Source organism: Massilia timonae CCUG 45783 (assembly GCF_000315425.1).
GTDB lineage: Bacteria > Pseudomonadota > Gammaproteobacteria > Burkholderiales > Burkholderiaceae_D > Telluria > Telluria timonae.
The window spans coordinates 1060843-1117631 of sequence record NZ_JH992924.1 but is presented as its reverse complement, the minus strand read 5'-3'; the positions used below and the strand labels follow the sequence as shown (position 1 = coordinate 1117631).

Annotated in this window: 51 protein-coding genes and 1 pseudogene (2 of these 52 only partly in view); 27 read left to right on the top strand and 25 right to left on the bottom strand. The window is 65.6% G+C overall.

The genetic code is table 11. The features are described from left to right. Both HMPREF9710_RS20095 and HMPREF9710_RS20090 read right to left on the bottom strand, forming a co-directional pair. On the bottom strand, window positions 1-630 hold the start of the coding sequence (locus tag HMPREF9710_RS20095; protein WP_005669409.1) for a coiled-coil domain-containing protein. The gene continues 1779 nt to the left of window position 1, outside the view; the window shows 630 of its 2409 coding nt (coding positions 1-630); it begins with the start codon at window positions 628-630; its stop codon lies off the left edge, out of view. A gap of 103 nt (window positions 631-733) precedes the next feature. Further along, window positions 734-1735, bottom strand: a complete 1002-nt coding sequence (locus HMPREF9710_RS20090) for a serine/threonine protein kinase (RefSeq protein ID WP_005669407.1) — start codon at window positions 1733-1735, stop codon at window positions 734-736. Between the two features lie 158 nt (window positions 1736-1893). Between HMPREF9710_RS20090 and HMPREF9710_RS20085 the strand changes: the two genes are divergently transcribed. Then, the gene (locus HMPREF9710_RS20085; protein ID WP_005669405.1) at window positions 1894-2931 is read left to right on the top strand and encodes an alpha/beta hydrolase; all 1038 of its coding nucleotides are present in this window, start codon (window positions 1894-1896) and stop codon (window positions 2929-2931) included. 153 nt (window positions 2932-3084) lie between these two features. Beyond that, window positions 3085-3777 (top strand): UPF0149 family protein, encoded by a 693-nt coding sequence (locus tag HMPREF9710_RS20080; protein ID WP_005669404.1) that lies wholly within the window; start codon window positions 3085-3087, stop codon window positions 3775-3777. 88 nt (window positions 3778-3865) lie between these two features. On the opposite strand, the gene HMPREF9710_RS20075 is transcribed toward HMPREF9710_RS20080, so the two are convergent. Beyond that, entirely contained in the window at window positions 3866-4960 is a 1095-nt protein-coding gene (locus tag HMPREF9710_RS20075; RefSeq protein WP_229409867.1) for an HPP family protein, read from the bottom strand. 532 nt (window positions 4961-5492) lie between these two features. Here HMPREF9710_RS20075 and HMPREF9710_RS27340 point away from each other — a divergent pair. Then, window positions 5493-7175: a caspase family protein gene (locus tag HMPREF9710_RS27340; protein WP_005669399.1), complete on the top strand. Its 1683-nt coding sequence runs from the start codon at window positions 5493-5495 to the stop codon at window positions 7173-7175. Next, complete coding sequence (locus HMPREF9710_RS27335; RefSeq protein WP_005669397.1) at window positions 7172-7810, top strand: DUF1353 domain-containing protein; 639 nt, start codon at window positions 7172-7174, stop codon at window positions 7808-7810. Before HMPREF9710_RS27340 ends, HMPREF9710_RS27335 begins: the two co-directional genes overlap by 4 nt. A gap of 566 nt (window positions 7811-8376) precedes the next feature. Here HMPREF9710_RS27335 and HMPREF9710_RS20065 read toward each other — a convergent pair. From HMPREF9710_RS20065 to orn, 3 genes are all read right to left on the bottom strand, one after another. After that, window positions 8377-9447, bottom strand: a complete 1071-nt coding sequence (locus tag HMPREF9710_RS20065) for a glycoside hydrolase family 43 protein (RefSeq protein ID WP_005669395.1) — start codon at window positions 9445-9447, stop codon at window positions 8377-8379. Window positions 9448-9497: 50 nt separating this feature from the next. Then, window positions 9498-11948 (bottom strand): hybrid sensor histidine kinase/response regulator, encoded by a 2451-nt coding sequence (locus HMPREF9710_RS20060; RefSeq protein WP_229409866.1) that lies wholly within the window; start codon window positions 11946-11948, stop codon window positions 9498-9500. A gap of 116 nt (window positions 11949-12064) precedes the next feature. Continuing rightward, complete coding sequence (gene orn, locus HMPREF9710_RS20055) at window positions 12065-12649, bottom strand: oligoribonuclease (protein ID WP_005669391.1); 585 nt, start codon at window positions 12647-12649, stop codon at window positions 12065-12067. A gap of 58 nt (window positions 12650-12707) precedes the next feature. On the opposite strand from orn, the gene HMPREF9710_RS20050 reads away from it, so the two are divergent. The 6 genes from HMPREF9710_RS20050 (at window position 12708) to HMPREF9710_RS20025 (ending at window position 18008) form a co-directional block, all read left to right on the top strand. Further along, entirely contained in the window at window positions 12708-13970 is a 1263-nt protein-coding gene (locus HMPREF9710_RS20050; RefSeq protein WP_005669390.1) for a M48 family metallopeptidase, read from the top strand. After that, the gene (locus tag HMPREF9710_RS20045) at window positions 13967-14299 is read left to right on the top strand and encodes a 4a-hydroxytetrahydrobiopterin dehydratase (protein WP_005669388.1); all 333 of its coding nucleotides are present in this window, start codon (window positions 13967-13969) and stop codon (window positions 14297-14299) included. Before HMPREF9710_RS20050 ends, HMPREF9710_RS20045 begins: the two co-directional genes overlap by 4 nt. Next, on the top strand, window positions 14296-15210 hold the full coding sequence (gene rsgA, locus HMPREF9710_RS20040; RefSeq protein ID WP_005669385.1) for a ribosome small subunit-dependent GTPase A: 915 nt from the start codon (window positions 14296-14298) through the stop codon (window positions 15208-15210). The genes HMPREF9710_RS20045 and rsgA overlap by 4 nt, the downstream gene beginning before the upstream one ends. A gap of 85 nt (window positions 15211-15295) precedes the next feature. Further along, window positions 15296-16222 (top strand): ornithine carbamoyltransferase, encoded by a 927-nt coding sequence (gene argF / locus HMPREF9710_RS20035; RefSeq protein WP_005669384.1) that lies wholly within the window; start codon window positions 15296-15298, stop codon window positions 16220-16222. Window positions 16223-16334: 112 nt separating this feature from the next. Then, window positions 16335-17567, top strand: coding sequence for an argininosuccinate synthase (locus tag HMPREF9710_RS20030; protein WP_005669383.1), 1233 nt, complete (start codon window positions 16335-16337; stop codon window positions 17565-17567). A 111-nt stretch (window positions 17568-17678) separates the two neighbouring features. Beyond that, complete coding sequence (locus tag HMPREF9710_RS20025) at window positions 17679-18008, top strand: YkgJ family cysteine cluster protein (protein ID WP_005669382.1); 330 nt, start codon at window positions 17679-17681, stop codon at window positions 18006-18008. 28 nt (window positions 18009-18036) lie between these two features. Here the strand turns inward: HMPREF9710_RS20025 and HMPREF9710_RS20020 are convergent, their stop codons facing one another. The 6 genes from HMPREF9710_RS20020 to HMPREF9710_RS19995 form a co-directional block, all read right to left on the bottom strand. Then, entirely contained in the window at window positions 18037-19623 is a 1587-nt protein-coding gene (locus tag HMPREF9710_RS20020; protein ID WP_005669380.1) for a carboxylesterase/lipase family protein, read from the bottom strand. Window positions 19624-19667: 44 nt separating this feature from the next. Further along, window positions 19668-21086, bottom strand: coding sequence for a carbohydrate porin (locus HMPREF9710_RS20015; RefSeq protein ID WP_005669379.1), 1419 nt, complete (start codon window positions 21084-21086; stop codon window positions 19668-19670). A 53-nt stretch (window positions 21087-21139) separates the two neighbouring features. Beyond that, a complete protein-coding gene (locus HMPREF9710_RS20010) occupies window positions 21140-21544 on the bottom strand; it encodes a RidA family protein (RefSeq protein ID WP_005669377.1) in 405 nt (134 codons plus the stop codon). Between the two features lie 50 nt (window positions 21545-21594). After that, window positions 21595-22095 carry a VOC family protein gene (locus HMPREF9710_RS20005; RefSeq protein WP_005669376.1) on the bottom strand — a complete coding sequence of 167 codons (501 nt, stop codon included), beginning with the start codon at window positions 22093-22095 and terminating at the stop codon, window positions 21595-21597. Window positions 22096-22190: 95 nt separating this feature from the next. Beyond that, window positions 22191-23702 (bottom strand): sodium:solute symporter family protein, encoded by a 1512-nt coding sequence (locus HMPREF9710_RS20000; protein WP_005669375.1) that lies wholly within the window; start codon window positions 23700-23702, stop codon window positions 22191-22193. Beyond that, window positions 23699-24004: a DUF3311 domain-containing protein gene (locus HMPREF9710_RS19995; protein ID WP_005669374.1), complete on the bottom strand. Its 306-nt coding sequence runs from the start codon at window positions 24002-24004 to the stop codon at window positions 23699-23701. The genes HMPREF9710_RS20000 and HMPREF9710_RS19995 overlap by 4 nt, the downstream gene beginning before the upstream one ends. A 275-nt stretch (window positions 24005-24279) precedes the next feature. On the opposite strand from HMPREF9710_RS19995, the gene HMPREF9710_RS19990 reads away from it, so the two are divergent. From HMPREF9710_RS19990 to HMPREF9710_RS19970, 5 genes are all read left to right on the top strand, one after another. After that, window positions 24280-24816: a helix-turn-helix domain-containing protein gene (locus HMPREF9710_RS19990; RefSeq protein WP_005669372.1), complete on the top strand. Its 537-nt coding sequence runs from the start codon at window positions 24280-24282 to the stop codon at window positions 24814-24816. 92 nt (window positions 24817-24908) lie between these two features. Then, window positions 24909-25838 carry a dihydrodipicolinate synthase family protein gene (locus HMPREF9710_RS19985; protein WP_005669371.1) on the top strand — a complete coding sequence of 310 codons (930 nt, stop codon included), beginning with the start codon at window positions 24909-24911 and terminating at the stop codon, window positions 25836-25838. A 17-nt stretch (window positions 25839-25855) separates the two neighbouring features. Next, window positions 25856-27046 (top strand): NAD(P)/FAD-dependent oxidoreductase, encoded by a 1191-nt coding sequence (locus HMPREF9710_RS19980; protein WP_005669370.1) that lies wholly within the window; start codon window positions 25856-25858, stop codon window positions 27044-27046. Next, window positions 27039-27329, top strand: coding sequence for a (2Fe-2S)-binding protein (locus tag HMPREF9710_RS19975; protein ID WP_005669369.1), 291 nt, complete (start codon window positions 27039-27041; stop codon window positions 27327-27329). Before HMPREF9710_RS19980 ends, HMPREF9710_RS19975 begins: the two co-directional genes overlap by 8 nt. A 1-nt stretch (window position 27330) precedes the next feature. Next, the gene (locus tag HMPREF9710_RS19970; RefSeq protein ID WP_005669367.1) at window positions 27331-28773 is read left to right on the top strand and encodes an FAD-dependent oxidoreductase; all 1443 of its coding nucleotides are present in this window, start codon (window positions 27331-27333) and stop codon (window positions 28771-28773) included. Window positions 28774-28777: 4 nt separating this feature from the next. Here HMPREF9710_RS19970 and blaOXA (HMPREF9710_RS28945) read toward each other — a convergent pair whose 3' ends face one another. From blaOXA (HMPREF9710_RS28945) to murB, 6 genes and pseudogenes are all read right to left on the bottom strand, one after another. Further along, window positions 28778-29515, bottom strand: a complete 738-nt coding sequence (gene blaOXA / locus HMPREF9710_RS28945; protein WP_040777551.1) for a class D beta-lactamase — start codon at window positions 29513-29515, stop codon at window positions 28778-28780. Between the two features lie 18 nt (window positions 29516-29533). Continuing rightward, window positions 29534-30322: pseudogene (gene bla / locus HMPREF9710_RS28940) on the bottom strand (subclass B3 metallo-beta-lactamase); the annotation flags it as partial. A 69-nt stretch (window positions 30323-30391) separates the two neighbouring features. Continuing rightward, window positions 30392-32107 carry a class D beta-lactamase gene (gene blaOXA, locus HMPREF9710_RS19955; RefSeq protein ID WP_005669363.1) on the bottom strand — a complete coding sequence of 572 codons (1716 nt, stop codon included), beginning with the start codon at window positions 32105-32107 and terminating at the stop codon, window positions 30392-30394. Then, window positions 32104-32487: a BlaI/MecI/CopY family transcriptional regulator gene (locus HMPREF9710_RS19950; protein ID WP_005669361.1), complete on the bottom strand. Its 384-nt coding sequence runs from the start codon at window positions 32485-32487 to the stop codon at window positions 32104-32106. Before HMPREF9710_RS19950 ends, blaOXA (HMPREF9710_RS19955) begins: the two co-directional genes overlap by 4 nt. A gap of 74 nt (window positions 32488-32561) precedes the next feature. After that, entirely contained in the window at window positions 32562-33269 is a 708-nt protein-coding gene (locus tag HMPREF9710_RS19945) for an SDR family oxidoreductase (protein ID WP_005669352.1), read from the bottom strand. 10 nt (window positions 33270-33279) lie between these two features. Further along, window positions 33280-34308, bottom strand: a complete 1029-nt coding sequence (gene murB, locus HMPREF9710_RS19940) for a UDP-N-acetylmuramate dehydrogenase (RefSeq protein WP_040777129.1) — start codon at window positions 34306-34308, stop codon at window positions 33280-33282. 142 nt (window positions 34309-34450) lie between these two features. Here murB and HMPREF9710_RS19935 point away from each other — a divergent pair, with 142 nt between their 5' ends. Then, the gene (locus tag HMPREF9710_RS19935) at window positions 34451-34936 is read left to right on the top strand and encodes a YajQ family cyclic di-GMP-binding protein (protein ID WP_005669348.1); all 486 of its coding nucleotides are present in this window, start codon (window positions 34451-34453) and stop codon (window positions 34934-34936) included. 182 nt (window positions 34937-35118) lie between these two features. Next, on the top strand, window positions 35119-36387 hold the full coding sequence (locus tag HMPREF9710_RS19930; protein WP_005669345.1) for a nitronate monooxygenase: 1269 nt from the start codon (window positions 35119-35121) through the stop codon (window positions 36385-36387). Window positions 36388-36451: 64 nt separating this feature from the next. Here the strand turns inward: HMPREF9710_RS19930 and HMPREF9710_RS19925 are convergent, their stop codons facing one another. Together HMPREF9710_RS19925 and HMPREF9710_RS19920 are read right to left on the bottom strand one after the other, a co-directional pair. Next, window positions 36452-37453 carry an alpha/beta hydrolase family protein gene (locus HMPREF9710_RS19925; protein ID WP_005669342.1) on the bottom strand — a complete coding sequence of 334 codons (1002 nt, stop codon included), beginning with the start codon at window positions 37451-37453 and terminating at the stop codon, window positions 36452-36454. A gap of 79 nt (window positions 37454-37532) precedes the next feature. After that, window positions 37533-39080 carry a catalase gene (locus HMPREF9710_RS19920; protein WP_005669339.1) on the bottom strand — a complete coding sequence of 516 codons (1548 nt, stop codon included), beginning with the start codon at window positions 39078-39080 and terminating at the stop codon, window positions 37533-37535. 249 nt (window positions 39081-39329) lie between these two features. On the opposite strand from HMPREF9710_RS19920, the gene HMPREF9710_RS19915 reads away from it, so the two are divergent. From HMPREF9710_RS19915 to HMPREF9710_RS19905, 3 genes are all read left to right on the top strand, one after another. Next, window positions 39330-41639 (top strand): FdhF/YdeP family oxidoreductase, encoded by a 2310-nt coding sequence (locus tag HMPREF9710_RS19915; RefSeq protein ID WP_005669338.1) that lies wholly within the window; start codon window positions 39330-39332, stop codon window positions 41637-41639. After that, entirely contained in the window at window positions 41636-42517 is an 882-nt protein-coding gene (fdhD, locus tag HMPREF9710_RS19910) for a formate dehydrogenase accessory sulfurtransferase FdhD (protein ID WP_005669336.1), read from the top strand. Before HMPREF9710_RS19915 ends, fdhD begins: the two co-directional genes overlap by 4 nt. Window positions 42518-42611: 94 nt before the next feature. Next, window positions 42612-44954, top strand: coding sequence for a sensor domain-containing protein (locus HMPREF9710_RS19905; protein WP_005669335.1), 2343 nt, complete (start codon window positions 42612-42614; stop codon window positions 44952-44954). A 15-nt stretch (window positions 44955-44969) separates the two neighbouring features. On the opposite strand, the gene HMPREF9710_RS19900 is transcribed toward HMPREF9710_RS19905, so the two are convergent. Beyond that, a complete protein-coding gene (locus HMPREF9710_RS19900) occupies window positions 44970-45908 on the bottom strand; it encodes a hypothetical protein (protein ID WP_005669333.1) in 939 nt (312 codons plus the stop codon). 266 nt (window positions 45909-46174) lie between these two features. Here HMPREF9710_RS19900 and HMPREF9710_RS19895 point away from each other — a divergent pair, with 266 nt between their 5' ends. From HMPREF9710_RS19895 to HMPREF9710_RS19870, 6 genes are all read left to right on the top strand, one after another. Continuing rightward, complete coding sequence (locus tag HMPREF9710_RS19895) at window positions 46175-47467, top strand: sensor histidine kinase (RefSeq protein WP_005669331.1); 1293 nt, start codon at window positions 46175-46177, stop codon at window positions 47465-47467. Window positions 47468-47550: 83 nt separating this feature from the next. Beyond that, window positions 47551-48318 (top strand): LytR/AlgR family response regulator transcription factor, encoded by a 768-nt coding sequence (locus HMPREF9710_RS19890; protein WP_005669330.1) that lies wholly within the window; start codon window positions 47551-47553, stop codon window positions 48316-48318. 113 nt (window positions 48319-48431) lie between these two features. Then, window positions 48432-49610 (top strand): PAS domain-containing sensor histidine kinase, encoded by a 1179-nt coding sequence (locus HMPREF9710_RS19885; RefSeq protein ID WP_005669328.1) that lies wholly within the window; start codon window positions 48432-48434, stop codon window positions 49608-49610. A 161-nt stretch (window positions 49611-49771) separates the two neighbouring features. Then, window positions 49772-50800, top strand: a complete 1029-nt coding sequence (locus HMPREF9710_RS19880; protein ID WP_005669326.1) for a porin — start codon at window positions 49772-49774, stop codon at window positions 50798-50800. Between the two features lie 221 nt (window positions 50801-51021). Next, the gene (locus HMPREF9710_RS28670) at window positions 51022-51579 is read left to right on the top strand and encodes an Xre family toxin-antitoxin system antitoxin (protein WP_005669324.1); all 558 of its coding nucleotides are present in this window, start codon (window positions 51022-51024) and stop codon (window positions 51577-51579) included. Next, the gene (locus HMPREF9710_RS19870; protein WP_005669322.1) at window positions 51576-52049 is read left to right on the top strand and encodes an RES family NAD+ phosphorylase; all 474 of its coding nucleotides are present in this window, start codon (window positions 51576-51578) and stop codon (window positions 52047-52049) included. The genes HMPREF9710_RS28670 and HMPREF9710_RS19870 overlap by 4 nt, the downstream gene beginning before the upstream one ends. Here the strand turns inward: HMPREF9710_RS19870 and HMPREF9710_RS19865 are convergent. The 4 genes from HMPREF9710_RS19865 to HMPREF9710_RS19850 form a co-directional block, all read right to left on the bottom strand. Beyond that, entirely contained in the window at window positions 52025-52738 is a 714-nt protein-coding gene (locus HMPREF9710_RS19865) for an N-acyl amino acid synthase FeeM domain-containing protein (RefSeq protein ID WP_005669320.1), read from the bottom strand. The two genes, HMPREF9710_RS19870 and HMPREF9710_RS19865, sit on opposite strands and share 25 nt — an antisense overlap. Window positions 52739-52996: 258 nt before the next feature. Continuing rightward, a complete protein-coding gene (locus HMPREF9710_RS19860; RefSeq protein WP_040777535.1) occupies window positions 52997-53473 on the bottom strand; it encodes a YaiI/YqxD family protein in 477 nt (158 codons plus the stop codon). Window positions 53474-53496: 23 nt separating this feature from the next. Next, on the bottom strand, window positions 53497-54177 hold the full coding sequence (locus HMPREF9710_RS19855) for a class I SAM-dependent methyltransferase (RefSeq protein WP_005669316.1): 681 nt from the start codon (window positions 54175-54177) through the stop codon (window positions 53497-53499). Between the two features lie 10 nt (window positions 54178-54187). Then, complete coding sequence (locus HMPREF9710_RS19850; protein WP_005669314.1) at window positions 54188-55126, bottom strand: CysB family HTH-type transcriptional regulator; 939 nt, start codon at window positions 55124-55126, stop codon at window positions 54188-54190. 181 nt (window positions 55127-55307) lie between these two features. Between HMPREF9710_RS19850 and HMPREF9710_RS19845 the strand changes: the two genes are divergently transcribed. Next, on the top strand, window positions 55308-56789 hold the 5' portion of the coding sequence (locus HMPREF9710_RS19845; RefSeq protein ID WP_005669312.1) for a nitrite/sulfite reductase. 207 nt of this gene lie beyond the right edge of the window; 1482 of the gene's 1689 nt are visible here — the first part of the coding sequence; it begins with the start codon at window positions 55308-55310; its stop codon lies off the right edge, out of view.

Below are 56789 nucleotides of genomic sequence, written 5' to 3'. Positions count from 1 at the left end.
CTCGGCGGCCTGCAGCCTGGCCTGTTCGGTATGCGCCACCAGCTCGTCGGCGGCGCGGGCGGCCTTGGCCGCCAGTTCGGCCTCGGCTTCCATCTGGACGGCGGCGCGGCGCCGCGCTTCTTCTTCGGAGCGCGCACGGGCCTCCAGCGCCAGCCGGATCTCGGTGTCGCTCTTGACCCGCGCGCGCAGCTCGGCGGTCTCTTGCCGGATCGCTTCGAGGCGCTCGGCGGAGGCCTTGGCGGCGGCGCGCAGGGATTCGAGGCGGTCGCGGTTGGCCGCGATCGCGTCTTCGGATGCCTGCGAATTGGCCAGCGCGGCGGCGGCGGCGGCGGCGTCAATGGCGGCGCGTTCGTCCGCCAGCGCGCGTGCGCGCGATTCGGCGGTCTGGCGGCTTTCTGCAGCAACATTAGCCTTGGCCTCGGCTTCCACCCGCGCGATCGCTTCCTGGATTTCGCGCATCTCGAGGGGCTTGCGCGCGGCCGGCGCCGGGGCGGCCGCAGGGACCTCAGGCGCGGCGGCAGCCGCTTCAGGCCCCGAGTCGGGCGGAGCCTCGGCCGGCGCCATGCCGGCGGCCTGCGACAGGTCGATCGAGAAGTCGGCGTCGTCTTGCTTGGCTGGGTTTGGTTCCATGCGAGGTCTCAATAGCGGCGGTCGTTTCGATTATCCGGTAAATCCGTTCAGTACGCTACGCGGAACTGGGCGGCAATATTGGCTCAGCTCATCCATTCGGCCATCACACCGGCCACAAGGGCGGTTCGTCCATCAGCGCCACCTGCTCGCGCAGCTCCAGGATACGGTCTTGCCAGTAGCGCTGGGTATTGAACCAGGGGAAGGCGGCGGGAAAGGCCGGATCGTCCCAGCGCATCGCCAGCCACGCTGCATAATGGATCAGGCGCAGGGTGCGCAAGGCTTCGACCAGGTACAGCTGGCGCGGATGGAACTCGCAAAAATCCTCGTAGCCGGCCAGCACGTCGCTCATCTGGCGCACCATCTCGTGGCGCTCGCCCGACAGCAGCATCCACAGGTCCTGCACCGCCGGCCCCATGCGGCTGTCGTCGAAGTCGACGAAATGGGGGCCATCCGGCGTCCACAGCACATTGCCGCCGTGGCAGTCGCCGTGCAGGCGCAGCAGCGGCAGCTCGCCGGCCCGCTCGTAGCAGCGCGCGACACCATCCAGGGCCTGCTCGACCACGCTCGACCACGCGACCATCAGCTCGGGCGGCACGAAATCATGGCTGCGCAGCCAGTCATAGGGCTGGCGGCCGAACGTGACCGGATCGAGCGCCGGCCGGTGCTGATATGCCTTGACCGCGCCCTGGGCGTGGATGCGGCCGATGAAGCGGCCGGTCCATTCCAGCACGGCCGGGTCGCCCAGCTCGGGCGCGCGCCCGCCGCGGCGCGGGAACACGGCGAAGCGAAAGCCCTCGAAGGCATGCAGGGTCTTGCCGTCGATGGCCAGGGCCGGCACCACCGGAATCTCCTGCTCCACCAGCTCGGCGACAAAAGCATGCTCTTCGAGGATGGCGGCATCGCTCCAGCGCTGCGGCCGATAGAACTTGACCACCACCGGCGCGCCCTCCTCGCGGCCTGCCTGGTAGACCCGGTTCTCGTAGCTGTTCAGCGCCAGCAGGCGGCCATCGCCGTGCAGGCCGACGCTATCGAGCGCATCGAGCACCATGGCGGGATCGAGGCGGGCAAAGGGGTGTTCGGGAGTATCGAGGTTCGGCTTTTCCATGTGCCCATTGTACGGCGGCGCACGGGGAAGCGGAAATCGTCCCGCTTTTGGATGGCTGGGTTCGTTCGCGTACTGAGCGGCGGTGTTGTTCCGGGGTTCCATGTAACAAACGCATCCAGACGCAGCCCGCGTCGGAGCGCCAACCTGATTGGAACACCATGAAGAAGATGACCCTGACCCTCGTCGCTCTCGCCGCCGGCATGGCTGCAGGCGCCGCCATCGCCCAGAACGCCCAGCCGCCGAAGGCCGAGCCGAATATGCAAAAGGTGCTCGACGCCATGGCGTCGCTCAAACCGAAGCCGATCGAGAACCTGAGCCCGGAAGAAGCGCGCAAGCAGCCGAGCGCCGCCGACGCGGTCAAGAAAGTGCTGTCGGATGCCGGCCAGAGCACGGCGCCGGAACCCGGCGTGACAATGAAGACGCAGACGGTGCAGGGCAAGGGCGGCAGCTTCCCGGTCCACATCTTCACCCCTGAGGGCAAGGGTCCGTTCCCGGTCATCGTCTACTACCACGGCGGCGGCTTCGTGATCGCCGACACCAAGGTCTATGAAGCGTCGGTGCGCGCGCTGGCCAAGGGGGCCAAGGCCATCGTCGTCTCGGCCGATTACCGCCGGGCGCCTGAACACAAGTTCCCGACCCAGCCCGAGGACGCCTTCGCCGCCTATAAATGGGCAATCGACAACGCCAGCCAGTTCAATGGCGACCCGACCCGCGTGGCGGTGGCCGGCGAATCGGCCGGCGGCAACCTGGCGACCGTGGTCTCGATGATGGCGCGCGACCAGAAAGCCCAGCTGCCGGTGCACCAGCTGCTGGTGTATCCGGTGGTCGACAACGACATGAACAATGCGTCGTACAAGAAGAACGCCAACGCCAAGCCGCTCAACAAGGCGATGATGGGCTGGTTCTTCAAGCACTACGGCGCCGATCCGAAGAGCCCGTACGCCCTGCCGCTGAAGGCGACCTCGCTCAAGGGCCTGCCGCCGGCGACCGTGATCACGGCCGAGATCGACCCGCTGATGACCGAGGGTAAGGCCTACGCCGACCGCCTCGAGAAGGAAGGCGTGGCCGTCAACTACCGTCACTACACCGGTGTGACCCACGAATTCTTCGGCATGGGCGCGGTGGTGCCCAAAGCCAAGGAAGCGCAGCAGTTCGCGGCCGACGAGCTGACCAAGGCGTTCAACGCCAAGCGTTGATGCCATCCCGGCGCCGCGGCCGTTGCGCCGCGGCGCCATCTCCCCGCCGTTTGCCATACCTGATCGAGGTTTTTGCTGCCGCCTGGCGGCGCAGGCGTTACACTGGCGCCTTTACGCAAAACCGGCGCCCGGGCGCCGTCACCAGACACTCCCATGCATCTCGAACAGCCCCTCTCCGAAAAAGAATTCGACGAACTCGACCAGTTCCTCTTGTCCGACCGTTGCTCCGACGACGCGATGACGATGGACACCCTGCACGGCTACCTGACCGCGATCGCGATCGGTCCGGAAACCATCATGCCGGCCGAATGGCTGCCGCTGGTCTGGGGCCAGGACGAGGCGGCCGCCCCGAAATGGAAGAACAAGCGCGAAGAAGAAAAGATCATCAACCTGATCATGCGCTTCATGAACGAAGTGCTGATCACCTTCGAAGTCTCGCCGAAGGAGTTCGAGCCGCTGTTCGTCGAACACGAATTCGAAGGCAAGACCCTGATCGATCCGGAAGCCTGGTGCTGGGGCTTCTGGGAAGGCGTCGAACTGCGCGCCGACTCCTGGGAACCGATCTGGACCTCGGACGTGGCCGAACTCATTCGCCCGATCTACCTGCTCGGCGCCGACGAGATCGAAGAGGAGGAACTGGCCCTGGTCGACAATCCGCACAAGATCCACGCCCTGGCGCTGGAGATCGAAGCGAATGTGCCGGCCCTGTACCGCTACTGGCTGCCACTGCGCAAGGCCGCGGTCGAGACCGTGGTGCGCGAGGAGCCGAAGGTCGGTCGCAACGACGATTGCCCCTGCGGCAGCGGCAAGAAGTACAAGAAGTGCTGCGGGGCGGAATCGGCCTGATTCACCCGTAGGGTCGGCGGCCAGGCCGCCGACGCGGCGATCGTTGGCAGCGAGATCATCGCAGACGAAATCGGCGCCGAAACAAGCATCAATCGTCGCGCCGGCGCCGTAACCGCCACCCCTGCGTCGCCAACGTCACCCCATGCAGGGCGTCGAGCACTTCGACCGGCCCTGCCATCCCCACCAGCATGCCCGCCGCGTCGACCACCGGCACCCGCGCCAGGCCATGGCGGCCCGCCAGCGCTGCCACGGCGCTTGCCGGCTGCGCCGCCTGCACCGCGATCCCGGTCATCATCAGTTCGGCCACCCGCTCGGCTTGCCTGCGGCCGCGCAGCACGATCAGCGCCCGCGCCTTGATGTTCCACGCTTCGGCCTCGGCCGCCGCCCGCAGCAGGGATTTCAGCGTCAGCACGCCAAGCAGCCGCCCTTCCCCATCCACCACCGGCAGCGAAGGCAAGCCATGTTCGAGCAGGATGGCGCGCGCCGTCGCCAGCGGCATATCGGGTGCGAGCCGCGCCAGCGGCGGCACCACGACGTCGCCGGCATGCAGGTGCCGCACGCGCCGCTCGGCCGCATGGTGCTCGGCATCGTTGACGATGACGGCCAGGTCTTCGCGCGAGACGTCGACCGCTTCGCCAAAATGCTCCAGCGCGGCGTCGATGTCCTCGGCCGCCACGGCGGTCGGCGCCGGAACAGGTTTGTGCGCGTGATGGGCGCCCGTCACCCGGTTGTACAGCAGCGCCGCCAGCACCAGCAGCACGGTGTTCAGGCCCACCGGCGCCAGCGCGAACGACAGGCCAGCCTCGTGCACCGCCGGCCCGCCCAGCACCGCCGTCATCGCCACCGCCCCGCCCGGCGGATGCAGGCAGCGCAGCAGGAACATCATGGCGATCGACAATCCGCCGGCCAGCGGCGCGGCGAACATCGGATCGGGCAGCAGCTGGGCGCAGGCGGCGCCGACCAGGGCCGAGACGACATTGCCGCCGATGACGGGCCAGGGCTGGGCCAGGGGGCTGGCGGGGACGCAGAACAGCAATACGGCGGAGGCCGCCATCGGGGCAACGAGCCAGGCGACGTGGGCGCCGGGGGCGGTCCAGGCCAGCACGACCTGGCTCAGGATGCCGGACAGGGCCAGGCCGAACAATGCGCCGAACGCGGCCCGCGCCTGGCCGATCGGTGGCAAGGCGACCGGGTGCGGCCGCCGGAGGATGGATAGAAGAAAGGATGGCATTGCACCAAGGTTGAGCGCAGAGAGCGTCATTACAGCACATTTGCACGAAATGGGTGCAAAAGTCATCAAAAATAGTGCATGGAGTCAATTTGGACGCAAAGCATAATGCACGGTCGCCGTGAGAGCAACGATCACGTGCACCTGTCCGGCACGTCTACCATTCGTCCAGAAAGAGACGACAGACGTGACTTGCCGCTACGCCTCAGAGACCTCCAGATCCCCCTAAAGTCTCGAGCAAAGAATGCTGATCGAAGCGATACGACTGTATGACAAAGGCTGAAACGCAGCAATGGATAGCGCGCAAAACACATACGGCCTCATCTTTGTCAGGCACCTGTGCCTCCGCGTACCACAGGACTATTTCAAAACTCCGCCGCCTTGTTTTTGGCCATTGCCCCTCTGATAATTTTATGGCAAGCTCTACGCACTGGGTAAACAGTTCCACAGCACCGAGCACCGTAGTCATTCCACCGAAGAGGTAGGTATGCCAAATGTTTCGATTTTGCGCAAGTGGTTCATACTTTTGGCATTCCTGATCTCTCAGCAAACTGCATATGCAGGAGGGGTTCAAGTAATCCCATCTTCAGTCGTGTTCACAGAAGGGGGGGCGAAGGTTGCCCCCGGTTCTCAAATCGTGCTCCAGTTCCGGGCCAATGAGTATCATTTTGGCTCCAAGAAATACGCTTACCTTACATTCGCCGTCATTCCGGAAGGTTCGGAACGCAACCAAGATTCTTGGGAAATTTATGGAGCTTTAAGCGCCGCACCGGATATTGGAGAGGGATTCGAGGCCTCGGCAAAACCCTATACAATCGACTTCAGAGCACCGTATAAACCGGGGAAATACACGGTTGCGATTGCGCGGATCCCAACATTTATCGGACATCCATTAAAAACTGCAGGCGGCTATAAACGGGCATTTGTCCCGCATAGCGCTGACCGAGCGTTACTTAGTCCGGCCATACGTGATAGTTCACGTGCGACTCTCGCTCACTTCGAAGTGTCTGCAAGCCCGATTCCGCTTGATATCACACCGCGCGTTTATCTCAAGTTAAACGGCACCCTGCCCAGCCAAGCCAACACTTCTGGCGGAATGCAGGCAAAACCATTAAGGTTCAGCTGGGAAGTTGGTCCCGAGTTTAAATTGAATCGCAAGCATTTGCTTTATCGATACCGAATTTTCCCCAATGATTCGGATTGGGGCGCATGGACAACCCGTCAACAGTCATCATATTCCTTTTTAGTTAAAGGTATTCACCAGTTCTCAGTCCAAGCCCGCTTCGACGACGGCAACCAGACACTACTCTCAGTTCCTGCTACCTACCAGTTTAATCTGGATAATGATCATATTTCCGCTCCGGAACTGAAAGGCGAAGGAAAAGAAGGTCCAGCCATTGCATTCGACCAAGTGTACGCAAAAAGCCGAGCGTTGGTTATCGGAGTCTGGAACTTTGACGACAAGAAATTTTCCATATTTGACAGAGAGAAAATTGCACGTGACGTCACAGCAATGGATCAGGCGCTTAAACGCAATGGATTCGAGGTATCGACGCTGCTTAGTGACCGGGTAACCAAGGAGGACATTGATGTAGCACTTTCGAAATTGATTGATTCTGCTGATCGGGACGACCGCCTGTTTATCTATTTCTCCACACATGGCTTTTCCGACCCGCTCGTAGCATCTGAGGGCTATCTTGCAACGAGTGATTGTTATTCATCCAATCCAACCCTTCGTTGCCTACGTCTGAACGACCTTCAAAACCATGCTTTCCGTGCCCTCGACGGCAAGATGGTGCGACAAGTCCTGTTTGCAGTCGACAGTTGCTTTTCGGGTTTGGGAATCGTGAGAAAGTCGGGAGCAGTGCCCGACCTCACCCAACTGGCAGTGCCCCAAGGCGCCTTTATGGTCACCGCTGGTATGTCGGATCAAGCCGCTCAAATCGATGATCAGTTGAAAATGAGCACATTTACCCACTATCTCGCTAGCGGCCTGCAAGGAGAAGCAGATCTTCTCGGAAAGAATGGCGTAATTACACTCACCGAACTGTTTCTTTTCGTTCAATATAACGTAGCACAGCGAACGAACGCGACACAGATCCCAATGCTCGGCCGGATGCGCGGCGACGGGGAGATGTTGTTCAAACCTTTAGTCGAGAAAACCAGATGAAACCTCATTCCAAGCTGAAGCGACGCCGCTTTTTAGCATTTATGTCATTGGCATTCTCGGCCAAAACAACATTTTCTCAAACTACCGATCGCGACGCGAGCGATGCCTGGATGGAAGCACTATTTTTGCAATACGCAGAGGATCCGACGGAGAAGGTAAATAAAAAAAATCCATCCGGCGTATTAAAAGTAGCGCGTTTCGCTGATCCAACTTACTACACGACTAGCGTCATCGGCTGGACTCCTACTGCCCAACATTCGACCGCATATAAACAAGTCAGGGTCCCAATTGGCTTTGTCACCGATTTCGCAAGCATTCCAGCAATCTTTTGGCCGCGACTACGTCCGGACGGCCTATATGCATACGCCGCTGTTCTTCACGATTACCTCTACTGGGAACAGTATCTAACACGTGAGCAATCCGACAAGATTTTTAGACTTTGCATGGAAGCATTCAAGGTTAACACAATGGATGCCGGGGCAATTTACACAGCTGTGAGAAAATTTGGAAAAAGGGCTTGGAATGACAATGCCCGACGCAAGGCCAAAGGAGAAAAAAGAATATTGATAAAAACACCCGACGATCCGAGGATAACATGGAATGAGTGGCGTAAAATACCAGCGAATTTCAGATAGCACATGCATTTCCATCCTATCTATATATAGTTTTCTTGACGACTCCAAGCAATTGCCCCACCCCAATTATTGCTAACAGAAATTAGGCAAGTGAGTTTCTAGGCGCTTTAACGCTTAGAAAAAATCTGAAGCGATACATGAGTCCTAATGGAGTAGCTTTAAAGTCGCCCCAATGCGTCCATGCTGTGCCATAAGAGTTTTAGTGTACTAAGGAACGCCAACTCAACGCCGTGTGACTGCAATAACTTCAAACAAGAAATCCATAGTGAAAGTAGCCCCACCGGGAAATTCAATTACTTCTCCTGCAATTCGGCCCAGTAGCACACAAAGATTTTTAATTCTATACGACATATTTCATTGCTCACCCCCTTAAAATCACCGTCAGAAATGCTCCACTAGATCGTGGAACACTGCAGGGCAATGCTTTTGCAAGGTCCACTTTAGTCGGAGGCAATTGTGCAAGTGCTGATAGATCACGTGTCTTCACCTAGATTGACACCGTTGCTCGACTACTTGTCATTTCTGCAAAAAAAACGTCGAGCGTTTGTGTCAGCTGCCTGACATCGTTAGCCACCGGGTGCAGTCGGTCGCGGCGTCATACCCTTTGTGGTCATGACCACAGGCTTGATAGTGCCATCCGCATTAAAGTACAAATGCTCAATAGCCATCTCGCGATGATGCCCGTCCTTGTCGTTCAGCGGCCGCCGGTGATAGACAATAACCCAGTCGTCGGTGCCAGGAATATTGGCCACCGAGTGATGCCCCGCCCCATTGGCGATGGTCGTATCCTGCTGCAGGATGGTGCCGATGCGCTTAAACGGCCCAAACGGCGACTTGCTCATGGCATACGCAACGCGATAATCCGGCCCCGTCCACCCTCCTTCCGACCACATGAAGTAGTACACGCCATTGCGCTTGGCCATGAATGACCCCTCCACATAGGCCGGGTCGGGCGTGATCTCCTTGTAGGTGGTCCCGTCCGGAAATGGCACAACGCTCAGCAGGTCCGGCGCCAGCTTGACGACGTTGGCGTGCTTCCAGCCGCCGTAATACATATACACCTGGCCGTCGTCGTCCTTGAACACCATCTGGTCGATCGGCTGGGCGCCGTTGTGGATCTTGTCGATCAGCGGGCGGCCGAGCGCATCCTTGAACGGGCCTTCGGGACGGTCGCTGACCGCGACGCCGATGCCGCCCAGCTGGCCATTGGCCTTGATGTCGTTGGCGCCGAAGAACAGGTAGTACTTGCCGTTGTGCTCGATGGCGGATGGCGCCCACACCGCATACGCCGCCCACGCGACGTTCTCGACGTCGAGCACGTGGGTGTGCTTCGTCCAGTTGACCAGGTCGGTCGACGAGAAGGCGTCGAGGAAGGTCTGCTTCAGGTAGGGTTCCCAGATCAGGTCGGACTTGGCGCGCATGGCTTGCTGCTCGGGGGTGAATCCGCGCGAGGTGCGCGGCGTGCCGTAGTGGTCCGAATAGGTGGGATAGATCCAGTACTTGTTGCCGTAGATGCGGATTTCGGGGTCCGCGTACCAGCCGGGGACGATCGGGTTGGCGGCCTGCAGGGACAGGCTGGCGGCACTGAGCAAGGCAAGTGCCAACGTTTTCACGATGAAGAGCGGTTTTTCTTTCATCTGGTCTCCTTTTTTTGGTTTTCGGCGGCGCGACCGCCCTGGGCTCCCGCCTACGCGGGAGCGACGTTGGCTTGCTTGTTGTGCTCCTCCGTTGCCCCTGCTTCGCCGCGCACGCCATCCAGCACGCGCAGCAGCACGTCGACATTGACCGGCTTGACCAAGTGATGCGCGAAGCCTGCGGCCAGTGCGGCATCGCGATCCTGCTGCTGGCCATAGCCGGTGACGGCGATCAGGACCGCGCCGCCCGTCGCCGGATCGGCCTTCAGCCGCCGCGCCAGTTCGCGCCCATCCATCTCCGGCAGCCCGATATCGAGCAGGCAGACGTCGGGCCGCATGCCGCGCGCGCGCTCGAGCGCCGGCAGCGAGGCGTGCTCGATCGCCACCTCATGCCCCTGGGCCGACAGCAACAGGCCCAGCGTCTCGGCGGCGTCGTGGTTGTCGTCCACCACCAGGATGCGCAAGGGCGCGGCGCCGGCCGGACCGGCGGCGCCCGGCGCGGGAACCGGCGTTTCTTCTTCCTGCAGCAGCGGCAGGCTGATCACGAAGGTGCTGCCCTTGCCCAGGCCCGGGCTGGAACAGCCCACCGTGCCGCCGTGCAGCTCGACCAGGTGCTTGACCAGGGCCAGGCCCAGTCCGAGCCCGCCCTGCGAGCGGTCGGACGAGCGCTCGGCCTGGGTGAACAGGTCGAACACGCGGCCGGTGAGTTCGCGGTCCATGCCGATGCCCTCGTCGCGCACGCTCAGCACCAGGCGCGTGCCGAGCACCTCGGCGCGCAGGTCGATGCCGCGCCCCGGGGGCGTGTACTTGGCGGCGTTGCCCAGCACATTGGCCACCACCTGCACCAGGCGCGCCTTGTCGCCGCGCACCGCGGCGTGTTCGGACGGCAGGCGCACGCTGAGCTGCTGCGAGCGCGCGTCGATCGTCGGCCGCACCTGCTCCACCGCCTCTTCGACGACGGCGCGCGCCGCCACCCGCGCCTGGCCCAGGGTGATCAGGCCGCGCGTGACGCGCGAGACGTCGAGCAGGTCGTCCACCAGGCGCGTCATGTGGCGCACCTGGCGTCCGATAATGGTGCTGCTCTGGTGCACCCGGCGCTCGTCCATATTGCCCAGCCGGAGCAGCTCGGCGGCGGCGCTGATCGGCGCCAGCGGGTTGCGCAGCTCGTGCGCCAGCATGGCCAGGAATTCGTCCTTGCGGCGGTCGGCGTCCATCAGTTTTTCTTCGGCCAGCTTGCGGTCGGTGATGTCGCGGAAGAAGCTGGCGATGCCGCCGTCCTGGGTCGGATAGGCGCGGATGTCGGTCCAGATGCGGCGCCCGTCGGGGAACACGTGGCACTGCTCGGCGGCGCCGGCGCGGCGCGTGTCCATCACGCGGTGGTACATGCGGCCGGCCTCGCTGTCGGCCATGGCGGTGAACACTTCCCAGTGGTTGCGGCCGATGACTTCCTCGCGCGTGACGGCGCAGATGCGCAGGCCCTCGGCGTTCATGCGCTGCATGATCCAGTTGCGGTCGAACAGGGCGAAGCCTTCGGAGATATTGTCGAAGATGTCGCGGCTGCGGTCGCGCTCTTCGCGCAGCAGCGCCTGGGCGCGCGCGGTCTCGGCCGCGGCCCAGGTGCGCTCGGCCACGTCGCGCGCGAGCTGGACGTCGTGGCCGGTCCAGGAGCGCGGCGTCGGCGCATCGACGCCCAGGCAGGCGATCAGGCGGCCGGATTTTACCAGCGGCACCACCAGCAAGGCGCCGATGCGCTCGTCGCGCCAGGCGGCGCGCAGGTCTTGCGTGCGCGGGTCGTTGGCGGCATCGTGGATCTGCACCACGGCGCCGCTGCGCAGCTCGTCCACCACCGCCGGACTGAAGTCGTGCAGCGGCGAGCGCAAGGCCGCCGGCGCGGCGCCATCCTGGGACCACAGGCGCGGCACCTCCAGGCGGCCGCTGAGCGGATCGATCTCGGCGTACAGCACGCGCGCGGCGCCGAGCTCCACGCCCAGCAAGGCGCTGGCGGTGGCGATCACCTCGCCCGGATCCTCGATCGGGCCGAGCGCATCGGACACCCTGAGCTGGAAGGCGGCGCGCCGCTCGGCCAGCACGCGGCCGGTGGTTTCCATGCAGGTGCAGAGCAGGCCGCCGACGTGGCCGGCCGCATCGACCAGCGGGGCATACGAGAACGTGAACCAGGCACGCTCGGGATAACCGTTGCGCAGCAGGCTCAGCTCGAGGTCTTCGAAGAACACCGTCTCGCCCGCCACCGTGCGCTCGACCAGCGGCCGCAGCTCGGGCCAGGCTTCGGGCCACACCTCGGCGAACGGCAGGCCGGGCGCGCACGGATAGCGCTCTCCCAGGATGGGGATGTAGGCGTCGTTGAACAGGAAAGCGAACTGCGGCCCCCACGCGATGAACATCGGGAAGGACGAATGCAGCATCATGTCCACTGCCGTGCGCAGCGACGGTGGCCAGCCCTCGGGAGGGCCGAGGCTGGAAGTGTGCCAGTCGTGGCCGCGCATGCGCGCCGCCACCTGGCTGTCACTCGAAAAAGCGGTATGCGGGAGCGGAACCATACCGCCGATTGTCGCATACCTTCTTGTCAATACAATGCAGTTTTTTTGCTGCTTTTGCCGAGTTATTTCTGGATGAAATGCTCGCGGTAGTAGCGCAGTTCTTCGATCGACTCGGTGATGTCGGCCAGGGCCGTGTGCTTCTGGTGCTTCTTGAAGCCGGTGGCAACCTCGGGCTTCCAGCGGCGGCACAGTTCCTTCAGGGTCGACACGTCCAGGTTACGGTAGTGGAAGAAGGCTTCGAGCTTCGGCATGCCGCGCGCCATGAAGCGGCGATCCTGGCAGATCGAGTTGCCGCACATCGGCGATTTGTTCGACGGCACATACTGCTTGAGGAAGGCGATCAGTTCCTGCTCGGCCTGGGCTTCGCTGACGGTCGAGGCCTTCACGCGGTCGATCAGGCCCGACTTGCCGTGGGTGCCCTTGTTCCAGTTGTCCATCTTGTCCAGCGTCTCGTCCGACTGGTGGATGGCGAACACCGGGCCTTCGGCGATGATGTTCAGCTCGGGGTCGGTGACGATCACCGCCACTTCGATGATGCGGTCGTTGTCCGGGTCCAGGCCGGTCATTTCCATGTCCACCCAGACCAGGTTGAACTCGTTTTGACGCGGCACTGCGGCGGACTCGGTGGTTGGTGTAGCTTGTGACATAATTCTCTCTTTGCCTAGTCGTGTTTTACCTAATCCTGCATTTTCTCACAGGCACAGAATGTCTTCATTCGGGTTTTCAGTTTTGTTCGTCGTTTTCTTCGTGCTGACCATGGTGCTGCGCACCTGGCTGGCCGCGCGCCATATCCGGCACATCGCGCGCCATCGCGCCAGCGTGCCGGCCGAGTTTGCACCAAAGGTGCCGCTGGCGGCGCACCAGAAAGCGGCCGACTATACCGTCGCAAAGACCCGCCTCGGCCTGGTGGGCATGCTGTGGGGCGGCGCGGTCCTGATCGGCTTCACCTTGCTGGGCGGCCTGCAGCTGCTGTCGCTGGCCCTGTTGCCCCTCACCGGGCCTGGACTGTGGCACCAGCTGGCGCTGGTGGTGGCCTTCGGCGTCATCTCCAGCCTGCTCGACCTGCCGCTGGACTGGTACCGCCAGTTCGTGCTGGAACAGCGCTTCGGCTTCAACAAGATGACGCCCGGCCTGTGGTTCACCGACCTCATCAAGAGCTCGATCGTCGGCGCCGTCATCGGCCTGCCGCTGCTGTGGGTGGTGCTCACCCTGATGGACAAGTCGGGCGACCTGTGGTGGTTCTATACCTGGCTGGTGTGGAGCGGGTTCCAGCTGCTCATGATTGCGATCTACCCGAGCGTGATCGCGCCGATGTTCAACAAGTTCACCCCGCTCGAAGACGCCAGCCTCAAGCAGCGCATCGAGAGCCTGATGGCGCGCGTCGGCTTCGCGTCGCGCGGCCTGTTCGTGATGGACGGCAGCAAGCGCAGCGCCCACGGCAACGCCTATTTCTCGGGCTTCGGGCGCGCCAAGCGCATCGTGTTCTTCGACACCCTGCTGTCGCGTCTCGAGCCGCAAGAGATCGAGGCCGTGCTGGCGCACGAACTGGGCCACTTCAAGCTGCGCCACATCGTCAAGCGCGTCGCCGTGATGTTCGCCATGTCGCTGGCCTTCCTGGCCCTGCTCGGCTACCTGAAGGGCCAGGCCTGGTTCTATACGGGCCTGGGCGTGCTGCCCTTCATGAACGCCTCCAACGACGGCATGGCCCTGGTGCTTTTCGTTTTAGTTCTGCCGGTGTTCACCTTCCCGCTGGCGCCGCTGTCCTCGATCACCTCGCGCAAGCACGAGTTCGAAGCCGACGCCTTCGCGGCCCGGCATACCGATGGCCGCCACCTGGTGTCGGCCCTGGTCAAGATGTACGAGGACAACGCCTCCACCCTCACCCCGGACCCGCTGCACTCGGCCTTCTACGATTCGCATCCGCCGGCCTCGGTGCGCGTGAAACACCTGACGCTGGCGGGCGCATGAAGCTGGAGCATCGCGACTGCATCCGCAACGCCAGGGCGCTCGATCCGTGGGCGATCGACGCCTTGCTGAACGACGTGCCCGGCTGGACCGCGATCGACGGCATCCTGTTGCGCGAATTCCGCTCGCCGGACTACCGCGCCACCATCGCCCTCGTGAACGCGGTGGCGCAGGTCGCCGAAACCCAGGACCACCATCCGGAGCTGACGGTCGGCCATGCGACCTGCAGGGTGAGCTGGACCACCCACTCCGCCGGCGGCGCCCTGACCGAAAACGATTTTATCTGCGCCGCGAAAGTGAATGCGCTTTATCTTGAAATGACCAGCGCATGAGCGACTTAGTTACCCCCCTGACTGGCACCATCATCGCGGCCCACGGCCGTCACTACCTGGCCGACGTGGACGGCGAAAAGCTGCAATGCGTCACGCGCGGCAAGAAGACCAACGTCGCCGTGGGCGACGTGGTGCACCTGAAGCGCACCTCCGCCGACCAGGCGGTGATCGAAAAGATCGCCGAGCGCACCACCCTGCTCTACCGCTCCGACCAATACAAATCGAAGCTGCTGGCGGCGAACATCTCGCGCCTGTTCATCGTCGTCGCCACCGAGCCCGGTTTCACCGACGACCTGGTCTCGCGCGCGCTGGTCGCCTGCGAGGCGGCCGGCATCGAGGCCCACCTCATCCTGAACAAGCTTGATGTCGCAGACCTGCTGCCGCGCGCGCGCGAACGCGTTGCGCCGTATGCCGCGCTGGGCTATCCGGTGCACGAGGTATCGGCCACCGGGCAGCCCGAACAGACCGTGGCGACCCTGGCGCCGCTGCTCGAAGGCCACTCGTCGATCTTCATCGGCCAGTCCGGCATGGGCAAGTCGTCGATGATCAACCTCTTGGTGCCGGACGCCGACATCGCGGTGCGCGAAATCTCGGCCGCGCTCGACACCGGCAAGCACACCACCACCTTCACCCGCCTGTACCGGCTGCCCGGCGCGGATGGGAAGACGTCCACGATCATCGATTCGCCCGGCTTCCAGGAATTCGGCCTGTACCACCTGACCGAAGGCATGCTGGAACGCGCCTTCGTCGAGTTCAAGCCCTATCTGGGCGGCTGCAAGTACTATAACTGCCGCCACCTGGCCGAACCGCAGTGCGCCGTGCTGGATGCGGTCGCAGACGGCAAGATCGCGCGCATGCGCCACGAGCTGTATGCGCAGCTGTTGCACGAATCGGCGCAGACCCTGTATTGAAGACCAGGTACTGAAGACTATACTTTCCCTAACGAAAAGAAAAACCCCTTATAATTCAAGGGATAACATTCGAGTAGACCCCACTATGCCAGGCACCACTCCGATCAAGCACTTCCTGCAGTTCTCCGACTTCACGCGCGACGAGTTCGAATACGTCATCAAGCGCGCGGCGATCATCAAGCGCAAGTTCAAGGCCTACGAGGTCTATCATCCGCTGGTCGACCGCACCCTGGTGATGGTGTTCGAAAAGAGCTCGACCCGCACCCGCCTCTCGTTCGAGGCCGGCATGCACCAGCTGGGCGGCGCCGCCATCTACCTGAACACCCGCGACAGCCAGCTGGGCCGCGGCGAGCCGGTCGAAGACGCCGGCCAGGTGATGAGCCGCATGTGCGACATCATCATGGTGCGCACCTTCGGCCAGGACATCATCGAACGCTTCGCCGCCAACTCGCGGGTCCCGGTCATCAATGGCCTCACCAACGAACACCACCCCTGCCAGGTGCTGGCCGACGTGTTCACCTTCTGGGAACACCGCGGCTCGATCGCCGGCAAGACCGTGGCCTGGATCGGCGACGCCAACAATATGCTGTACTCGTGGCTGCAGGCGGCCGAGGTGTTCGGCTTCCACCTGAACGTCTCGACGCCGAAGGGCTACGAACTGGATCCGAACCTGGTCTCGACCTCGCGCTACACCCTGTTCGACAACCCGTCGGACGCCTGCGCCGGCGCCCACCTGGTCAATACCGACGTCTGGACCAGCATGGGCTACGAAAAGGAAAACGCAGAACGACTGAAGGCCTTCGACGGCTTCATCGTCGACGAAGCCAAGATGGCGCGCGCGGCCAGCGACGCCCTGTTCATGCACTGCCTGCCCGCGCACCGCGGCGAGGAAGTCTCGGCCGGCGTCATCGACGGCCCGCAGTCGGTGGTCTGGGACGAAGCCGAGAACCGCCTGCACGTGCAAAAAGCCCTGATCGAGTACCTGCTGCTCGGTCGTATCGAAGATAATTGATTTTTTCACCCACTGAAGCTTGATCGTTGGCCGTTCATCGCCCTGCCGGGCGGTGAACCTGTGCGCCAGCTGACCATCTCTCCTCTACCATCCCTCCATCACTGGAACTCCCATGAGCGACATCAAGAAAGTAGTCCTTGCCTATTCCGGCGGTCTCGATACCTCCGTCATCCTGAAATGGCTGCAGGACAATTACAACTGCGAAATCGTCACCTTTACCGCCGACCTCGGCCAAGGTGAGGAACTGGAACCGGCGCGCGCCAAGGCGCTGAAGTTCGGCATCAAGCCAGAAAACATCTACATCGACGATGTGCGCGAGGAGTTCGTGCGCGACTTCGTGTTCCCGATGTTCCGCGCCAACACCGTGTACGAAGGCGAATACCTGCTGGGCACCTCGATCGCGCGTCCGCTGATCGCCAAGCGCCTGATCGAGATCGCCAACGAGACCGGCGCCGACGCCGTCTCGCACGGCGCGACCGGCAAGGGCAACGACCAGGTGCGCTTCGAGCTGGGCGCCTATGCGCTGAAACCCGACGTCAAGATCATCGCCCCATGGCGCGAATGGGACCTGCTGTCGCGCGAAAAACTGCTGAAGTACGCGGAAGACGCCGGCATCGCGGTCGACATGAAGCACAAGAACGGCGGCGCGCCGTACTCGATGGACGCCAACCTGCTGCACATCTCGTTCGAAGGCCGCCACCTGGAAAACCCGAGCGCCGAAGCCGAGGAATCGATGTGGCGCTGGACCGTGTCGCCCGAGCAGGCGCCGGACGAAGCCGAGTACCTGGACATCGAATACGAAAAGGGCGACATCGTCGGCCTGAACGGCAAGCGCCTGTCGCCGGCCGCCGTCCTGACCGAGCTGAACCGCCTGGGCGGCAAGCACGGCATCGGCCGCCTCGACCTGGTCGAAAACCGCTACGTCGGCATGAAGTCGCGCGGCTGCTACGAAACCCCGGGCGGCACCATCATGCTGCGCGCGCACCGCGCAATCGAATCGATCACGCTGGACCGCGAAGTGGCGCACCTGAAGGACGACCTGATGCCGCGCTACGCTTCGCTGATCTATAACGGCTACTGGTGGGCGCCGGAGCGCGTCGCGCTGCAGACCCTGATCGACCACACCCAGCAGACCGTCAACGGCTGGGTGCGCATCAAGCTGTACAAGGGCAATGTGATCGTCGTGTCGCGCGATTCGAAGACCGACTCGCTGTTCGACATGAACATCGCCACCTTCGACGAAGACGGCGGCGCCTACAACCAGGCGGATGCGGGCGGGTTCATCAAGCTGAACGCGCTGCGCATGCGCATCGCGGCCAAGGCGCGCGCGAAACGCGGCCAATAAAGGTCGACCGAACCGGCTTCACAGCCGGCTTCGCAGCCGGTTTCAAACCAATCGGGAAGCCGCCTTCGGGCGGCTTTTTTTCGTCCCGCGTCCGCGCTAGAATTGGCCACCATGAGCGCCGACGACGTCCTTCCCTGCCTGAGCTGCGGAGCGTGTTGCAAGAGCTACCGCGTGTCCTTCTACTGGGCCGAAGCCCTCGACCTCGGCCTGCCCGACGCCATGACCGAGCAGGTCACGCCGCATATTTCGTGCATGAAAGGGACCAATGCTTCCCGCCCCTATTGCATCGCACTGGGGACCGGCGATGCCGGGCCGATGGCTTGCGGCGTGTATGCGCAGCGGCCGTCGGCGTGCCGCGAGGTCGAGGTCGGGGATGGCAAGTGCAATGGGGCGCGCGAGCGGCATGGTCTGCAGCCGCTGGCCGCCCTCATGCCTAGATGAGCGGCCGGCGGTCATCACGCCGGAGCGCTCAGCGCGGCTCCCATCCCGCCCACAGCTTGCGCTCGGTCGCATCGAGGTCGGACTGCACGCGCAGCTTCGGCCTGGCGTCGAACACCATCGTGGGGCGCTTGGCCAGGTCGTAGGCCGGCCAGGCCGGTGCGCCGCTGGCGGCCGGGCGGCCGGTCTTGATGAACGAAAGCCACTGCCCGAACATCACCTCCTTCAATTGCTCGGCCTCCGGACCGACCGGGCCCAGGTGCGGCGCGGTCGAATCGTGCAGATTGTCGAACACCAGCGCCAGTTCCGAACCGTGGACCGCGTAGCCTGCCTTCTCGCCGCTGGCGAACGGCATGTCGAGGCGGTAGACGTAGGCCTTGCCGCCGCCCTTGGCCTGCGCCTCGGCCATGCGCACCGTCGGGATCCAGTATTCCACTGCGCTCAGGGCCTTGTAGCGCCGCTGGGCATCGTTCAGGCCGGGGAAGGCTTGCGGATACTTCGAAAAGACCTTGTCGAATTCGGCCAGCGACAGGTTGGCCAACTCGCGCCCTTCGATATTGCCGTTCATGGTCTTGGCCGGCCCGAAGAAGGCGTTCTCGTCGCGCGTGGTGCCCATGATGACCGGGATGTCGCGCGCGGCGCCTTGCGCCAGGGCCGCCACCGGCAGCAGCGGCATCGTGACGCCGTCGACCACGCCACGGAACGGATACTTGTACGCGTTCTCGGCGATCAGCTTGACCTGGGCCGCCAGCAAGTCCTTGGCCGGCAAGGTGGTCAGCTCGCGCGCACGACGCTTGTCCAGGCCGGCGCGCGCCAGGATGCCTTCGGTCACCGCGCTCGCCATCGCCGGAGTGGCCAGGGTCTGGCCGCCGCCGCTCTGGCTAATCGCGCCGTGGAACAGGCCCTTGGCGGCCGGCATTGCCAGCAGCGAAACCACGTTCTTGGCGCCAGCGCTCTGGCCGCCGATCGTCACCCGCTTCGGGTCGCCGCCGAATGCTGCGATGTTCTTCCGGATCCACTCCAGGCCCTTGACCTGGTCGAGCAAGCCGTTGTTGCCGCTGCCGGCGTAGTCCTTGCCCAGCACGCTGCTCACGTCCATGAAGCCGAACACGCCCACGCGGTAGGCGACCGAGACCACCACCACGCCCTGGCGCGCCATGTTGGCGCCGTCGAACACCGGCATGCTGGTGGTGCCGGCCACGTTGCCGCCCCCATAGATGTAGACGTAGACTGGATGCGGGCCAGGCGTCTTCGGCGTCCACACGTTCAGGTACAGGCAATCCTCCGAATATTCCGGGCCGACCGGCACGTACTTGCTCGGCCCGATCGGCATCTGGATCGGCGCCTTCGGGAAAGCCTTCGCTTCCAGCACGCCGCTCCACGGCGGCGCCGCCTGCGGCGCCTTGAATCGCAGCGCGCCGACCGGCGGCTGCGCATACGGGATGCCGAGGTAGCGCGCGACGTCGCCGCCGTCCTGGCCGCGCAGCGCGCCGGACGGGGTGCGCAGTTCGGGCGTCGGGTCGGTGAACGCGGCGGCCCAGGCGGGCGCCTGCAGCAGCAGGCCGGACGCGAGAAGGAGTTTGGCGCCGGTGGTCAGGAACAGTCGTTTGGAATTCATGTCAGCCTTCATGGTCTTGGTCGTGGATCGAAAAGTCAAGGCGCTCACTGGATGCGCGGGAAATTGAACAGCGCGCCGAGGTTGGCGTTGATGCGCACGCCCAGCACCAGCGCATCCTGGATGTCGCGCGGGTAGTTCGGCGTCACCCGCGAATCGGGCTTGTGCAGGTACTGGATGTTCGGCGCCACCGTCACGCCCGGCGCCAGCGCGTAGCTGTAGGCCGCCTCGAGCACGTATCCCTCCGAGTTCACCCGGCCGGCGCCGCCGCCCAGCGCACGGCGCTCGCTCAGGAAGGCGACCTGCTTGTCCGGCATCTTGAGGGTGCTGGCGACGACGCCGAAGGTGTCGCTGTCGCGGCCGGCGAAGGTGCCGGTCTTGACCAGGCCGACCTTGGCCGTGTACTTGATCGCCTCGGCGTCGCTGCGGTTATAGACCATGCTGGCGAACATGGCCAGGTTGCGGCGCGACTTCAGGTCGGGCCGCGACAGCACCTGATCGCCCATGATGTAGATGCCGTTGCCGTGGCGGTGGGTCAGGCGGGCGCCGCCGTAGCGGGTGAAAGAGCGCCCTTCCGTGTTCAGGTAAACATCGTTGCGCGCCGCGTCGAGGTACCAGGCGCCCAGGCGAATGCGGCCCGGCATCGGATCGTTGTGGAAGTCGGTCTCGTAACCGGTCTCCAGCATGTAGTTCTGGCCCGTGATGCGGCTCGAACTGAAATCCCACAGGTGGGTGCCCGCGTCCAGCGTGGCCGGGTCGATCGAGAACGAACCGGCGTGCACATAGGTCTTGTCGCTGGGACGGTAGCTGATCCGCCCGCCCCAGGTCGACAACGGAGCCAGGACGGTGCCGGACGACTGGCTGAAGCCATACAGCGCGCCGCTGTGCGCATGGTTCTGGAACAGGGTCGAGAACGGCGACTTGGCGAAGGTCTGGAAGGCGCTCATGCGGCCGATCGAGAACGCCAGGTCGTTCTTGTTATACAGCGAAAAATTCTGGTGAAAGCTCAGGTCGAGGAAGCGAAACAGCGTGAACGGCGCCGAGTTCTCCTGCGCCGAGGTGCCGCCGCCGATGTAGAAACTGGTCAGGCTGCGGCTCTTGATGCCGATGATGGTGGCCTGGATGCGGCCACCGCTCCAGCCCACCAGCTTGTCGAGGTCGAAGTCGGCGCCGCCCACCACGTATTGCGACGCGGTGGCGCCCTGGTCGATGCCGCCGCTGGGGTTGGCCGCCAGCTCCATGTTCAGCAACAGGCGGGTATAGATGCCGCGCTCGGCCAGCGCGGCCAGCACGCCGCTGTCGGTGGGCTGTTGCGGCACGTTCTTGCGCGCGGCTTCGGTGGCGGCCGCGGCGTCGGTGGCGCCGGCGCGCGCCGGATTCGGGGCCTGGGCCCAGGCCGCGCCGGCGCCCATCGCACAGACCAGGGCGCAGGCGCCGGAAAGGCGCAGTCGGTCACTTCTACTCATCTTCTCACTCCATCGTTGTCATCATCGGAAACGGTTCGAGAACGTCGGGCCGCTCAGGGCAAGGCGGCGGTGGCCTCGATCTCGATCAGGAAATCCGGCAGCGCCAGCGCCGCCACGCCCACCACCGTGTTCGCGGCCGGCTCGGCGCCGTCGTAGAAGGCGGCGATCTCGGCGCAGATCGGCCCCAGCTGCTCGGGATCGTGGTTGACGATGTAGGTGCGCAGGCGCACCACGTCGGCCGGGGCGGCGCCGGCCGCGGCCAGCACTTGCTTCAGGTTGGCCAGCGCCTGGCGCGCCTGGGCCACCACGTCGGCGCCTCCGACCAGCTGGTACTGGCCGTCCCAGGCCACCTGGCCGGCCAGGTGCAGGGTGCGGCCGGGCTGCTGCTCGACGGCGTGGGAAAAGCCGAACGGGACGCTGGCGTACATGGTGTCGGGGTTGATGGCGCGGCGGGTCATGGGATGCTCCTGGTTCGATTGCGGTTGATGGTCGGGATGCGGACGGGGATTCACGCGGCGCCTGCGCCGTGCTGGCACAGTTCGAAGATGTTCCCCCACGGGTCGCGGAAATAGCGGAAGGCGGAGCCGGCGGTCGGCCCCTCGTCCAGGGCGATGCGCTCCATGACGGTGCAGCCGTTCGCCAGCAGCACCGAGGCTGACGCTTCCAGGTCGTCGACCTCGATGCCGAGATGGTGGCCGCCGACGTGGTTGCCCGGCGGCGGCGCGCTGCCGCCGCCCTGCGGGCGCCCGTACTCGAACAGCTCGAGGCGGAAGCCGTCCGGGAATTGCAGCATCGCCAGCCGCAGGCGCGCATCCGGGATGCCGAGATGGGCCTCGGTCCAGTCGCGGCCGCGGGCGTCGCGCGGGATGTCGGCCGCATCCAGCGGCCCCATGGCATAGAGCAGCGTGACGCCGAACACGCGGCGGTAGAAATCGATGACGGGTTCGAGTTCGGCGACCGTCCAGGAGACGTGGTCGATGCGACGGAAACTGATAAGTGCCTGGTTCAAGGCGTGACCTTTCCTGACGCGCGGGCGTCATGCGTGAACAACGGTGGATTGAAGGAGCGGGGTCGAGGCGGCGCACCCGGCGCCGCCTCGCAGGTTCAGGCGGTGACCGGCCTGGCCGCCGACGGGGTGGACGCGGGCGCCGCCGGCTGGCCGGGCCCGAGGGCCAGGCCGGCGCTGCCCGGCGCCCTGGTCACCAGGCTGACCGCGACCATCACGGCGGCATTGATGGCCATCGCCAGCAGGCCCGGTTCCCAGCCCGGCAGGGTCGCCGCCCAGTAGCCCTTGGCGAATGGCGCGACCAGCGCGGTGAAGCCGGCGACCACGCCGCAGATGACGCCGACGGCGGTGGCGCGGCGCCACAGGAAGGCCAGGAACACGCCCGGGGCCAGCATGCCGATGGCCGAATAGGCGTTGAGCAGGATCGACATCAGCGAACCCTTTTGCAGCAGCGAGACCGCGACCGCGACCAGCGCGAAGCCGACTACCGAGATGCGCGAGAGCAGCAGCGCCTTGCGTTCGCCCAGGTGCGGCGCCAGCGGCGTGACCACGTTGCGGGTGAAGATCGAGGCGGCGGTGAGCAGCAGCACCGACCCTGGCGCCAGCGCCAGCAGGAAGCCGGTGCCGGCCAGCAGGCCGATCACCCACTCCGGGTACTGGTTCGACACGAACTGCAGCAGGGCCGCGTTCATGTTGCCGCCGGGCGGCTGGGTGCCCGCCACCAGCGCACCCATGCCGAGCACGATGATGAAGAAGAAAGCCAGCGAATAGATCGGTTGCCAGATGGCGTTGCGGCGGATCGCGGTCGGGCTGTGGGCCGAATACGAGATCTGGAACAGGTGCGGGAACACCCAGTTGCCGAGCGCGATGTTCAGGGCCGACGTGATCAACCAGATGCCGGTGGTGGTCGCGTTGGGGTCGATGCCGGGCAGCTTGGTGATGCCCGGATAGCTCTGCTCGGCCAGGGTGAACACGTCGAGCAGCGAACTGGCGCCGACTTTGTCGGCCAGGGTCCAGGCCAGGATCACGACCAGCACCACCATCAGGATGTCCTTGATCGCCGCCGCGTAGGCTGCCGAGCGCAGGCCGGCGAACAGCACGAAGGTCACCATCACCAGCCCGGCCAGCAAGTGGGAGACCAGCGGCGAGACGGCGTCGCCGAAGGTGAGCGCGACCACCAGGCCGAGGCTCACCAGCTGGATCTGCACGTAGACGATCAGGGCGCCGATGCCGACGACGCCGGTGACCACGCCCAGCCACGGCGCCTCGTAGCGCGCGGCGAAGAAGTCGGCCTGGGTCACCAGGCCGGCGCTACGCCCGGCGCGCCAGATCTTCGGCATCACCAGGTAGCCGATGGCGTAGGACAGCGACACCGAACAGAAGGCCAGGTAGGCCGGCGCGCCCAGCGCCCAGGCATAGCCGGCGATGCCGAACACGGCGAAGGTCGTGTAGATCTCGCCGGCATTCATGAACCAGAACAGCAGCGTGCCCATTCCACGGCCGCCCAGCGCCCAGTCGGCGACGGTCTTGTTGCGGGTCCTGGCGCGGCCGAAGCCGATGGCGCCGACCACGGTCGCCAGCAGCAGCAGGAGTACGATGGTCAGTTTCATGCGTGCCCCTTCAGCTGCGCCGGCGCGCCCTCGCTGGCGGCGATGGCGGCCATGAAGGCCTCTTCTTCGTCCTGCACGCCGGCGCGGCGGTCGAGCTCGAATACCAGCGCGAACAGCACGGCGGACAGGATCACGCCGGCCATCTGCCAGGCCATAGGGAACGGCAGGCCGAATGGCTTGTAGCTCACATCGTTGACGAAAGGCGCCATGCCGAGCTGCCAGACGAAGGGCAAGGTCAGCAGCCACAGGTGGCCTCGGCGGATCACCCGAGTGGGTGCGGCGGTATGCGAATCGGACTTCATGACGGGACCTTTTCAATACGATGAGATGTTTGTGCAGCCAAACTGCACAACGAAACTTATTTTAAGAAATGTGCGAAGTCAATATTTTTGAACAGGATTGTCATATTCCGTCTCAAAACGAGGTAAACGCCACAAATCTATGGCGAACAGCAAATAATTGACAAGGTTCACATCAGGTGAAATAATCAAAAAGCGTGAAGTAATAATGCACGAATGCCCCGGATTGGTGCGCGCCATGGTGCATGCGCCCCGGATGTACACGATGAGGAGTTCCTGTGATTGGTAAACGTCTGCATGACCTGCGCGTGGCGCGCGGCCTGTCCCTGCGCGGGCTGGCCGAGATCGCGGGCGTCTCGCCGACCCTGCTGAGCCAGGTCGAGCGCGAAGTGACCGAGCCCAGCCTGACCACCCTGCGCAGCCTGAGCGCGGTGTTCGGCGAATCGATGTCGGCCCTGTTCGCCGATCCCGGCGCGCCGGCGGTCTGGCACAGCCGCCCTGGCGAACGCACCACCCTGATGGGTCCGAAGGGCGGCGTCAGCTACGAACGCCTGACCCGCGGCAATGGCCAGATGGAGGTGTTGCGCGCCGTGTTCGCGCCCGGCCAGTTCTCGGCCGAGGACGGCCTGCGCCATCCTTCGCTGGAGTGCGTGTACGTGATCACAGGCATCCTGACCGCCGAGATCGCGGGCACCGTCCACACCGTGGCGGCCGGCGAGAGCATCACCTTCGACGCCCAGCAGTCGCACCGCTACCGCAACAACGGGGACAAGGATGCCGAAGTGATCGTGTCGATCACACCGCCCGTGCCCTGACCCGCACATCGTTTTCGCACCTGCCGACCTGGCTGCGCCGCGCGCGGCCGGCGGCCCGCGCTCGCCCTTTTTTTGAATGGAATGGGACCACCATGAACCGCAACGACATCAACTGGACCGGCTACATCCCGGCCATCACCACCCCCTTCACCCGCGACGGCGCGATGGCGTGGGACGACCTGGCCGCGCAACTCGAGTGGTACGTCGAGCAGCGCATGCACGGCGTGGTCCTGGCCGGCACCTCGGGCGAGTGGTTCAGCATGAGCGAGGCCGAGCGCGCCCAGTTGTTCGCCGAAAGCGCGCGCGCCATCGACCGCCGCATCACCGTGCTGGGCGGCTGCAATGCCTATACCGCCGAGGAAGCGATCCGCCATGCGCGCGCCGCCGAGAGGGCCGGCCTGGACGGCATCCTGCTGACCCCTCCCCCGTACATGGTCCCGAGCCGGCGCGAACTTGTCCAGTTCTACCAGGACGTCTCGGACGCCACCGACATCCCGATCTGCGTCTACAACTGGCCGCGCGGCTGCGTGGTCGATATGGACACCGAGCTGCTGGACGAGATCAGCGACATCGACCACGTGGTCGCGATCAAGAACTCGACCCCGAACTTCGCCGGCTTCCTGGAAGGCCTGTATGCGCTGGGCGAGAAGGTGCGCTACTTCAACGTGCCGACCTCGGAACTGGGCGCCGACCTGGTCTCGATCGGCCGCGGCGACGGCCTGATGGGCGCCGGCGGCGTGCTCGGCGCCGACCACCCCGATTTCTGGCGCCTGATCGACAAGGGCGATAGGGACGGCGCGGTGGCCCTCGGTGCGCGCGACCGGGTCATCATGAAAGCCTGGTTCAACAAGGACTTTGCCGGCAACTTCGGCAGCGCCCAGGCGATCCTCAAGACCGCCCTGCGCCTGCGCGGCGTGCCGGCCGGCTACGTGCGCCGCCCGCTGCTGGACCTGACCCCGCAAGAGGTGGAACGGGTGCGCGCCACGCTCGAAAGCCTGGGGCTCGAAACCGGCGCCGCGTGAACCGGCCGCACGTCCCCATGAGCAGCCGCCCATCCGCGAGCGTCGTCGACACCCTGGTGATCGGCGGCGGCCTGCTGGGCAGCGCCGTGGCCTATTACCTGGCGCAGGCCGGCAGCCGGGTGCTGCTGGCCGAGAAGGGCCAGATCAACCGCCAGGCCTCCGGCCAGAACGCGGGCAGCCTGCACTTCCAGCTCGAATACCGGATGATCGAGAACGGCCTGGAAGCGGCGCGCAAGGCGGCCGAGGCGATGCCGCTGCACCTGCACGCACAGCAGGCCTGGGCCGGCCTCGAGCAGGAGCTGGGCAGCCCGCTGGGCGTGGTCCAGCATGGCGGGTTCATGGTGGCCGAGACCGCCGAACAGGTCGAGCGCCTCGGCCGCAAGGTCGCACTCGAGCAGTCGAGCGGCCTGGTGACCGAGCTGCTCGACGGTGCCGAGGTGAGGCGCCGCGCGCCGTATCTCGGGCCGTCGATCCTGGCCGCGGCCTTCTGCCCCACCGAAGGCAAGGCCGACCCGCGCCACTGCAGCCTGGCCTATGCCAATGCCGCCGCGCGGCTCGGCGCCGAATTGCGCACCGCCTGCGGCGTGGCTGCGCTCGCGAAGGCCGCCCACGGCTGGAACGCCACCCTGGGCGACGGCGCCAGCGTTCGCGCCTCCACCATCGTGATCGCGGCCGGCGCCTGGTCGGGCCGAGTCGCGCAGATGGCCGGCAGCGTGCTGCCGGTGAGCCCGGTCGGGTTGACGATGACGGCCACCGCGCGCAGCGCGCCGCTCGTGTCGCACCTGGTGCAGCATGCCGGACGGCGCCTGTCGATGAAGCAGACCCGCGAAGGCAACGTCCTGATCGGCGGCGGCTGGCCGGCGCGCCTGCACCAGGAGCATGGCCTGGTCGACCTGGAACGCAAGCCCGACCTGCTGCTGTCTTCGCTGGCCGGCAATATGGCCGCCGCCGCCGCCGTGGTGCCCGGCGTCGCCCACCTGCCGGTGCTGCGGGTCTGGACCGGGATGACGGCCCTGGTCGCCGACCAGCTGCCCCTGATCGGCGAAGTGCCGCGCGCGCCCGGCGCTTTCATCGCCACCGGCGGCTCGGCGTTCACCCTCGGCCCCACCTACGCCCGCGTGCTGGCCGACAAGGTGCTCGGCAAGCCGCCCGCCTTCGACGTCGGCCGTTACGACCCCAACCGATTCGCGAGCCTGACCTTTGTTTAATTCCATTCGCATCCAGCCAGAACGCGGCGAGGCCTTGCGCCCGGCGCCAGTCACCATCTTCGTCGACGGCGTCCCGACCGCCGCCCATCCGGGCGAGACCGTCGCCACCGCCCTGATGGCGGCCGGCGGCGTGCGCTTTCGCACCACCGCGCGCGGCGCGCCGCGGGCGCCCGTGTGCAATATGGGCGTGTGTTTCGAGTGCGTGGTGACGGTCGACGGCCGTCCCGGGACGCGCGCCTGCATGACCCTGGTCGCGGCCGGCATGCGGATCGAGAGCACATGACATGAATATCGAAAACAATCAGAATTACGACTTGCTCGTGGTCGGCGCCGGCCCGGCCGGCCTGTCGGCGGCGCTGGAGGCAGCCGGGCGCGGCCTGAAGGTGGCCGTGATCGACGAGCAGCACGCGCCGGGCGGCCAGATCTTCCGCCAGCCGCCGGACCGCTTCCAGCTGCCGGACGGCGGTCCCGCGCCGGCCTACCCCTTCGGCGCCGAACTGCTGCGGCGCGCGCGCGCCGATACCCGCATCGCCTGGCACTACGGCGCCACCGCCTGGGGCGTGTTCCGTGAGCCGCAGCAGGCGCGCTTGCGCGTCGGCATCGGCAGCGGCGACGCCGGCGCGATGCTCGACGGCCGCGCGCTGCTCATCGCCACCGGCGCCTACGACTTGCCGGTGGCCTTCCCCGGTTGGACGCTGCCCGGCGTGATGAGCGCCGGCGGCGTACAGACCCTGCTCAAGAGCCAGTTCCTGCGTCCGGGCAAGCGCTTCGTGCTGGCCGGTTCGCATCCCCTGCTGCTGCTGGTGGCCGACCTGCTGCTCAAGTCGGGCGCCACCGTGCTCGAAGTCGCGATCGCCCGCCCGCGTCCCGGCCTGGGCGAGCTGCTGCGCGGCTGGCGCGCCCTGCCTGGCCACCTCGGCCTGATGCTGCAGGCCACGCGCGCCGTGTGGAACCTCAAGCGCCACCGCGTGCCGCTGCGCTTTGGCAGCATGATCAAGGCCGCATCCGGCGGCGAGGCGGTCGAGGCGGTGACCATGCAGGACGTCGACCGCAGCTGGCAGCCGCTGCCCGGCACCGAGCGCCGCCTGGAGGCCGATACGCTGGTCGTCGGCTATGGCTTGCTGGCCTCGACCGAGCTGGCGCGCCAAGCCGGCTGCGCCGTCGACTACGGGCCACGCGAAGGCGGGTGGATCGTGCGGCGCGACGCCACCATGCGCAGCAGCGTGGACGGGATCTGGGTCGCGGGCGAACCAGGAGGCGTCGGCGGAGCCGAACTGGCCCACCTCGAAGGCCGGCTGGCGGCGCTGGACGTTGCGCGCGCGCTGGCGGCGCCCGCGCAACGTCCGGCGGACGCTGAGCTCGACGGCGTGCGGCGCGCGATTCGCAAGGCGCATCGCTTCAGCGACGTCGTCCTCGATTTCTTCGCGCCGGACCTGGCGGCGCTGGCGCGGCTGGCCAGCGGCGACACCCTGGTCTGCCGCTGCGAGGAAGTCGGCGCGGACGAGGTGCGCGGCTTCCTGCGCGCGAACCCGCACGTGAGCGACGTCAACAGCGTCAAGCTGGCCTGCCGCACCGGTATGGGCATGTGCCAGGGCCGCTACTGCCAGCACACGACCGCACAACTGCTCAGCGAGGCGACCGGCAAGCCGGTCGAACGCCTCGGCCACTACACGGCGCGCGCGCCGGTCAAGCCGGTGTCGGTGATCGCCCTGGCGAACCTCAAGTAAGCGGCTACAACAAGCCGAGCGCCTGCAGGGCAGCCTTCCCCAGCGGCACCCGCTTGGCGGCGACGGTGTCGTCAGTGATGTCGACGTTCAGCGCGAACGCATACACCTTGCCGTCCTTCTCGACCCAGCCGACCCACCAGCCGATCTGGTTCTTGCGGTCGTCCGGCATGTACCAGCCGGTCTTGGCGTAGAGATTGGCGTGATCGTCCTGGCGCACGATCTCGCGCACCGCCGCCATCGCGGCTTTCGGGAACGGCAGCTTGCCCTGCGCCAGCCGGCCCAGAAAGCGGGTCTGTTCGAGCGCGCTGATCTTCAACGGACCATCCAGCCAGAAGGCATCGATGACGGACCCGGCATCCATATTGCCGTAATCGAGCCGGCGCAGGCCTTCGCGCATGCGCGGCATGCCGATGCGGCGCGCCAGCTCCTTGTACACCGGGACGTTCGATATCCTGATCGCCTCGCGCAGCGGCATGTCCCTGGCCCATTGCGGCAGATAGGTCGGCCCGCCGCCGTACGGCAGCACTTCGTCGACGCTGGAGACGGCGCCGGTGGCCAGGCCGATCAGCGAATTGGGAATCTTGTAGGTCGACGCCGGGACGTAGCGGATGGCGGCGCGCTGGCGGTCGTGGCCCACGTATTCGCCAGTGGCGACGTCGTGCACGACGAAGGTGCCGGTTACGCCCGCCTGGTCGAACATCTCGGCGATCTTCGCATCGTCACGCCAGACGATGGCCGGCATCCCGGCTTCCTCTGCCAGCGTCTTTTGCAGCCGCGCTCGGCCCTTGTCGGCATAGGCGCGGCAGGCGCCCTTGTCGACGAAGGCCGCGTTGCCCAGCAGGGCGCGCTGCGCGTGGCGCTGCCACAAGCCGCTGCCTTCCGGGTGGCTTGACACCAGCACGTCGCACGGCAGCGCCGCGACCTTCGCGATCGAGCGCTCGATGTCGCCGCGCGCGTTCGGGTAGGCCGGGTCGCCGCTGTAGCGGAACGCCCCGGCGCCGATGGCATTCAGGCTGTCGGCGTACACCATGTTCACCCGCTTGCCGCCATCGCCCGAGGTCCAGGTCCAGGTCGAGCCGCCCTGGGTGTGGCCGGGCGTCGCATGCAGGGTGACGGCCAGCGGGCCGACCTTGACCGTCTCGCCGTCGCGCACGATGCCGACCCTGGCCACCGGCGCCATCTCCGGCAGATCGGCATATTGCGGATCGCCGCGGCTGGCCTTGCCGGTGCGCAGGACCGGCGCCGCGGCGGCAGTTGCCTTGACCTGCGCGCCGGACAGTCGCTGCAGCTCGGCGATCCCGCCCGCGTGGTCGAAGTGCTCGTGCGAGTTGAGGATGATGCGGATATCCTCGACCTTGAAACCGAGCTTGCGGACATTGGCCGCGATCTGACTCGCCGCCTCCGGGATGGCGCCATCGATCAGGATGTGCCCCTCCTTCGACGTGATCAGCACGGAACTCAGGCCGCGCGTGCCGACGTAATAGCTGTCGCTCGACAAGGCGAACGGTTCCTGCGGCGTGTTCCAGTCGTCGGCGGACGCGGATTGCATGCACGTGACGAGTCCAGCCGCGGCCAATGCCAGGCTTGTGATCTTCATGAAGGGTTCCTCAGGGTGGGTTCAGAGCGCGTCCAGCCTTGACGGCAGTTCGCGCAGGAAGGCTTCTTTCAATCGCGGTCCGGCCGCGCGATCGGGGTGCTGGCGGTCGAGGATCAGGCGCGCGAACACGATCGTGCGGCCATCCCTGCGCGCCCAGCCGACGAACCAACCGTAGGAGCGCGGCGGATCTTGCGCGCCCTTGGGCTGCTCCAGCACCGCGGTGCCGGTCTTGGCGTACACGTCCCAGCCGTTCGGCAGCGCGGGCAGGCGCAACAGCGTCTCCGTCATGTCGTATGCGTGCGGATTCAGACCCAGTTCGCGGTTGACGACCTTGCGCAGGAAGGCCGCCTGCTCCTGCGCCGAGATCTGCAGCGAGGAACCGATCCAGGCATCGGCGACGCCGCCCGACAGGTCCTGGTTGCCGTAGTCGAAGCGCCGTACGTATGATTGCAGGCCATCGAGCCCGAGGCGCGCCGTGACCTGCTGCGCGTACCACACGGTCGAACTGCGGATCCAGCTCGTCGGGTCGGTGGTGGCGCGCCAGGCCGGCAGCCAGTCGATATAGCCCGGCTTGAACGGCAGCGCCGGGGTGTGGGCGTCGACCAGGATGCCGGCGTCATAGCCGAGCAGGCTGACGGCGATGTTGAAGGTGGAGGCCGGGGTGGCGCGCACGTCGCAATCGCCCTCTTCGACCAGGCGCGCGCCGCTCGCGGCGTCGAGCATCAGCGTGCAATCGGGACTGGCCGGCGGATTGCTCCAGGCCAGCGCGGGCTGCAGCGCCAGGTTGCCGCCAAAAGCCAGCGCCAGGATCGCGAGCCCCGCGCCGCGCGCCCAGGCCGCGTGCCGCGCCGCGCCGGGCTTGCGGATCAGTTCAACGCGGGCCGCCAGCGTATCGGGACTCACGCCGCCGAATGCCAGTGCCCCATGCACGACACGGTGCTGCATGCGCAGCTGCGCGAGCAGCGCGGCGGCATAGGCGCGGCGCTCAAATGACGGCCGGCCGCGCAGCACGTCGCGGTCGCAGCCGAGTTCCTGGGCCCAGGCGAGTTTGTCGCGCAGCAGGCGCATGGCGGGATTGAACCAGCACAGCGCCTGCAGCGCGGCGCCCACCGTCAGCCACCACAGGTCGCCGCGGCGCCAGTGCGTCAGTTCATGGGCCACGATCAGCTCGCGCTGCAGCGGGTCGATGTCGCGCAGCCCACGCGGCAGCAGCAGGCGCGGCTTGAAGGGGCCGACCAGCATGGGCGGTATCGGGGCGTCGACTTCGATGACGGCAGGGTATGCCGGATGCGCCTGGGGCGCGCCGCAGCGCAGCAGGCGCTGCACGATCCGCTGGCCGCGCCACAGCCGGCCGAGCGTCCAGGCGAGGCCGCAGGCATAGACCGACGCCCAGGCCCAGGCCAGCCATGCCAGCCAGGAACGTTCACCCGCGATGGAGGCCGGCACACCGGCGGCGAGCCCGGGCGGCGCCAGCGCGGCGGGCAGGCTTGCCGCCGCGGCGCCCACGTCGACTTCGAACACCGGATGCATCGGCGCCTGCTGCGCCGGGGGCGCGAGCAGCAGGAGGAAGGTGGCCGCGATCGCGACTTGCCCCAGCAGCCACGTGGAGCGCTGCATGCCGAGCGCCGGCAGCGCGCGCCGCGCCAGCCACGTCGCGCCCCATACCGCCAGTCCCGCCGCCAGGCAGCCGGCGCCGGCGAACAGGAAGCGGATGACCAGCTGGTCGAGCGGGTTCATGGGGCGCCATCCTTGTCATCGGGCCAGTCGTTGAGAAGCTGCTCCAGGCGCGCCAGCTCCGCATCGTCGACCAGCTTGCTGCCGGTGAACATATTGACCGGCAGCGGCGTGTCGATTTCCATCACGCGCCGGCCGAAGTCGTGGGCGAAGGCGGCCAGGGTGTCGACCTTGTCGCTCACCGCCTCGTACACCTGCACGCCATGGCGCAGCTCCTGGCGCACCATGTTCTTCTCGAGCATGCGCTCGAGCGTCTTGCGGGTCGACGAATACGACCACGCCAGCTCCTCGACCACGGCGTCATGGATTTCGCGCGCGCTCAGGGGCTGCCGGCGCCACAGGGCTTTCAGCAGGCTCAGTTCGGAAATCGAGGGGACGGCCATGGACAACACTCCGGAATGCGACGATAGCCGCAATCATGCGACAAGTGTCGCATTACTGTCAACCATGCTGTCAACTACGTGCGCAAGTCGTCCACCGGCTCGCTGCCGAAACCGGGCGCCAACAGGTAATCGACCAGTTTCTTCGCGCACGCCTCGGGCGAATCGAGCGCGCCGCCCTCCTTCAGCGCGACGAAGCGTTCGCGCATCGGGAAATCCGCATCCGGCGTGGCGCGGATCGCGGCTTGCATATCGGTATCGATCACGCCCGGCGCCAGGCTGCAGGCGCGCACGCGCACGTCGCCGTCGAGGAGCACGGCGCGCGCATGCTGGTCGAGCGCGGCCTTGGTCGCGCAATACACGGCCCAGCCGGGATAGGCATTGCGCGCCGCCCCGCTCGAGACGTGCAGGATGCGCCGCTGGGCCTTTGGCGCGGCCTGCACGAAGGCGGCGGCCAGCGCCAGCGGTGCCCCTACGTTGAGCGACACGGCGCGCAGCACGTCCGCCGGATCTTGCGCCGCGAGCGGGCCGACCGGAGTGACGACGCCGGCATTGTTCACCAGCAGCGCATCGTCGGCGTCCCGCAGAAAATCGCGCAGGGCGTTCCCCGCCAGCCAGGCTTGCAGGGCGGCCGGGTCGGTCATGTCGAGCGCGATCTGGTCGATGCCGGCCAGCGGCGAACGTGCGCGCGCCAGGCCCAGCACGGCGATGCCGCGCCCATGCAGTTCGGCCGCGATCGCGGCCCCGAGGCCGCGGGTGTGGCCGGTGACGATTGCCTTCTTCATGCTGTAGTCCTCAAATGAATACGGGTTCGGGTTCCAGCGCCACGCCATAGCGGGCCGCCACGTCGGACTGGATGGCCTGGGCCAGGCGCACCACGTCGGCGCCTTGCGCGCCACCCAGATTCACCAGCACCAGCGCCTGCTTGGGGTAGACGCCTGCCGGGCCGATGTTCTTCCCCTTCCAGCCGCACTGGTCGATCAGCCAGCCCGCCGCCAGCTTTTCGCTGCCGTCCGGCTGGGCATGGTGGACGAGGTTCGGATACGTCTCCAGCAGGCGCCGGCATTCTTCGTTCGACACCACCGGGTTCTTGAAGAAGCTGCCGGCATTGCCGATCTCGAGCGGATCGGGCAGCTTGCGGCGGCGGATCGCTTCGACGATGGCGCCGATATCGCGCGGCGTCGGCGCCGCCAGCGCCGCTTCCTGCACCGCGTTGGCCAGTTCGGCATAGCGCAGGTTTGGCTGCCAGGCCGCCGGCAGGGCGAAGGTGACGTCCAGCACGATGAGATCGCGGCCAATGGCGTGCTTGAAGATGCTGTCGCGGTAGCCGAAGCGGCAAGCGGCGGCGTCCAGGGTGCGCAGTTCGCCGCTGGCCATGTCGAAGGCGGTCAGGCTGTGGAACACATCCTTGGTTTCGACGCCATACGCCCCCACGTTCTGGATGGGCGCGGCGCCGACCGTGCCGGGGATCAGGGACAGGTTTTCCAAGCCCCCCAGGCCCTGGTCCAGCGTGAAGCCGACGAAGGCGTGCCAGTTTTCTCCGGCCTGGGCGCGCACGAGGATCTTGTCGCCCTGCTGGCCGAGGATCTCCCTGCCCTGGCCGGCCATGTGCAGCACCAGGCCGTCGAAGTCCTGGGTGAACAGCAGGTTGCTGCCGCCGCCCAGCACCAGGCGCGGCAGATCGGCGAGCGCGGGATCGGCGCGCACCGCAGTCAATTGCTCGGCGCCGGTGACGCGCAGGTAGCGGCGCGCCGAGGCGGGAATGCGGAAGGTATTCAGGCCGGCGAGCGGCTGGTCGTGGACGATGGGCAGGTCTGGATGCATGACGGTCGGGATGGAAAATGTCGTTTCATTATAGTGGTTCACGCATTCCCGACTTTCCAGCCTGGCAAAACGGTCGCGATCCGGGCCGTTGTCCGCTAAAATAGAGGGATTCATCTAAAGCAATATTCGAAAAGGACACTCCATGCCATCGTTTGATGTGGTCTGCGAAGCAGACATGGTCGAAGTCAAGAACGCGGTCGAGCAATCGAACAAGGAAATCACGACCCGCTTCGACTTCAAGGGCAGCTCGGCCAATGTCGAACAAAAAGAGCGCGAACTGACCCTGCTCGCCGATTCCGATTTCCAGCTCGGCCAGGTCAAGGACGTGCTCATCAACAAGATGTCGAAACGCAAGGTCGACGTGCGCTTCCTGGACGAAGGCAAGGTCGAGAAGATCGGCGGCGACAAGGTCAAGCAGGTGATCAAGGTGCGCAACGGCATCGAGACCGAAGACGCGAAGAAGATCACCAAGCTGATCAAGGAAAGCAAGATGAAGGTGCAGGCCAGCATCCAGGGCGAGTCGGTGCGCATCACCGGCGCCAAGCGCGATGACCTGCAAACGGCGATGGCGATGCTGCGCAAGGACGTGCAAGACCTGCCGCTGGCCTTCAATAATTTCCGCGACTGATTGTCGTAGCACAGAGTCGCTTGTGGCCGGCATGACCGGCTTGAGACAAGGCGCGCGCGGACATGTTCTGCGGCGCCTTGCCCCGCTTGGAGTAGAATGGCGCCGTGCGAAATTCGTGCGCGTTTTCCACGACGTTGCGCGTCGCCGCAACCCCGGGCAGATTAGGTAGTCTAAGGATAGCAATGAAACGTGTTGAGGATTTCCGCCTACGTATGGGCAACAAGGAATATGTGCCCATCATGATCGGCGGAATGGGTGTGGACATTTCGACGTCCGAGCTGGCCCTGGAAGCGGCCCGCCTCGGTGGTATCGGTCATATCTCCGACGCTATGTCCCAGGACGTGTCCGACCGCAAGTTCGACACCACCTTCGTTAAAGACAAGACCAAGACCTACAAGTTCAACATCAACAATATGAACAAGGCGGTGGTCCAGTTCGACCTGGATCACCTGGCCGAGGCGACCCGTCGCCACGTCGGCGCGACCATGGAAGCGAAGAAAGGCGATGGCCTTATCTACGTCAATTGCATGGAAAAGCTGACCATGAACGCGCCGAAGGAAACCCTGCGCGTGCGCCTGGCCTCGGCGCTGGACGCCGGCATCGACGGCATCACCCTGTCGGCCGGCCTGCACCTCGGTTCGTTCGAGCTGATCAAGGACCACCCGCGCTTCCGCGACGCCCACCTGGGCATTATCGTGTCCTCGGTGCGCGCGCTGCAGCTGTTCCTCAAGAAGGTGTCGCGCCTGGACCGCAAGCCCGATTTCGTGATCGTCGAAGGCCCGCTGGCCGGCGGCCACCTGGGTTTCGGCATCGATGACTGGAAACAGTATGACCTGCACACCATCATGGACGAGGTGCTCGCCTTCATGCAGGCCGAGCAGCTGGGCATCCCGGTGATCGCGGCCGGCGGCGTGTTTACGGGCTCGGACGCGGCCGGATTCCTGGAAAAAGGCGCCGGCGGCGTGCAGGTGGCGACCCGCTTCACCGTCACCCACGAATGCGGCCTGCCGGACAACGTCAAGCAGGAATACTTCCGCGCCAGCGAAGAAGACATCGAAGTCAACGGCGTGTCGCCGACCGGCTATCCGATGCGCATGCTCAAGAATACCCCGGCGATCGGCTCCGGCATTCGCCCGGGTTGCGAATCCTACGGCTACCTGCTGGACGCCACCGGCAACTGCGCCTACATCAACTCGTACAACCGCGAGGTGCAGGCCCATCCCGACCAGAAGAAAGTGGTCGTGATGGACAAGACCTGCCTGTGCACGCACATGCGCAACTTCAATTGCTGGACCTGCGGCCACTACACCTACCGCCTGAAGGACACCACCCACCTGCTGGCGGACGGCAACTACCAGATCCTGAGCGCGGAACACGTGTTCAAGGATTACCAGTTCAGTGTGAACAACGAGATCGCGCTGCCGGTGAAGCAGGAAGTGGCGGCGGCGTAAGCGTCCTGCCTTTCCCACGAAAGCCACGACCCCGGTCGTGGCTTTTTTTCACCCCTTCCCTGGGTCAGCTTGCGTCGAACCAGCGCATGATCGCACCATACTCGGCCATCACCTGCTCGGCGCCGCCGCCTTCCGTCACCAGGTCGTGGTTGGCGCCAGGCAGGCGGCGCATCGTCACGTCCCTGCCTTGCGCGCGCAACTGCGCGTACATCACTTCGGTTGACAGGATCGGCACGCTCGCATCGCGCATCCCGCTCACGATGTACACCCGGGCTTTCGATTGCAGCAGGTTGTCGCCCGGCGACTGTGCAAGGAAACTGCTCCAGCGCCGGTATGGATGGCCCCAGGCGAACTTGCTGCCGCTGCCCGGATCGGCCTGGATGTCCTTGAACGTGGCGTCGAGCGACGCGAGCTCGCGCAGCTTGTCGTCATCGCTGCCGCCGCCCTGGTGGATGCGCGCGATGCTGTCGAACAGCTGCGTGGTGCCGGACACACCGGCCAGCGCCACCGCGCCCACTTCGGGCACGGCGCGCGCCAGCCCCGCCGCCATGACGCCGCCTTCGGAAATCCCGACCACGAGGACGCGCGTGGCATCGATCTCGGGCCGCGCCAGGGCGTGGCGCAGCGCCGTGCCCAGGGTGGCCAGCCAGGTATCGTAGGAAAACTGATTGTTGAAGGCGCCCCCGCAGCCGTTGGCGCTGCCGCCCTGCCCGTCCTGCTGCGCAGGCTGATAAGGCTTGTCCACCGACATCACTGCATAGCGACCGCTTTGCGCCAGCGGCACCCATGGCAGGATCGAGGCGCTGCGTTCTTGCGTGCCGAGGCCGCTGAACGGCGGTGTGCAGCCCGACCCTTGCACGAACAGCACCAGCGGCGCCTTCGCCTTGGGTTTCGACAGGTAATAGCTGACCGCAGGCCCTGCATCGGCGGGCAGCGTGACGCGGTCGAGGCTCCAGCCGTTGAAGTGGAAGGTCTCCTGCCGCTGCGCGCCGGCGGCGGGCAGGCTGACGGCCAGCGCCGTCGTCAGCGAGCAGGCAAGAATGAAGCGATGGGCGGAAGTGCTCACGAAGGTCCTTTGCAGTATGCGGACCTTCGATATTGCCTTTCCGCCCATCACGATGCAATGCGATGCGGGTAAGTCGCGCTTATTCTTTCAGCGCTGCGGCCAGCGCCGCGATCTTCGCCGGATCTCCGCCCACCGCCTTCACCAGGCGCTTGCCGTAGTCGGCGTCAGCCTTCCAGAAGTGCGACAGCATGGTCTCGCGGGTCTCGACGTTCTGCACGCGCTTCAGGTCGCCCGACAGGTTGACGATCAGGTCGTCACGGTCCTGGCTGCTCAGCGAGCGGTAGAACTCGCCGGCCTGGCGGAAGTTCAGCGTCTTGGCGATGCGCTGCTGCTGGGTGGTGCCGGTCAGCGGCAGGTTGCTCGAGCGTGCGTTCGGGTCCTCGACCAGCGGCGCCAGACGGCTCGGCTGGTAATTCACCGTGCCCTTGCGGCCATCGATATTGCCCTGGCCATCTTGCTGGTGATTACGCACCGGTACCAGCGGCTTGTTGATCGGCAGCGACTGGAAGTTCGCGCCCAGGCGGTGGTGCTGGGTGTCGATGTACGAGAACAGACGGCCCTGCAGCATGCGGTCTTCCGAAGGCTCGATGCCCGGCACCAGGTTACCCGGCGCCATTGCGACTTGCTCGGTCGCTTCGAAGAAGTTGTCAGGCACGCGGTCCAGGGTCATGGTGCCGACCTTGCGCTCCGGGATGCCGGGCCAGATCTTGGTCGCATCCAGCGGGTCGAAGTCGAACTTGTCCAGCTCTTGCGGCTTGAGCACCTGCACGGTCAGGTCCCAGCGCGGGAACTTGCCAGCCTTGATCGATTCGTACAGGTCGACCGTGGCGTGGGCGGTGCTCTTGCCCTGGATCAGCGGGATCTCTTGCGGACGCAGGTTGCGCTCGCCCTGCTGCGATTTCCAGGCGAACTTGGCGTACACATATTCACCCTTGGCGTTGACCAGCTTGAGTGCGTGCACGCTGCTGCCGTCCATCTGGCGGTAGTTGGCCGGCGTGCCGTAGTTCGAATACACGCGGGTCAGCATGGCGGTCGCTTCCGGTACGTGCGAGAAGAAGTCGAACACGCGCTCGGGTTCTTGCACATTGGTGACCGGGTCCGGCTTCAGCGCGTGGATCATGTCCGGGAACTTGATCGCGTCGCGGATGAAGAAGATCGGCAGGTTGTTGCCGACCAGGTCCCAGTTACCTTCCTGGGTGTAGAACTTGGTGGCGAAGCCGCGCGGGTCGCGCACGGTTTCCGCGCCCGAGCGGCTCGGGATCACGGTCGAGAAGCGCACGAACACCGGGGTCACGGTATCGCGCTTGAACATCTTGGCCTTGGTCAAGTCCGACAAGTCATCGGTGACGACGAAGCTGCCGTGGGCGCCGGTGCCGGTCGCGTGCACCACGCGTTCCGGGATGCGCTCGCGGTCGAAGCGCTGCAGCTTCTGGATCAGGTGCACGTCCTGCAGCAGGGTCGGACCGCCGGGACCGGCGGTCTGGCTGTTCTGGTTGTCGCCAACCGGAGCGCCATTGTCCTTGGTCAGCGTCTGGGCATAGGCGCCCTGGGCCAGCGCCATGGCGCCGGCAGTCAGGGTCAGTGCGCACAGGGCCAGGCGCCCAGCGGAAGGTAAAGCATAGCTCATAGTCAAAACCTATTTAAGTTCAAGTCGAGATAGCTATCTTATAGATGAGTATGTTATTTATGAAATCAATTATCTTTATAGAAACGATAGGTATTTGGCTATAATCGCACTTCCAGTCAGCCACCGCTGAAGCTTGTCGCCCTCCAAATGACCCGCCATTTGTTCAAGATGCGCGTCAATGTGCGCGGACGCACCGAGAGTCGGCTCCGGTGGCGGCTACGGTAGCCCTTCCACCAGCAGGGAGAGCCCATGAGCAATCAACAGAAAACCGTCCGCGTCGAACCCGCCACCATGCCTGCCGGCGGCTGGGGCTCGGTGGACGACGTCAAGAACGCCCTGACCGGCCAGAACGTGGTGCTGAAGGACACGCGCCTGCTGCTCAAGCAGAACAAGCCGGACGGCTATGCCTGCGTCAGCTGCGCCTGGGCCAAGCCGGCCGACCCGCATCCTTTCGAGTTCTGTTCCAGCGGCGCCAAGGCCACCGCCTGGGAAACCACGACCAAGGCAATCGGCCCCGATTTCTTCGACCGCCACACGCTCACCGAACTGGAAGGCTGGAGCGACCACGCGCTGGAAGACCACGGCCGCCTGACGGCGCCGCTGCGCTACGATCCCGCCAGCGACAAGTACCGCCCGGTCGAGTGGGAAGTCGCGTTCGCCGAGATCGGCGCCCACTTGCGCGCCTGCGATCGCAAGCAGGTCGTGTTCTATGCCTCCGGCCGCGCCTCGCTGGAAACCTCGTACATGTACCAGCTGCTGGCGCGCATGTACGGCAACAACAACCTGCCGGACAGCTCGAATATGTGCCACGAAAGCACCTCGGTCGGCCTGCAAAAGACCATCGGCGTCGGCGTCGGCACGGTGGGCCTGAACGACTTCAAGCACACCGACTGCATCCTGTTCTTCGGCCAGAACGTGGGCGTGAACAGCCCGCGCATGCTGCACCAGCTGCAGGAAGCGCGCGGACGCGACGTGCCGATCATTACCTTCAACCCCTTGCGCGAGCGCGGCCTGGTGAGCTTCACCAACCCGCAATCGCCGCTCGAGATGCTCACCGGGCACGAGACCGTGATCAGCACCCAGTACCACCAGATCAGGCCGGGCGGCGACACGGCCGCCATCATGGGCATGTGCAAGGTCATCTTCGCGCTGGACGACGTCGCCCGGGAAAGCGGCGCGCAGCGCGTGATCGACGTCGCCTTCATCCAGGAACACACCCACGGCTTCGACGCATTCGAGCGCGCCGTGCGCGCCTGCGGCTGGGACGCGATCGAGCGCGAAGCGGGCTTGCCGCGCGCCGCGCTCGAACAGGCGGCCGAAGTGTATTGCAAGGCCGGCGCCGCGATGGGCGTGTACGGCATGGGCCTGACCCAGCACCGCAACGGCGTGCAGAACGTGACCATGCTGGTCAACCTGCTGCTCTTGCGCGGCAATATCGGCAAGCCCGGGGCCGGCATCTGCCCGGTGCGCGGCCACTCCAACGTGCAGGGCCAGCGCACGGTCGGCATCACCGAGAAGCCCGAGCTCGCCCCGCTCGATCAACTCAAGGAGCAGTACGGTTTCGAGCCGCCGCGCGACGAGGGATTGACCACCGTCGATGCCTGCGAAGCGATCCTCAAGCACGAGCTGCAAGCCTTCATTGGCCTGGGCGGCAACTTCCTGCGCGCGGTGCCGGAAACCCGCCTGATGGAAGCGGCGTGGCGCGCGCTGCCGCTGACGGTGCAGGTGGCCACCAAGCTCAACCGCAATCACGTCATCCACGGCAAGGCTGCCTACCTGCTGCCCTGCCTGGGACGGATCGAGATCGACCGCCAGCGTTCGGGAGCGCAGGCGGTGACGGTCGAGGACAGCACCTCGTGCATGCACGGTTCGCGCGGCATGGCCGAGCCGGTCGCGGCGACCCTGCTGTCCGAGCCCGCCATCGTGGCCGGCATCGCCAAGGCCACGCTCGATCCGAACCCGCGCGTCGACTGGGATGCCTGGGTGGCCGACTACGGCAAGGTGCGCGACGCCATGGGCGTCACCTTCCCCGAGATCTTCCACGACTTCAACGAACGGATGTGGACGCCGGGCGGTTTCCGCAAGCCGCTCGCCGCCGCCGAACGGATCTGGAAGACCCCGAGCGGCAAGGCCGAGTTCACGACGCCGGACGAACTACCGGGCAACCCCGACATGGATGGCGGCGCGGGTGTGCTGCGCCTGTTCACGATCCGCAGCGATGGCCAGTTCAACACCACGATCTACAGCAATGACGACCGCTTCCGCGGCGTGCACGGCAGCCGCATGGTGCTGTTCATGAGCGAGGCCGACATGGCGCGCCATGGCTTGCGACAAGGCGACGTGGTGGCGCTGCGCACGAACAGCGACGACGGCGTCGAGCGCCGCGTCGACGGCCTGCAGATCGTGCCCTACGACGTGCCGCCCGGCTGCATCGCCGGCTACTACCCGGAGTGCAATCCCCTGATTCCGCTGTGGCACCACGCGAAGGAAAGCAAGGTGCCGGCGGCCAAGTCGATCGACGTGCTGCTCGAGCGCGCCGCCGCCGTGGCGGCCCCATGAACGCGCGCGCTTCTTTCGCCGAGGCTGGCGACACGGCATTCGCGCTGGCCAGCCGTGTGCCGGCGGCAAGCTGGCGCGACGGCGTGCTCGACGACGGCAGCGAACTGCTGGCCGAGGAAGTGCCGGTGGCGCTGGTCTACAACGGCATCAGCCACGCCGTGATGCTGGCGTCGCCGCAAGACCTGGAAGACTTCGCCGTCGGCTTCTCGCTGTCCGAACGCATCGTCCGCGCGGCGCGCGACGTGCGTGAAGTCGAGGTCGAGGCCGGCCCGTACGGCATCGCGCTGGCCATCGACATCGCGCCCGGCGCCATGGCGCGCCTGAAGGCAACGCGGCGCGCACGCCTGGGCAAGACCGGCTGCGGCCTGTGCGGCATCGACAGCCTGGCCTGGTTCGAGCGCGAGATGGCGCCGCACGACCCGCGCGACGGCGCCATCTGCCAGACGACCGGCCCGTTCGCGCCGCAAGTGCTGCAGCGCGCCATGGCCGCCATGTCCGGCCAGCAGCGCCTGCACCAGGCCACCGGCGCCATGCATGCGGCCGGCTGGGCCGACCGCGACGGCCGCCTGCTGCTGGTGCGCGAAGACGTGGGCCGCCACAACGCATTGGATAAGCTGGTCGGCGCGCTGGCGCGCGCGGACATCGATGCCGGCGCCGGCTTTGCGCTCGTCACCAGCCGCGCCAGCTTCGAGATGGTGCAGAAAGCGACGCGCGCCGGCATTGGCTTGCTGGCCGCCATCTCGGCCCCGACCGCGATGGCGGTGCGGCTGGCGGACCGCGCCGGACTGACTCTGGCCGGCTTCGTGCGCGGCGACCGCCACGTGGTGTACACGCATCCATGGCGCCTGGCGCCCGCCCCTGTTGCGCACGGCACGTAACGCTTGCCAAGTGAATTCGGAACAGGTGTAAGCTGGCTTCACGCAAGCGCGGGCCGCAGCGGCACGCGCTCCGTTGCGAGAAAGGCGGCCCGACATGTCAGCGTTCGACCCCTCCGAGCAGGCCAGTTTCCTGGCCGACGACGCAGGTACGATCATCACCTGGAACCCCCAATGCGCCGCACTGTTCGGCCTGGCGGCGGCGGATGCCCTCGGCCGGGACGCCGCGCAGTTGCTGGGCGCGCCGCCCTGGCCCGAGCTGCTCGAGGCCGGCGCCGCCCGGCTCGCGTTGCCGGCGGGGCGCGCGGCCAGCGTCACGCTCGCGGCCCAGCTCGATGCAAGCGGCGCGGCGCGCGGCTACAGCGTCACCGTGATTCCGGCAACCCCTGCCCTGTCCGATGCCGAGCGCCTCGGCGCCACCGCGCTGAAGGACGTGGTCGATCTGTTGCCGGGGACCTTCTACATCCTGGACCGCGAAGGCCGCATCCTGATGTGGAACCACAACCTCGAACGCGTCTGTGAAATGATGCCGGAAGAATTGGCGACGGCCAATGCTTTCGATATGCTCGACCCGCGCGACCGGGGCGAATTCATCGACAAGGTCCACCGCATGTTCGACGACAATGTCGAACTCGAGATGGAAGTCGATTACGTCTCGCGCAGCGGACGCGAAACTCCCGTGCTGCTGCGCGGCGCCCGCATCGACTGCAACGGCGGTCAGTACCTGTTCGGCATGGGCATCGACATCTCCAAGCGCCGCGCGCGCGAGCGCCAGCTGCACCTGTACAAGCGGGCCCTGGGCGCGGCGAGCAACGGCGTGATCATCGCGCATAACGGCGGCCCCGACCATCCGACCGAATACGTCAACCCGGCCTTCGAACGCATCACCGGCTACGCGGCCGACGAGATCATCGGCCGCGATCCGCGCTTCATGGCCGCGCCCGGGCTGGATGGGGACGAGCGCAACCGGATGCGCCAGGCGCTGCACGAGCAGCGCTCGGTCCACGTGGTGCTGCGCAACCTGCGCAAGAACGGCGAACTGTTCTGGAACGACCTGAACATCACGCCGGTGCACGACGACAATGGCCAGGTGACCCACTTCGTCGGCATCCTGGTCGACGTCACCGCCAGCAAGCAGCGCGCCGACCGCCTCGAGCACGAGGTCAACCACGACAGCCTGACGGGCCTGGCCAACCGCACGCTGCTATGGGACCGGCTCGATCACGCGGTGCACCTGGCCCAGCGCCACCAGACGCTGGTGGCGGCCGTGCTGATTGACCTCGACAACTTTAAAACCATCAACGACACCTTCGGCCACGACGCCGGCGACGCGGTGCTGAAGGTGGTGGCGCGGCGCCTGCAGGCCACCGTGCGTGACAGCGACACGGTGGCGCGCCTGTCGGGCGACGAGTTCGTGATGGTGCTGGTCGACCAGCCCAGCCTGCGCTACACCCTGCGCATGGTCGAGCGCGTGCGCCGTGCGCTGACCATGCCGGTGGCCTTCGGCGGCAGCGAAATCCCGGTCGGCGCCAGCCTGGGCGTGGCGGCCTTCCCGCACGACGGGCGCACCTCGGCCGACCTGGTGCGCGCGGCCGACATGGCCATGTACCGGGCCAAGAACAATGGCGGCGGCGTGCATTTCTATTCCACCGAAATGCGCTCGGCCAGCGAGGCGCGCGCGATCCTGGCCGGCAATATGAAGAGCGCGCTCGACGACGACGAACTGTTCCTGCTGTTCCAGCCGCGCATGGACGCGCGCAGCGGCAAGGTGCGCGGCTTCGAGGCGCTGCTGCGCTGGCGCCATCCCGAACACGGGGTGATGCTGCCGGCGGCCTTCCTGGCCGAGGCCGAGGAAAGCGGACTGATCGTCGAGATCGGCAACCGGGTGCTGGACCGGGCCTGCGCCTTCGCGCGCGAGCTGCGCCATGCCGGCTATACCGCGCTGCCGGTGGCGGTCAATGTCTCGCACCGCGAATACAGCCGGCCCACCTTCATCGCCGGCATCGCCGAACGCATGTCGCGCTACGGCCTGCCGCCCGGCGCCCTCGAGATCGAGATCCCCGAGGCCGACCTGATCCGGAATCCGGGACTGGGACGCGACCTGGCGGCCCAGCTGCGCGACGTCGGCGCCATGCTGTCGATCGACCAGTTCGGGCGCGGCATCTCCGACCTGAACTTCCTGCAGCAGCTGTCGGTGCGCCAGGTCAAGCTGTCGAAGGCGGCGGTGCACAATATCGCCGACCACGGCCGAGGCGGCTCGCTGGCCAAGGCCCTGATCGACATCGGCCGCAACCTCGACATCACGGTGGTCGGCGAAGCGGTCGAGACCGAGGCGCAGGTGGAGTTCCTGCGCAGCCATGGCTGCGACCAGATGCAGGGCCAGTGGTTCAGCGAGCCCTTATCCGCCGAGGCCGCGTGCCGGATGCTGGCGCAGCGGTGACTTCGCGCGGCGGCGTCAGCCTTCGCTGGTGATGCGCTTGATGAGCGCCCCCAGCACCTCTTCGGCCAATTCATTGTCCACCTGGCAGGTGCCGGCGTTCTCGTGCCCGCCCCCGCCGTATTCCAGCATCAGCGCGCCGATATTCGTGTTCGAGGTGCGGTTGAGGATCGACTTGCCGGTGGCGAACACCGTGTTCTGCTGCTTCACGCCCCACAGCACGTGGATCGAGATGTTCGTCTCGGGGAACAGCGCATAGATGATGAAGCGGTTGCCGGCGTAGATCACGGATTCGCCCCGCAGGTCGAGCACCACCAGGTTGCCTTCGACCCTGGCGCAGCGCCGGATCTGTTCCTTGCAGCGCGCGCTGTGCTCGCGGTACAGGGTGCTGCGTTCGACGACGTCCGGCAGCGCCATCAATTGTTCGATGTCCTGGGTGGCGCAGTGGCCGATCAGGTCCATCATGAGCTGGTAGTTGGAGATGCGGAAATCGTGGAAGCGTCCGAGGCCGGTGCGCGCATCCATCAGGAAGTTCAGCAGGTCCCAGCCTTGCGGATCGAGCACCTCCTCGCGCGTGAAGCGCGCCGAGTCGCCCTTGTCGACCGCCGCCATCATGGTGTTCCAGGCGGCCGGGAAGGTGCGCGCGCCGCCATAGTGGTCATACACCACGCGCGCCGCCGACGGCGCGTCGGGGTGGATGATGTGATTCTCGCGGCGGCCGGTATTGCGGATGGTTTCCGACAGGTGATGGTCGAACACCAGGTGGGCGCCGGCGACGTAAGGCAGGTTGGTCGTGATGTCGTGGGCGGTGATCACGATTTTGCCGTCCTGCATGTCCTTGGGATGGACGAACAGGATGTCGTCGATCAGGTCGAGATGCCTGAGCAGCACGGCGCACACGAGACCGTCGAAGTCGCTGCGGGTCACGAGGCGGAATTTGTGGGGAATAGCGGACATCTAGCACACCCTTTCATCGTCGGTTGTGATTGGTCCCAGAACGTGGCCAAAAGGCCCGGCCATCGGAGAGGAACATCTTACCTTGCAATGTTTCTAATTAATAGCTGTTGAGTTCGATCATTTGCCGCGCATGCGCACCGTCCATTCCCCGAATCCTGCAGGCTGTCGCAGGGGGCTGGCCCTGACGCGCCCGGCGCGTTAAAGTTGCATCATTCCAACGCTCCATCGTCGGCCACCCCGGCGATGGGCAGACAAGATTGACGACCATGCAAGCACGCAGTTCGACACAACAGTATTTGACGGGCATCCTGTCGTGGCTCTACCGGGCCTTCGACGCGGTGGCGACCTGGGTTACCCAGCTCTCGTGGTGGAAATTCCTCCTGTTCGCCTGCCTGACCCTGACCGCCGCCGGCATCCTGCAGGAAGAACTGTTCAACGGCCCGGCCCAGGAAGAGATCGCGCGCGCCGAGCGCGAGGCGGGGCGGCGCAGCGAAGCCAGCATCCTGATCGACGAAAGCGGCATCCGCTTCAATCCGCGCACCCGTGCGCGCAGCGGCGCGGCCGAGCCGGCGGACCCTGCCGAGCCGGCGGCGCCGGCGGACCCGGCGGACCCGGATGCGCCCGAGGCGCCGCGTCCGCCGCTGCCGCCCAAGCCGCCCGCCATCGGCGCCGGCGGCGTCAATATCCACCCTGGCGACGATTCGGTCCACATCGAGCTGCCGCCGCAGATCGGCGAAGAACTCTCGAACGCCATCGAAGCGGCGGTCGAGGACGCCGCCGAGCAGAAGGTGTCGCGCTACCACAAGCAGGCCTCGACCTGGTTCATGAATTTCGTGCTGCTGCTCCTGCTCGCCCTGTTCGGCACCAAGGCCCTGGTCGGCGGCAAGAAGCGCGCCGATGCCGTGGCCCAGGTCGCCAACGCCGCCGCCGAGCGCGAAGCCATGCAGCGCCAGCTGTCGGAAACGAAGATGCAGATGATGCAGGCCCAGGTCGAACCGCACTTCCTGTTCAACACGCTGGCCTCGGTCGAGCACCTGATCCGGGTCGACCCGCCGCGCGCCTCGGCCATGCAGCGCAGCCTGATCCAGTACCTGCGCGCGGTGCTGCCGCAGATGCGCGACAACGCCGTGCTCACCGGCCTCGGACGCGAGGTCGACATGGTCAGCGCCTACCTGGCCCTGCTCAAGATGCGGATGGAAGAACGCCTGACGGTCGACCTGCAGATCCCGGACGGCCTGCGCAGCGCGGCCTTCCCGCCGATGATGCTGCAATCGATGGTCGAGAACGCGATCAAGCACGGCCTGGAATGCAAGCCCGAAGGCGGCACCCTCCGGATCGTGGCCGAGGTGGCCGACAGCAAGCTGCGCGTGACCGTGACCGACGACGGCGTGGGTTTCGGCGTGGTGCCGAGCGACGGCACCGGCCTGGGCCTGCAGACGATCCGCGACCGTCTCAAGCTGCTGCACGGCGACAGCGCCCGCCTGCACATCGGCGCCAACAGCCCGAGCGGCGTGATCGCGACGATCGAAGTTCCTTATCAGTTGTCGAAACAAGCTTGAAACCGCCAGTCGGCCACCCGGCTTGCCTGACGCCCGGCTTCATTGAATAATCATTGCATAATAAACCTGAGAAGAGACCCACCATGCCTACCGCGATTATTGCCGATGACGAAAGACTGATGCGCGACCAGCTGCGCATGCGCCTGCAGGAAGCCTGGCCCGAACTGCAGATCGTCGGCGAAGCGAAGAATGGCGAAGAAGCCGTGCAGCTGGTCGGCGAACTGAGGCCCGACCTGACCTTCCTCGACATCCGCATGCCGGGCAAGACCGGCATGGAAGCGGCGCGCGAGATCGGCGACGCCAGCCAGATCGTGTTCGTCACCGCCTACGACCAGTACGCGGTGGAAGCCTTCGAGCGCGGCGCGATCGACTACGTGCTCAAGCCGACCGAGCCGGATCGCCTGAAGATCACGGTCGACCGCCTCAAGGAACGCCTGGAAAAACCGCAGGCCGCAGGCAGCGTCAACGACAGCGTGTCGGCCATGCTGAGCCAGCTGGCCGAGAAGATCGCCGCGCCGAAGCAAAAGCACCTGCAATGGATCCAGGCCAGCATCGGCCAGGACTTGCGCATGATCCCGGTCGAGGACATCCTGTTCTTCCGTTCGGACGAGAAATACACGGCCGTGCAGACGAGCAGCTTCGAGGCGCTGATCCGCAAGCCGGTGCGCGACCTGGCCGAAGAGCTCGACCCTTCGCTGTTCTGGCAGATCCACCGCGCAACGCTCGTCAACGTGAACGCGATCGAGGGCGTGACGCGCGACATCCGCGGCCGTCACCTCGTGCTGGTCAAGGGCCGCCCGGAAAAGCTCGAGGTCAGCCGCAGCTTCCTGCACCTGTTCAAGCAGATGTGATCGCCGAGGCGCGCCGGCGCCTTGTCTGCCCTCAACGCCCCGCCCCGCTCTTGCGCGTAATGTAGAGATCCCGGCCCGCGTCCGCGGCCGTCTTCTCTAACTATCTTTCCCGCATGAGACCTCAGCGCAGGACACGCAGTCGCCGCACCGGTCCGGCCGTGCTGGTGGCCGGCTTCCTGGGCGGCTATTGCGCCGGCAATATGGCGGCCGCCCTGCGCCGGGCCCGCAGTCCGCAGCGCGGCGCGCGCAGCTTCGACGGCCGCCGCATCGTCCACAGCGCCAGCGACGCCATCCTGTCGGTCGACGAGGACACCACCATCCTGCTGGCCAACCCGGCCGCGGCGCAGATGTTCAATTCGAGCGTGAGCGCGATGCAGGGCGCCCGGCTGTCGCGTTTCATCCAGCAGCCCACGCCGGAGGCGCATACCCCATTCGACTATTTCCCGGCCGGCAGCGGCCGTGCCGGCCGGCGCGCCACCGACTACGCCGTCACCGGCATCCGCGCCGGCGGCCAGCTGTTTCCCGTCGAGGGCTCGATCTCGAGCATCGAGCACGAAGGCCGCCTCGTGTTCACGGTGATCCTGCGCGACGTGTCAGAGCGCCACCTGGTGCAGCAAAAGCTGGCGCGCTCGCACGACCAGCTGCGCCAGCTTTCATCGGCCCTGCAGAGCATCCGCGAAGAAGAACGCACCCACATCGCGCGCGAACTGCACGACGACCTGGGCCAGTTGCTGGCCTCGCTGCGCATGGACCTGACCCTGCTGACGCGGGTCGACCACCTGCCCGACGCCAGCGTGCGCCTGATCGCCGGCATGGAAAACAACCTGCTCACCGCCATCACCTCGCTGCGCCGCATCGCCACCAACCTGCGCCCGCGCGCGCTCGACGAAGGCGGCCTGTATTTCGCGCTGCAGGGCCTGCGCGACGAGTTCGTCGAACGCCACGGCATCGCCTGTACGCTGCTGGCCGACGAGGCCGAGCTGCGCCTGGACGACGCCGCCAGTACGGCCGTGTTTCGCATCGTGCAAGAAGCGCTGACCAATATCGCGCGCCATGCGGGGGCGCAGAACGTGCTGCTCAATCTGTATCGCACCAATGGCGAGCTGCTGGTGACGATCCAGGACGACGGCCGCGGCATCCGCGCCGAGGACATGGAAAAGGCCCAGTCGCTGGGCCTGGTCGGCATGCGCGAGCGGGTCTGGGCCATGCACGGCGACATCACCATCGCCGGCGACGAACCGCCCGGCACCCGCATCGACATCGTGCTGCCGCTGAGCGGACACGTCGTCTGACATGTTCTACGGATGCCGAAAGTAAAGAATATTATTCGGTTATTGCGTAAAAACAACATAGTCAGGATGTCATGAACTCGACATATTGGCTCGATAAGATCGCTGTCGATCTGAGTTGATTAATAACTCAACATCTTGTCGAAACCAAACTGGAGATCTTCATGAAGTATAAGTTCCTGGCCGCCGCTGTGCTGTCGTCCCTGCCACTGTTCGCCCAAGCCCAGACCAACGTCCAGATCTACGGCGTGATGGACGCGGCCATCGCCCTGGAAGACACCGATGCGCCGGGCCAAGACCGCCGTACCACCGTCAGCTCGGGCAACCAGTCGAGCAGCCGCCTGGGCTTCCGCGGTACCGAAGATCTCGGCAATGGCCTGAAAGCCCTGTTCAACATCGAAGCCGGCGTGTCGCTCGACACCGGCGCCACCGACTCGCAGACCTTCGGCCGCCGCGCCGTGGTCGGCCTGCAAGGCGAGTTCGGCACCCTGACCGTCGGTCGCGAATACTCGCCGATCGCCGCCGTCGCCGCCGCATCGGACATCAACGGCCAGGGCCTGTACGGCTCGAACCTGTCGGCCTTCGGCACCAGCCGCCTGACCCGCCGCCTGGCGAACTCGGTCAACTACAAATCGAACTCGCTGTCGGGCTTCGTCGTCAACGCCGCCTACTCGACCGGCGAAACGACCGTCGACCCATCGGGCGACCTGCTGGGCGCATCGCTGGAATACAAGAACGGCGGCCTGTACCTGGGCGCCGGCTACCACACCATCGAGCGCCTGACCGAAGGCGACGACAAGGAAATGGCGTTCGGCGCCGGCTACAACTTCGGCGCGTTCGAAATCAAGGGCAACTGGATGAAGGCCGAGCTGGAAGGCGCCGGCAACGCTGTCAACCCTGAATACACCAACGCCAACATCGGCGCTTCGTACGCCGTCGGCGCGAACAAGTTCTTCCTGAACTTCCAGCAACAGAAGCTGGACAACACCGACGCCAAGGGCAACACCGTGTCGGTGTCGTACACCTACTCGCTGTCGAAGCGCACCAACATTTATACCACCTACGCCCAGCTGCGCAACAACAGCCGCGGCGTGTTCGGCATCAACGCCTCGTCGAACAACGTGACCCCGCCAGCCACCGCGCTGGGCGCCGATCCGTCGGTGTTCACCGTCGGCCTGCGTCACTCGTTCTGATACGCAGGGCCACGCACGTCGCCTGCGGGCGGCGTGCGAGGTCTCCACTTTGTTCCCGCGTCCGCGGGACGCCTGACGCCGGCCATGCCGGCGTTTTTCATGGCGCCCTCAACTATCTCTGCAGCCGCCTTGGTCATCGTTTGTGACCGATCAATGGTCGACCACATTCCAACGATCGTTTGCCTCATCTGAACTAGAGTGAAGGATCAAAGGAGACGATCATGTCCAGGTCACCAAAGACAAAAGCAAGCGCAGCGCGCGGCGGGAAGCCCAGCCCCGGCGGCGCGACATCCGGCCGGGCCGATGCTCCCCATTTCGCCGCTGCCGCGACTGGCGAATCCACTCACTTCGTCGCCGAGGCAAGCCAGCTCTACCACGTCGACCCGCAGGCCAGGATCGCGCTCATCCGCGAAGGTGTTCCCGCCTCCAGCATCGGCGAGCTCTCCATGCAGATGGGCATCAGCAAGGAAAACCTGCTCGCGAGCCTCGGCCTGTCACGGGCCACGATCAATCGCAAGGAAAGAAACGCCACGCCCCTGTCCAGGGACGAGTCGGAGCGCGTGCTCGGGGTGGGCATGTTGATCGGCATGGTGCAGACCATGGTGCAGCAATCGGGCGATCCGGATGGCTTCGATGCGGCGCGCTGGGTGGCCGGCTGGCTCGCCAGTCCGGTTCCGGCGCTGGCTGGCGCGACGCCGGCCAGCTATATGGACACCATCGAGGGCCAGCGCCTGGTGGCCGAACTGCTCGCGCGGACGCAAAGCGGGGTCTACGCGTGACCGTCACGGCCTGGCGGATCGCCAGCGAAACGCCTGACTACAACGCCCACGATATGCAAGGCATCGGCGCCAGGACGACGGGAGGACGATGGAACAGCAAGGGTACACCCGTCGTCTATTGCGCCAGCAGCATCGCCCTCGCCACGCTCGAAACGGTGCACTATTTCAGCGGCGAAGGCCTGCCGTACAACCGCTACCTGGTCAGGATCGACATTCCCGCTGCGCTATGGGCTGCGCGCAGGGTGCTCGATCCACCGCCTGCGGGATGGGATGCGATTCCGGCCGGGCTCACCTCCAGGACCGTCGGCGACGCTTGGGTCATGGGGCGCGAAACGGCCCTGCTGCTGGTCCCGTCCGTGATCGTGCCCGACGAATACAATGTCCTGATCAATCCCCGCCATGACGGCGCCGCCGCAATCGGCGCCACCACGCTCAAGCGCTGGCACTACGATCCCAGGCTCTTTTCCTGAGCCCACCGGCTGGCCACGTCCTGGCTCGGACCGGTGTCGACGGCCTCGGTCCGCAGCAGCCGCGCCGCGATGCCCCGCTCCTCTTCGGGCGAGAAGAAATAGGGATAGAAGGAACGCTCGCCGGTGTCGATGCCGCGCTTGAACGCGCCGCCCACCGCCTCGACCTGCTCTGCCACATAGGCCAGGCTGACGTGCAGCAGGTAGGAAGGCGCGTTGACGCGTGGGTTCGTCCTGAGGTCCCCCACCTGGCGAAAACCGAGCATGCGCTGGTAGAAGCGGCGATGGCGCGGATTGACTTCGATGACGGCGTCGGTGCAGCCGTGCATCTCGCGGGCGTAGATGAAGGCCAGGTGGAACACGCTGGCCAGCGCATGCTTGGACTGGACCGAATGGTCGAACGCCAGCTTGGTGACCTCGGCCAGGCGCGCGCCGTCGCGCCGGAAACCATCCAGTTCCTGCTTGTACATATGGTCGGCCATCAGCCCGTGGCCGGCATCGATCCCGATGGTCAGGGTGCCCACCACCTCGTCCCGGTCGGACGCGGTCAGGGTGATGCGGTACGGGTCATCGGCGTCGAGCCTTGCCGCCTGGTAGCCGCGCCAGGCGTACATGCGCTCGATCAGCAGGCTGGCGCCGCTGCGGCCATCGGGGCTGTCGGGCGAACGCAGTCCGTAGCGGGTGCGCGTCATGCGGTCCCCTTCGGGAATGCTGACAGTGGTTCGATGCGGCGAGTGCGTGTGACGTTGGCGTGCATGGCAAGCTCTCAACGTTCACGCTTGCGTCCGGTTGACATGGGCGTGAACTGTTACGCGTGGCGGCCCGACCATCGCGCATCCTGCCCCACTCCGGAATGGAGCGTGCACCCTTGCCTAATTATAACAAGTACAACATTGTTATCAACAGAATAACAGCATCGTGCGCGGGTCAATATATGTTGCCGTTCGACGCTAGGCGCCGGTCCGGCGATCCGGCGCGCGCGACCTGGACCGCGCCAGCTGGCGGTCGAGTGCATTCGCAAAGTTCTGGCGGTCGGCCTGGCTGAAGGCGGCCGGCCCGCCGGTGTCGACGCCGCTCCCGCGCAACTCTTCCATGAAGGCGCGCATCGTCAATTGCTGGGCGATCGTGTCCTTGGTGTACCACTCGCCGCGCGGATTGAGTGGCAGGCCGCCCTTGTCCAGCACCAGCGCCGCCAGCGGAATGTCGCCGGTCACGACGATGTCGCCGGCGCTCACCCGCGCGACGATCTCGGCATCGGCCACGTCGGGCCCGGCCGGCACCTGCAGCGCGCGGATGAAGCGCGAGCCCGGCACCCGGATCAGCTGGTTCGCCACCAGCGTGACGTTCAGCTGCAGGCGCTCGGCCACCCGGAACAGGATGTCCTTGACGACGCCCGGACAGGCGTCGGCGTCGACCCAGATGTGCAGGTCCTGCGGTGCTTCCTGATCCATCACTTCAACCGGCAGGTCAGCACCCAATAGAACTCCCAGCGCGCGATCTTGATCTCGCGGCCGACCTTGTCCAGGCGCTTGCGCAGATAGCTGTCGGTCGGGTAGTTCTTGACCAGCTCGTGACGGTTGCCGTCGGCGTCGAGCTGGAATTCGTGCGTATTGCCCTGCAGGTCGGTGCGGGCGATGGTGGCGCTCTCGGTTTCGACATAGGCGTCGTCGAAAACCACCAGCAGCACGTCCTTGCCCAGGCGCTTCTTGAGCGACAGCAGCAGCGCTTCCTGCTGGTCGCGCGTCAGGCGCGACCACAGGCCGGCCATGAACACGGCCGTGAACTTGTCGTCGCCGCTGCCGAGATCATCCGGCAGCGCCAGCGCGTCGACCAGGCGGTAGTCGACATTGTCCAGGTCTTCACCGTGCATGCGCGCCAGGTCGAGCATGGCTGCGCTGGCGTCGGTCGCCAGGACGAAATCCGCGCTCTCGGCCAGCACCTCGGTCCAGGCGCCGGTGCCGCAACCGAGCTCCAGGATGCGGTGGCCGGCCAGCAGGGTGGCGAGCTGCTCGCGCGCCTCGTCCAGGTCTTCCAGCTGCTCTTCCGAATAGTCGGCGCTAGCGTTGTCGTAGTGGGCGGCAATGCCGTCGTAGTAGGCAATCACCGGGTTTACGGCACAATTATTGTCCATCGTCATTCCATCACAGTTCGTAGTTTTCCCCACCGCGCATCGCCGACTCGACCATCTTGCGGTTGAGCGTCGGCGTCAAGAGCTCGATGAAGGTATAGATATAGCTGCGCAGGTAGGCGCCCTGCTTGATCGCCACGCGCGAGGTGTTCATGCCGAACAGGTGGCCGACCGGCAGCGCGCGCAGGTTGCGGTCGCGCTCGGGGTCGAAGGCCATGCCGGCGATGATGCCGACGCCCATGCCCAGCTCGACATAGGTCTTGATCACGTCGGCGTCGATCGCTTCCAGCAGCACATCCGGCTTCAGGTTGCGCAAGCCGAAGGCGTGGTCGATCTTGCTGCGGCCGGCGAAGGCGGCATCATACGTGATCACGGGGTAGCTGGCGATTTCTTCGAGCGAAATGGCGCGCGACTTGAACAGCGGATGGTCCGGCGGCGCCACCACCACGTGCTCCCACTGGTAAGCAGGCAAGGTGATCAGGCCTTCGACGGCGGTGATCGATTCGGTGGCGATGGCCAGGTCGGCCTGGTCGTTCTTGACCATGTCGGCGATCTGCTTCGGATTGCCCTGCAGCAGCGACAGGCGCACCTTCGGATACTTCTGCATGAAGCCCTGCACCACCTTCGGCAGCATGTAGCGCGCCTGGGTATGGGTGGTGGCGATGGTGAAGCTGCCGCTGTCGTGGGCGGCGTACTCCTTGCCGATGCGTTTCAGGCTGTCGATCTCCTGCATGATCAGCTCGACCGATTGCAGCACCAGCCGCCCCGGCTCGGTCAGGCCGCGGATGCGCTTGCCGTGACGGGTGAAGATGTCGACGCCCAGCTCTTCTTCCAGCTCGATGATGGCTTTCGAGACTCCGGGCTGGGAGGTGAACAATGCCTTGGCGGCATCGGTCAGATTGTAGTTCTGGCGTACGGCCTCGCGCACGAAGCGCAGTTGGTGGAGATTCATTTGATAATTATTGTTGTGTAAAGGACATCAAGCTGCTGCGAACGACATTCTAAGATGCTTATTCGGGTTACGTATATAAGCAAATAAATTATCCGTAGTTTGGAATATAAGCTTAGCTCCGTATCATCGGGACATTATTTAATGGGCGAACACCATCCGCCTCTCCATACGGACCCCGCTAATGTACCGCTACGACCATTACGACCACCTCATCGTGCGCGAGCGCATCGCACAGTATCGCGACCAGGTCGCCCGGCGCCTCTCCGGCGAGCTGCTGGAAGAAGAATTCCTGCCCCTGCGCCTGCAGAATGGCCTGTACATGCAGCGCCACGCCTACATGCTGCGCGTGGCCGTGCCGTACGGTCTGCTGTCGTCGGACCAGGTGCGCATGTTCGCCCATATCGCCCGCAAGTACGACCGCGGCTATGGCCACTTCACCACCCGCCAGAACATCCAGTACAACTGGATCGAGCTGGAGCAGACGCCGGACATCCTGACCGACCTGGCCTCGGTCGAAATGCACGCGATCCAAACCTCGGGCAATTGCATCCGCAACATTACCACTGACGAGTACGCCGGTGTGGCGGCCGACGAGATCATCGATCCGCGTCCGTTCGCCGAGATCCTGCGCCAGTGGAGCACCTTCCACCCCGAATTCCTGGCCTTGCCGCGCAAGTTCAAGGTCGCCATCAATGGCGCCCTGGAAGACCGCGCCGCGATCGCCGTGCACGACATCGGCCTGACCGTCGTGCGCAGCGAATCCGGCGAAGTCGGCTTCAAGTTCATGGCCGGCGGCGGCATGGGCCGCACCCCGATCCTGGGCAGCGTGATCCGCGAATTCCTGCCGTGGCAGCACCTGCTGACCTATACCGAAGCCGTGATGCGCGTGTATAACACCCACGGCCGCCGCGACAACAAGTACAAGGCCCGCATCAAGATCCTGCTCAAGGCCCTCGGCGTCGAGGAATTCACGCGCCAGGTCGAACAAGAATGGGCCGACCTCAAGGATGGCCCCGAGACGCTCACCCAGGAAGAATTCGACCGCGTGGCCAAGTGGTTCCAGCCGCATGCCTACCGCGAGCTGGCCGATAGCGACGTCGCTGCGTCGCAACCTGATAACCGCGCTTTCGCCAACTGGCTCCATCGCAACGTCAAGCCGCACAAGGTGCCGGGTTACGCCGCCGTCGTGCTGTCGCTCAAGAAGACCGGCGTGCCGCCGGGCGACGCCACCGCCGAGCAGATGGACTTCGTGGCCGAGCTGGCCGACCGCTTCAGCTTCGGCCAGGTGCGCGTGACCCACGAGCAGAACCTGGTGCTGGCCGACGTCGAGCAAAGCAAGCTGTTCGAAGTGTGGCAGCTGGCCAAGTCGAAAGGCATGGCCACGCCGAACATCGGCCTGCTGACCGACATCATCGCCTGCCCCGGCGGCGACTATTGCTCGCTGGCGAACGCGAAATCGATCCCGATCGCCGCCGCCATCGCCGAACGCTTCGACGACCTGGACTTCCAGCACGATATCGGCGACATCGAACTGAATATCTCGGGCTGCATCAATGCCTGCGGCCACCACCACGTCGGCAATATCGGCGTGCTGGGCGTCGACAAGGACGGCAGCGAGTGGTACCAGGTGTCGATCGGCGGCGCCCAGGGCAACGAATCCGCC

Excerpts from the sequence above, each read along its gene's own strand:
- HMPREF9710_RS20090 (WP_005669407.1), bottom strand. The coding sequence starts at position 1,735 with ATGGAAAAGCCGAACCTCGATACTCCCGAACACCCCTTTGCCCGCCTC.
- HMPREF9710_RS20085 (WP_005669405.1), top strand. The coding sequence starts at position 1,894 with ATGAAGAAGATGACCCTGACCCTCGTCGCTCTCGCCGCCGGCATGGCT.
- HMPREF9710_RS20080 (WP_005669404.1), top strand. The coding sequence starts at position 3,085 with ATGCATCTCGAACAGCCCCTCTCCGAAAAAGAATTCGACGAACTCGAC.
- HMPREF9710_RS27340 (WP_005669399.1), top strand. The coding sequence starts at position 5,493 with ATGCCAAATGTTTCGATTTTGCGCAAGTGGTTCATACTTTTGGCATTC.
- HMPREF9710_RS27335 (WP_005669397.1), top strand. The coding sequence starts at position 7,172 with ATGAAACCTCATTCCAAGCTGAAGCGACGCCGCTTTTTAGCATTTATG.
- HMPREF9710_RS20065 (WP_005669395.1), bottom strand. The coding sequence starts at position 9,447 with ATGAAAGAAAAACCGCTCTTCATCGTGAAAACGTTGGCACTTGCCTTG.
- HMPREF9710_RS20060 (WP_229409866.1), bottom strand. The coding sequence starts at position 11,948 with ATGCGCGGCCACGACTGGCACACTTCCAGCCTCGGCCCTCCCGAGGGC.
- orn (WP_005669391.1), bottom strand. The coding sequence starts at position 12,649 with ATGTCACAAGCTACACCAACCACCGAGTCCGCCGCAGTGCCGCGTCAA.
- HMPREF9710_RS20050 (WP_005669390.1), top strand. The coding sequence starts at position 12,708 with ATGTCTTCATTCGGGTTTTCAGTTTTGTTCGTCGTTTTCTTCGTGCTG.
- HMPREF9710_RS20045 (WP_005669388.1), top strand. The coding sequence starts at position 13,967 with ATGAAGCTGGAGCATCGCGACTGCATCCGCAACGCCAGGGCGCTCGAT.
- rsgA (WP_005669385.1), top strand. The coding sequence starts at position 14,296 with ATGAGCGACTTAGTTACCCCCCTGACTGGCACCATCATCGCGGCCCAC.
- argF (WP_005669384.1), top strand. The coding sequence starts at position 15,296 with ATGCCAGGCACCACTCCGATCAAGCACTTCCTGCAGTTCTCCGACTTC.
- HMPREF9710_RS20030 (WP_005669383.1), top strand. The coding sequence starts at position 16,335 with ATGAGCGACATCAAGAAAGTAGTCCTTGCCTATTCCGGCGGTCTCGAT.
- HMPREF9710_RS20025 (WP_005669382.1), top strand. The coding sequence starts at position 17,679 with ATGAGCGCCGACGACGTCCTTCCCTGCCTGAGCTGCGGAGCGTGTTGC.
- HMPREF9710_RS20020 (WP_005669380.1), bottom strand. The coding sequence starts at position 19,623 with ATGAATTCCAAACGACTGTTCCTGACCACCGGCGCCAAACTCCTTCTC.
- HMPREF9710_RS20015 (WP_005669379.1), bottom strand. The coding sequence starts at position 21,086 with ATGAGTAGAAGTGACCGACTGCGCCTTTCCGGCGCCTGCGCCCTGGTC.
- HMPREF9710_RS20010 (WP_005669377.1), bottom strand. The coding sequence starts at position 21,544 with ATGACCCGCCGCGCCATCAACCCCGACACCATGTACGCCAGCGTCCCG.
- HMPREF9710_RS20000 (WP_005669375.1), bottom strand. The coding sequence starts at position 23,702 with ATGAAACTGACCATCGTACTCCTGCTGCTGCTGGCGACCGTGGTCGGC.
- HMPREF9710_RS19995 (WP_005669374.1), bottom strand. The coding sequence starts at position 24,004 with ATGAAGTCCGATTCGCATACCGCCGCACCCACTCGGGTGATCCGCCGA.
- HMPREF9710_RS19985 (WP_005669371.1), top strand. The coding sequence starts at position 24,909 with ATGAACCGCAACGACATCAACTGGACCGGCTACATCCCGGCCATCACC.
- HMPREF9710_RS19980 (WP_005669370.1), top strand. The coding sequence starts at position 25,856 with ATGAGCAGCCGCCCATCCGCGAGCGTCGTCGACACCCTGGTGATCGGC.
- HMPREF9710_RS19970 (WP_005669367.1), top strand. The coding sequence starts at position 27,331 with ATGAATATCGAAAACAATCAGAATTACGACTTGCTCGTGGTCGGCGCC.
- blaOXA (WP_040777551.1), bottom strand. The coding sequence starts at position 29,515 with ATGCCGGCCATCGTCTGGCGTGACGATGCGAAGATCGCCGAGATGTTC.
- blaOXA (WP_005669363.1), bottom strand. The coding sequence starts at position 32,107 with ATGAACCCGCTCGACCAGCTGGTCATCCGCTTCCTGTTCGCCGGCGCC.
- HMPREF9710_RS19950 (WP_005669361.1), bottom strand. The coding sequence starts at position 32,487 with ATGGCCGTCCCCTCGATTTCCGAACTGAGCCTGCTGAAAGCCCTGTGG.
- HMPREF9710_RS19945 (WP_005669352.1), bottom strand. The coding sequence starts at position 33,269 with ATGAAGAAGGCAATCGTCACCGGCCACACCCGCGGCCTCGGGGCCGCG.
- murB (WP_040777129.1), bottom strand. The coding sequence starts at position 34,308 with ATGCATCCAGACCTGCCCATCGTCCACGACCAGCCGCTCGCCGGCCTG.
- HMPREF9710_RS19935 (WP_005669348.1), top strand. The coding sequence starts at position 34,451 with ATGCCATCGTTTGATGTGGTCTGCGAAGCAGACATGGTCGAAGTCAAG.
- HMPREF9710_RS19930 (WP_005669345.1), top strand. The coding sequence starts at position 35,119 with ATGAAACGTGTTGAGGATTTCCGCCTACGTATGGGCAACAAGGAATAT.
- HMPREF9710_RS19920 (WP_005669339.1), bottom strand. The coding sequence starts at position 39,080 with ATGAGCTATGCTTTACCTTCCGCTGGGCGCCTGGCCCTGTGCGCACTG.
- HMPREF9710_RS19915 (WP_005669338.1), top strand. The coding sequence starts at position 39,330 with ATGAGCAATCAACAGAAAACCGTCCGCGTCGAACCCGCCACCATGCCT.
- fdhD (WP_005669336.1), top strand. The coding sequence starts at position 41,636 with ATGAACGCGCGCGCTTCTTTCGCCGAGGCTGGCGACACGGCATTCGCG.
- HMPREF9710_RS19905 (WP_005669335.1), top strand. The coding sequence starts at position 42,612 with ATGTCAGCGTTCGACCCCTCCGAGCAGGCCAGTTTCCTGGCCGACGAC.
- HMPREF9710_RS19900 (WP_005669333.1), bottom strand. The coding sequence starts at position 45,908 with ATGTCCGCTATTCCCCACAAATTCCGCCTCGTGACCCGCAGCGACTTC.
- HMPREF9710_RS19895 (WP_005669331.1), top strand. The coding sequence starts at position 46,175 with ATGCAAGCACGCAGTTCGACACAACAGTATTTGACGGGCATCCTGTCG.
- HMPREF9710_RS19890 (WP_005669330.1), top strand. The coding sequence starts at position 47,551 with ATGCCTACCGCGATTATTGCCGATGACGAAAGACTGATGCGCGACCAG.
- HMPREF9710_RS19885 (WP_005669328.1), top strand. The coding sequence starts at position 48,432 with ATGAGACCTCAGCGCAGGACACGCAGTCGCCGCACCGGTCCGGCCGTG.
- HMPREF9710_RS19880 (WP_005669326.1), top strand. The coding sequence starts at position 49,772 with ATGAAGTATAAGTTCCTGGCCGCCGCTGTGCTGTCGTCCCTGCCACTG.
- HMPREF9710_RS28670 (WP_005669324.1), top strand. The coding sequence starts at position 51,022 with ATGTCCAGGTCACCAAAGACAAAAGCAAGCGCAGCGCGCGGCGGGAAG.
- HMPREF9710_RS19865 (WP_005669320.1), bottom strand. The coding sequence starts at position 52,738 with ATGACGCGCACCCGCTACGGACTGCGTTCGCCCGACAGCCCCGATGGC.
- HMPREF9710_RS19855 (WP_005669316.1), bottom strand. The coding sequence starts at position 54,177 with ATGGACAATAATTGTGCCGTAAACCCGGTGATTGCCTACTACGACGGC.
- HMPREF9710_RS19850 (WP_005669314.1), bottom strand. The coding sequence starts at position 55,126 with ATGAATCTCCACCAACTGCGCTTCGTGCGCGAGGCCGTACGCCAGAAC.